At 59.3% G+C, this 55,790-nt stretch carries 58 protein-coding genes and 1 tRNA gene (1 of these 59 running past the window's edge); 24 read left to right on the top strand and 35 right to left on the bottom strand.

The window, feature by feature from the left end; translation table 11 throughout:
• On the bottom strand, positions 1-1,445 hold the 5' portion of the coding sequence (locus BOSE62_RS00290) for a class I adenylate-forming enzyme family protein (protein ID WP_159640188.1). 265 nt of this gene lie to the left of the window's left edge; the window shows 1,445 of its 1,710 coding nt (coding positions 1-1,445); it begins with the start codon at positions 1,443-1,445; its stop codon lies beyond the left edge, outside the window.
• A 79-nt stretch (positions 1,446-1,524) separates the two neighbouring features.
• Here BOSE62_RS00290 and lgt point away from each other — a divergent pair, with 79 nt between their 5' ends.
• Both lgt and BOSE62_RS00280 read left to right on the top strand, forming a co-directional pair.
• Positions 1,525-2,391 (top strand): prolipoprotein diacylglyceryl transferase, encoded by an 867-nt coding sequence (lgt, locus tag BOSE62_RS00285; RefSeq protein ID WP_159640185.1) that lies wholly within the window; start codon positions 1,525-1,527, stop codon positions 2,389-2,391.
• Positions 2,384-3,463, top strand: coding sequence for a class I SAM-dependent methyltransferase (locus BOSE62_RS00280; RefSeq protein ID WP_236553747.1), 1,080 nt, complete (start codon positions 2,384-2,386; stop codon positions 3,461-3,463). The genes lgt and BOSE62_RS00280 overlap by 8 nt, the downstream gene beginning before the upstream one ends.
• 17 nt (positions 3,464-3,480) lie before the next feature.
• On the opposite strand, the gene BOSE62_RS00275 is transcribed toward BOSE62_RS00280, so the two are convergent.
• From BOSE62_RS00275 to BOSE62_RS00260, 4 genes are all read right to left on the bottom strand, one after another.
• Positions 3,481-4,074 (bottom strand): ABC-type transport auxiliary lipoprotein family protein, encoded by a 594-nt coding sequence (locus BOSE62_RS00275; protein WP_159640182.1) that lies wholly within the window; start codon positions 4,072-4,074, stop codon positions 3,481-3,483.
• Between the two features lie 10 nt (positions 4,075-4,084).
• Positions 4,085-5,032 carry an MlaD family protein gene (locus tag BOSE62_RS00270; RefSeq protein WP_159640179.1) on the bottom strand — a complete coding sequence of 316 codons (948 nt, stop codon included), beginning with the start codon at positions 5,030-5,032 and terminating at the stop codon, positions 4,085-4,087.
• 65 nt (positions 5,033-5,097) lie between these two features.
• A complete protein-coding gene (locus BOSE62_RS00265) occupies positions 5,098-5,913 on the bottom strand; it encodes an ABC transporter ATP-binding protein (RefSeq protein ID WP_159640176.1) in 816 nt (271 codons plus the stop codon).
• Positions 5,913-7,025, bottom strand: a complete 1,113-nt coding sequence (locus BOSE62_RS00260; protein WP_159640173.1) for an ABC transporter permease — start codon at positions 7,023-7,025, stop codon at positions 5,913-5,915. The genes BOSE62_RS00265 and BOSE62_RS00260 overlap by 1 nt, the downstream gene beginning before the upstream one ends.
• A 115-nt stretch (positions 7,026-7,140) precedes the next feature.
• Between BOSE62_RS00260 and BOSE62_RS00255 the strand changes: the two genes are divergently transcribed.
• The 4 genes from BOSE62_RS00255 (at position 7,141) to BOSE62_RS00240 (ending at position 9,273) form a co-directional block, all read left to right on the top strand.
• Positions 7,141-7,812, top strand: a complete 672-nt coding sequence (locus BOSE62_RS00255) for an HAD family hydrolase (RefSeq protein ID WP_236553745.1) — start codon at positions 7,141-7,143, stop codon at positions 7,810-7,812.
• A gap of 145 nt (positions 7,813-7,957) precedes the next feature.
• Complete coding sequence (locus tag BOSE62_RS00250) at positions 7,958-8,524, top strand: DUF1993 domain-containing protein (protein ID WP_159640170.1); 567 nt, start codon at positions 7,958-7,960, stop codon at positions 8,522-8,524.
• Positions 8,525-8,589: 65 nt separating this feature from the next.
• Entirely contained in the window at positions 8,590-8,799 is a 210-nt protein-coding gene (locus BOSE62_RS00245) for a hypothetical protein (protein WP_159640167.1), read from the top strand.
• Between the two features lie 3 nt (positions 8,800-8,802).
• Entirely contained in the window at positions 8,803-9,273 is a 471-nt protein-coding gene (locus BOSE62_RS00240; RefSeq protein WP_159640164.1) for a GreA/GreB family elongation factor, read from the top strand.
• Positions 9,274-9,453: 180 nt separating this feature from the next.
• Here the strand turns inward: BOSE62_RS00240 and BOSE62_RS00235 are convergent, their stop codons facing one another.
• Positions 9,454-10,674, bottom strand: a complete 1,221-nt coding sequence (locus BOSE62_RS00235) for a glycerate kinase type-2 family protein (protein WP_159640161.1) — start codon at positions 10,672-10,674, stop codon at positions 9,454-9,456.
• 103 nt (positions 10,675-10,777) lie between these two features.
• Between BOSE62_RS00235 and BOSE62_RS00230 the strand changes: the two genes are divergently transcribed.
• Positions 10,778-12,571 carry a sugar phosphorylase gene (locus tag BOSE62_RS00230; protein ID WP_201295621.1) on the top strand — a complete coding sequence of 598 codons (1,794 nt, stop codon included), beginning with the start codon at positions 10,778-10,780 and terminating at the stop codon, positions 12,569-12,571.
• Here the strand turns inward: BOSE62_RS00230 and BOSE62_RS00225 are convergent.
• The 6 genes from BOSE62_RS00225 to pepN all read right to left on the bottom strand — a co-directional run bounded on the left by BOSE62_RS00225 (position 12,568) and on the right by pepN (position 21,007).
• A complete protein-coding gene (locus BOSE62_RS00225) occupies positions 12,568-13,782 on the bottom strand; it encodes a glycosyl transferase (protein ID WP_159640158.1) in 1,215 nt (404 codons plus the stop codon). The genes BOSE62_RS00230 and BOSE62_RS00225 overlap by 4 nt on opposite strands.
• A gap of 34 nt (positions 13,783-13,816) precedes the next feature.
• Complete coding sequence (locus BOSE62_RS00220; RefSeq protein WP_159640155.1) at positions 13,817-14,653, bottom strand: HAD-IIB family hydrolase; 837 nt, start codon at positions 14,651-14,653, stop codon at positions 13,817-13,819.
• Positions 14,654-14,754: 101 nt separating this feature from the next.
• Entirely contained in the window at positions 14,755-16,032 is a 1,278-nt protein-coding gene (locus BOSE62_RS00215) for a cystathionine gamma-synthase family protein (protein WP_236554125.1), read from the bottom strand.
• Between the two features lie 95 nt (positions 16,033-16,127).
• The gene (locus BOSE62_RS00210) at positions 16,128-17,534 is read right to left on the bottom strand and encodes an SLC13 family permease (RefSeq protein WP_159640149.1); all 1,407 of its coding nucleotides are present in this window, start codon (positions 17,532-17,534) and stop codon (positions 16,128-16,130) included.
• A 115-nt stretch (positions 17,535-17,649) separates the two neighbouring features.
• Positions 17,650-18,417, bottom strand: coding sequence for a peptidoglycan editing factor PgeF (gene pgeF / locus BOSE62_RS00205; RefSeq protein ID WP_236553744.1), 768 nt, complete (start codon positions 18,415-18,417; stop codon positions 17,650-17,652).
• Positions 18,410-21,007, bottom strand: a complete 2,598-nt coding sequence (gene pepN / locus BOSE62_RS00200; protein ID WP_159647818.1) for an aminopeptidase N — start codon at positions 21,005-21,007, stop codon at positions 18,410-18,412. Before pepN ends, pgeF begins: the two co-directional genes overlap by 8 nt.
• A 103-nt stretch (positions 21,008-21,110) precedes the next feature.
• Here pepN and BOSE62_RS00195 point away from each other — a divergent pair, with 103 nt between their 5' ends.
• Positions 21,111-22,406, top strand: coding sequence for a M48 family metallopeptidase (locus tag BOSE62_RS00195; RefSeq protein WP_159640143.1), 1,296 nt, complete (start codon positions 21,111-21,113; stop codon positions 22,404-22,406).
• 6 nt (positions 22,407-22,412) lie between these two features.
• Entirely contained in the window at positions 22,413-23,213 is an 801-nt protein-coding gene (locus BOSE62_RS00190) for an SDR family oxidoreductase (protein WP_159640140.1), read from the top strand.
• Between the two features lie 3 nt (positions 23,214-23,216).
• Here BOSE62_RS00190 and BOSE62_RS00185 read toward each other — a convergent pair whose 3' ends face one another.
• The 3 genes from BOSE62_RS00185 to BOSE62_RS00175 all read right to left on the bottom strand — a co-directional run bounded on the left by BOSE62_RS00185 (position 23,217) and on the right by BOSE62_RS00175 (position 25,281).
• Entirely contained in the window at positions 23,217-24,155 is a 939-nt protein-coding gene (locus BOSE62_RS00185; protein WP_159640137.1) for a DMT family transporter, read from the bottom strand.
• Entirely contained in the window at positions 24,152-25,153 is a 1,002-nt protein-coding gene (locus tag BOSE62_RS00180) for a threonine aldolase family protein (RefSeq protein WP_159640134.1), read from the bottom strand. Before BOSE62_RS00180 ends, BOSE62_RS00185 begins: the two co-directional genes overlap by 4 nt.
• Positions 25,154-25,195: 42 nt before the next feature.
• Positions 25,196-25,281, bottom strand: a tRNA-Tyr gene (locus BOSE62_RS00175).
• 135 nt (positions 25,282-25,416) lie between these two features.
• On the opposite strand from BOSE62_RS00175, the gene rlmB reads away from it, so the two are divergent.
• Entirely contained in the window at positions 25,417-26,163 is a 747-nt protein-coding gene (rlmB, locus tag BOSE62_RS00170; RefSeq protein ID WP_159640131.1) for a 23S rRNA (guanosine(2251)-2'-O)-methyltransferase RlmB, read from the top strand.
• 2 nt (positions 26,164-26,165) lie between these two features.
• A complete protein-coding gene (locus tag BOSE62_RS00165) occupies positions 26,166-26,909 on the top strand; it encodes a hypothetical protein (protein ID WP_159640128.1) in 744 nt (247 codons plus the stop codon).
• Positions 26,910-26,977: 68 nt separating this feature from the next.
• Here BOSE62_RS00165 and BOSE62_RS00160 read toward each other — a convergent pair whose 3' ends face one another.
• The gene (locus BOSE62_RS00160) at positions 26,978-27,295 is read right to left on the bottom strand and encodes a 2Fe-2S iron-sulfur cluster-binding protein (RefSeq protein ID WP_159640125.1); all 318 of its coding nucleotides are present in this window, start codon (positions 27,293-27,295) and stop codon (positions 26,978-26,980) included.
• Positions 27,296-27,387: 92 nt separating this feature from the next.
• Here BOSE62_RS00160 and BOSE62_RS00155 point away from each other — a divergent pair, with 92 nt between their 5' ends.
• Entirely contained in the window at positions 27,388-28,005 is a 618-nt protein-coding gene (locus BOSE62_RS00155) for a DNA-3-methyladenine glycosylase family protein (protein ID WP_159640122.1), read from the top strand.
• Between the two features lie 3 nt (positions 28,006-28,008).
• Here BOSE62_RS00155 and BOSE62_RS00150 read toward each other — a convergent pair whose 3' ends face one another.
• The 4 genes from BOSE62_RS00150 to BOSE62_RS00135 are packed head-to-tail and all read right to left on the bottom strand — an operon-like array spanning position 28,009 to position 31,631.
• Positions 28,009-28,770 (bottom strand): SDR family NAD(P)-dependent oxidoreductase, encoded by a 762-nt coding sequence (locus tag BOSE62_RS00150; protein ID WP_236553741.1) that lies wholly within the window; start codon positions 28,768-28,770, stop codon positions 28,009-28,011.
• A 28-nt stretch (positions 28,771-28,798) separates the two neighbouring features.
• Entirely contained in the window at positions 28,799-29,323 is a 525-nt protein-coding gene (locus BOSE62_RS00145; protein WP_236553739.1) for a hypothetical protein, read from the bottom strand.
• Positions 29,324-29,325: 2 nt separating this feature from the next.
• Positions 29,326-30,861 carry an ABC transporter permease/substrate-binding protein gene (locus BOSE62_RS00140; protein WP_159640116.1) on the bottom strand — a complete coding sequence of 512 codons (1,536 nt, stop codon included), beginning with the start codon at positions 30,859-30,861 and terminating at the stop codon, positions 29,326-29,328.
• Positions 30,858-31,631 carry an ATP-binding cassette domain-containing protein gene (locus BOSE62_RS00135; RefSeq protein ID WP_159640113.1) on the bottom strand — a complete coding sequence of 258 codons (774 nt, stop codon included), beginning with the start codon at positions 31,629-31,631 and terminating at the stop codon, positions 30,858-30,860. The genes BOSE62_RS00140 and BOSE62_RS00135 overlap by 4 nt, the downstream gene beginning before the upstream one ends.
• Before the next feature lie 109 nt (positions 31,632-31,740).
• Between BOSE62_RS00135 and BOSE62_RS00130 the strand changes: the two genes are divergently transcribed.
• Entirely contained in the window at positions 31,741-32,574 is an 834-nt protein-coding gene (locus BOSE62_RS00130) for an SDR family oxidoreductase (protein WP_159640110.1), read from the top strand.
• Here the strand turns inward: BOSE62_RS00130 and BOSE62_RS00125 are convergent.
• Positions 32,571-32,870 (bottom strand): 4a-hydroxytetrahydrobiopterin dehydratase, encoded by a 300-nt coding sequence (locus tag BOSE62_RS00125; protein WP_159647816.1) that lies wholly within the window; start codon positions 32,868-32,870, stop codon positions 32,571-32,573. The genes BOSE62_RS00130 and BOSE62_RS00125 overlap by 4 nt on opposite strands.
• A gap of 50 nt (positions 32,871-32,920) precedes the next feature.
• Between BOSE62_RS00125 and ccmA the strand changes: the two genes are divergently transcribed.
• Together ccmA and BOSE62_RS00115 are read left to right on the top strand one after the other, a co-directional pair.
• Positions 32,921-33,547, top strand: a complete 627-nt coding sequence (gene ccmA / locus BOSE62_RS00120) for a heme ABC exporter ATP-binding protein CcmA (RefSeq protein ID WP_159640107.1) — start codon at positions 32,921-32,923, stop codon at positions 33,545-33,547.
• A complete protein-coding gene (locus BOSE62_RS00115; RefSeq protein ID WP_159640104.1) occupies positions 33,544-34,194 on the top strand; it encodes a heme exporter protein CcmB in 651 nt (216 codons plus the stop codon). Before ccmA ends, BOSE62_RS00115 begins: the two co-directional genes overlap by 4 nt.
• A gap of 14 nt (positions 34,195-34,208) precedes the next feature.
• Here BOSE62_RS00115 and BOSE62_RS00110 read toward each other — a convergent pair whose 3' ends face one another.
• The gene (locus tag BOSE62_RS00110) at positions 34,209-34,844 is read right to left on the bottom strand and encodes a TetR/AcrR family transcriptional regulator (protein ID WP_159640101.1); all 636 of its coding nucleotides are present in this window, start codon (positions 34,842-34,844) and stop codon (positions 34,209-34,211) included.
• A gap of 136 nt (positions 34,845-34,980) precedes the next feature.
• Here BOSE62_RS00110 and BOSE62_RS00105 point away from each other — a divergent pair, with 136 nt between their 5' ends.
• The 4 genes from BOSE62_RS00105 (at position 34,981) to BOSE62_RS00090 (ending at position 41,938) form a co-directional block, all read left to right on the top strand.
• Complete coding sequence (locus BOSE62_RS00105; RefSeq protein WP_236553737.1) at positions 34,981-36,462, top strand: TolC family protein; 1,482 nt, start codon at positions 34,981-34,983, stop codon at positions 36,460-36,462.
• Positions 36,463-37,815, top strand: a complete 1,353-nt coding sequence (locus BOSE62_RS00100; RefSeq protein WP_159640098.1) for an efflux RND transporter periplasmic adaptor subunit — start codon at positions 36,463-36,465, stop codon at positions 37,813-37,815.
• Positions 37,812-41,048 (top strand): efflux RND transporter permease subunit, encoded by a 3,237-nt coding sequence (locus tag BOSE62_RS00095; RefSeq protein WP_159640095.1) that lies wholly within the window; start codon positions 37,812-37,814, stop codon positions 41,046-41,048. The genes BOSE62_RS00100 and BOSE62_RS00095 overlap by 4 nt, the downstream gene beginning before the upstream one ends.
• A 137-nt stretch (positions 41,049-41,185) precedes the next feature.
• Positions 41,186-41,938 carry a siderophore-interacting protein gene (locus BOSE62_RS00090; protein ID WP_159640092.1) on the top strand — a complete coding sequence of 251 codons (753 nt, stop codon included), beginning with the start codon at positions 41,186-41,188 and terminating at the stop codon, positions 41,936-41,938.
• On the opposite strand, the gene BOSE62_RS00085 is transcribed toward BOSE62_RS00090, so the two are convergent.
• The 3 genes from BOSE62_RS00085 to BOSE62_RS00080 are packed head-to-tail and all read right to left on the bottom strand — an operon-like array spanning position 41,939 to position 42,863.
• Entirely contained in the window at positions 41,939-42,247 is a 309-nt protein-coding gene (locus BOSE62_RS00085; RefSeq protein ID WP_159640089.1) for a DUF1971 domain-containing protein, read from the bottom strand.
• On the bottom strand, positions 42,247-42,381 hold the full coding sequence (locus BOSE62_RS17460; RefSeq protein ID WP_268893889.1) for a hypothetical protein: 135 nt from the start codon (positions 42,379-42,381) through the stop codon (positions 42,247-42,249). The genes BOSE62_RS00085 and BOSE62_RS17460 overlap by 1 nt, the downstream gene beginning before the upstream one ends.
• Positions 42,375-42,863: a group III truncated hemoglobin gene (locus BOSE62_RS00080; protein ID WP_328799749.1), complete on the bottom strand. Its 489-nt coding sequence runs from the start codon at positions 42,861-42,863 to the stop codon at positions 42,375-42,377. The genes BOSE62_RS17460 and BOSE62_RS00080 overlap by 7 nt, the downstream gene beginning before the upstream one ends.
• Before the next feature lie 60 nt (positions 42,864-42,923).
• Here BOSE62_RS00080 and BOSE62_RS00075 point away from each other — a divergent pair, with 60 nt between their 5' ends.
• Positions 42,924-43,349 (top strand): RrF2 family transcriptional regulator, encoded by a 426-nt coding sequence (locus BOSE62_RS00075; RefSeq protein ID WP_159640086.1) that lies wholly within the window; start codon positions 42,924-42,926, stop codon positions 43,347-43,349.
• A gap of 76 nt (positions 43,350-43,425) precedes the next feature.
• Positions 43,426-43,890 carry a MarR family winged helix-turn-helix transcriptional regulator gene (locus BOSE62_RS00070; protein ID WP_159640083.1) on the top strand — a complete coding sequence of 155 codons (465 nt, stop codon included), beginning with the start codon at positions 43,426-43,428 and terminating at the stop codon, positions 43,888-43,890.
• Here the strand turns inward: BOSE62_RS00070 and proB are convergent.
• On the bottom strand, positions 43,887-45,053 hold the full coding sequence (gene proB, locus BOSE62_RS00065) for a glutamate 5-kinase (RefSeq protein ID WP_159640080.1): 1,167 nt from the start codon (positions 45,051-45,053) through the stop codon (positions 43,887-43,889). The two genes, BOSE62_RS00070 and proB, sit on opposite strands and share 4 nt — an antisense overlap.
• A gap of 184 nt (positions 45,054-45,237) precedes the next feature.
• On the opposite strand from proB, the gene BOSE62_RS00060 reads away from it, so the two are divergent.
• Positions 45,238-46,020 carry a pyrroline-5-carboxylate reductase family protein gene (locus BOSE62_RS00060; protein WP_328799748.1) on the top strand — a complete coding sequence of 261 codons (783 nt, stop codon included), beginning with the start codon at positions 45,238-45,240 and terminating at the stop codon, positions 46,018-46,020.
• Between the two features lie 38 nt (positions 46,021-46,058).
• Here the strand turns inward: BOSE62_RS00060 and BOSE62_RS00055 are convergent, their stop codons facing one another.
• From BOSE62_RS00055 to exbB, 7 genes are all read right to left on the bottom strand, one after another.
• Positions 46,059-46,385: a PepSY domain-containing protein gene (locus BOSE62_RS00055; RefSeq protein ID WP_159640074.1), complete on the bottom strand. Its 327-nt coding sequence runs from the start codon at positions 46,383-46,385 to the stop codon at positions 46,059-46,061.
• Positions 46,382-46,972 (bottom strand): ferric reductase-like transmembrane domain-containing protein, encoded by a 591-nt coding sequence (locus tag BOSE62_RS00050; RefSeq protein ID WP_159640071.1) that lies wholly within the window; start codon positions 46,970-46,972, stop codon positions 46,382-46,384. The genes BOSE62_RS00055 and BOSE62_RS00050 overlap by 4 nt, the downstream gene beginning before the upstream one ends.
• Complete coding sequence (locus BOSE62_RS00045; RefSeq protein ID WP_159640068.1) at positions 46,969-47,652, bottom strand: Fe2+-dependent dioxygenase; 684 nt, start codon at positions 47,650-47,652, stop codon at positions 46,969-46,971. The genes BOSE62_RS00050 and BOSE62_RS00045 overlap by 4 nt, the downstream gene beginning before the upstream one ends.
• A gap of 61 nt (positions 47,653-47,713) precedes the next feature.
• Positions 47,714-50,077: a TonB-dependent receptor gene (locus BOSE62_RS00040; RefSeq protein ID WP_159640065.1), complete on the bottom strand. Its 2,364-nt coding sequence runs from the start codon at positions 50,075-50,077 to the stop codon at positions 47,714-47,716.
• An 18-nt stretch (positions 50,078-50,095) separates the two neighbouring features.
• Positions 50,096-50,842, bottom strand: a complete 747-nt coding sequence (locus BOSE62_RS00035) for an energy transducer TonB (RefSeq protein WP_236553735.1) — start codon at positions 50,840-50,842, stop codon at positions 50,096-50,098.
• The gene (gene exbD / locus BOSE62_RS00030; protein WP_159640059.1) at positions 50,839-51,264 is read right to left on the bottom strand and encodes a TonB system transport protein ExbD; all 426 of its coding nucleotides are present in this window, start codon (positions 51,262-51,264) and stop codon (positions 50,839-50,841) included. Before exbD ends, BOSE62_RS00035 begins: the two co-directional genes overlap by 4 nt.
• Before the next feature lie 4 nt (positions 51,265-51,268).
• Entirely contained in the window at positions 51,269-52,024 is a 756-nt protein-coding gene (gene exbB / locus BOSE62_RS00025; protein ID WP_159640056.1) for a tonB-system energizer ExbB, read from the bottom strand.
• A 387-nt stretch (positions 52,025-52,411) separates the two neighbouring features.
• On the opposite strand from exbB, the gene BOSE62_RS00020 reads away from it, so the two are divergent.
• Together BOSE62_RS00020 and BOSE62_RS00015 are read left to right on the top strand one after the other, a co-directional pair.
• Entirely contained in the window at positions 52,412-53,314 is a 903-nt protein-coding gene (locus BOSE62_RS00020) for a hypothetical protein (protein ID WP_159640053.1), read from the top strand.
• A gap of 2 nt (positions 53,315-53,316) precedes the next feature.
• Complete coding sequence (locus BOSE62_RS00015; protein ID WP_201295620.1) at positions 53,317-54,171, top strand: sulfotransferase domain-containing protein; 855 nt, start codon at positions 53,317-53,319, stop codon at positions 54,169-54,171.
• Positions 54,172-54,210: 39 nt separating this feature from the next.
• Here BOSE62_RS00015 and BOSE62_RS00010 read toward each other — a convergent pair whose 3' ends face one another.
• Positions 54,211-55,446 carry a hypothetical protein gene (locus BOSE62_RS00010; protein ID WP_159640050.1) on the bottom strand — a complete coding sequence of 412 codons (1,236 nt, stop codon included), beginning with the start codon at positions 55,444-55,446 and terminating at the stop codon, positions 54,211-54,213.
• A partial coding sequence (locus tag BOSE62_RS00005; RefSeq protein ID WP_201295619.1) for a hypothetical protein occupies positions 55,439-55,790 on the bottom strand: 352 nt, incomplete at its 5' end. The genes BOSE62_RS00005 and BOSE62_RS00010, both read right to left, overlap by 8 nt.

Genomic DNA, 55,790 nt, shown 5'->3' with positions numbered 1-55,790 from the left:
GCATAGACCGCCGCTTCGACTTCCTGACAGCTGATATTCTCGCCGCCGCGGATGATGATTTCCTTCTTGCGGTCGACGATGAACAGATAGCCCTCGGGATCGAGATAGCCGATATCGCCGGTGCGGAAATAGCCATCATCGGTGAACGCGTCCTTGGTTGCCTCTTCATTGTTCCAGTAGCCGGTAAAATTGGCAGCGGTCCGGATGCACACTTCGCCGCGCTCGCCCTGCGACATCTTGTTGCCGTCATCGTCGAGGATCGCGACATCGACGATTGGCGGGGTCGCGCGGCCGGTGCTGTCCGGCTTGGCGAGATAATTTTCATTCTGGTTGGAACAGCCGACACCGTTGGTTTCGGTCAGGCCATAGCCGATCACCGGATAGCCATCGCCCATCTTCTCCTTGATCCGCCGGACATGTTCGACCGGACGCGGCGCGCCACCGGCGGCCATGGTAACGCAGCTGCTCAGATCATATTTGTCGAAATGCGGGTGGGAATAGATTTCCATGCTCATCAGCGGCACGCCGACAAAATAGGTTACGCGCTCTTTCTCGATCAGACGCATCGCCTCTTCCGCGTCCCATTTGTTGAGGAACACCAGCTTGCGACCGATCGCATAGCTGACCAGCACCAGTGGTACCGACGCGGTGACATGGAACAACGGCACACAGACCATCGCGGTCGGCTGTCCCTCGGGCATCGTGCCCTGTTTCTCCATGATATGGACCAGCACCAGCACGGTGCCGACAAAGCTCATCGCGCCCTGCACCACCGAGCGATGCTCGGCATAGGCGCCCTTCGAGCGGCCGGTCGATCCGGAGGTAAACAGGATGGTCGCATTATCTTCCGGCGCCATCTGCGGCAGCGGCGTTTCTGCCCCACCTCCTTTTTCCAGCATGATTTTCAGGCCTTCGAGCGGCATCTTGTCATGTTCGAAAATCAGCAACTCCGCGCCGTGATCGCGTTTGGACTCCACCAGACGCTGCGCTCTCTGGTAATCGGCAAAAACATAGGAACAGCCGACATCCTCGATCCCGTCGGCCAGTTCATCGCCCTGCCACCAGCCATTCAGCTTGGTCGAGACGCCGCCCGCCATGGTGATGGCCATGTCGAGAACGACCCAGTTGGCCGAGTTGCGCGCGGCGATACCGATCCGGTCGCCTTTTTGCACGCCATAGCCCTCGACCAGTCCGCCGGCCAAAACGCGGGCGGCCTTGTAAGTCTCGCCAAAGGTCAGCCGGATATCACCGTCGACCAGAAATTCCTTGTCCGCATGTTGATTGCAGAAATAGGCGAAATAATCCGAAACATTCTGTGGCGCGTTTTTGAAAATCGGCATGTCGACGCCGAATTTGTTGATCGTGTCCAGTTCCAGTAACTGACCAGGCTGGGTCAGCGCTTCCAGCGTTTTGTCGATTACCAGATCCAGTTCAGAGGTCGCCATTATTCAAGTCTCCCGTTGTTCCCTCTTGGTAAAGGGGAATTTCCCTTTATATGGACAGGAAACCACGCGGGGAAAAGAGTTGATTGATATTATATTGGCCAATGCGGCACAGTTTACGCAGTTTACAGAGCTTGGCCTCTCTCCCAATGCGCTCGATCTCGGCTTCTTTCAGCTCAAATGGTATTCGCTGGCCTATCTCGCGGGCATTTTGATCGGCTACTGGTATCTCACCAAATTGGTCGACCAGCCGGGATCGCCCATGGCCCGCCGCCATGCCGATGATATGATCTTCTGGGCAACGCTCGGGATCATCGTCGGTGGCCGTCTCGGTTATGTGTTTTTCTACGCACCCGAAATCCTGCTCGAACCGGTCAGGATATTGCAGGTCTGGAACGGCGGCATGTCGCTTCACGGCGGCACGATCGGCGTTGTGCTCGCCCTGTGGTGGTCCGCGCGGCGGGAGAAGCTCGATTTTCTGCGTATGTGCGATTATATCGCCTGTGTCATTCCCTTTGGCCTGTTCTTCGGGCGGCTGGCCAATTTCGTCAATGGCGAGCTGTGGGGCCGCGCGACCGATGTGCCCTGGGCTATTGTCTTCCCGATGGGCGGCAATGTCGCGCGCCATCCCAGCCAGCTTTATGAAGCGGGGCTTGAGGGCATTCTCTACTTCATCATTCTCTCCTTGCTCTTCTGGAAAACCGATGCCCGCTACCAGCCCGGCAAGCTGGTCGGCACCGGCTTGCTGGTTTACGGATTCAGTCGCTTCTTCGTCGAGTTTTTCCGCCAGCCCGACGCCCAGTTGATCTGGCTGGTCGAGCAGTTCGGTTTCAGCATGGGCCAGTGGCTGACGGTGCCGATGATATTGCTCGGCGCGTGGCTGGTGCTCACCGCGAAGGGGCGGCGCAAGCGGGTTGAACCGGTGGCTGGAGACAAGAGCGTTGCCTGACGGCATAAAGGCAGATTTCCCCAGCGCAGCGCATGTAATCGCGGACAGGATCGACCGTGAAGGTCCGATCCCGCTCGGCGACTATATGGCGATCGCCAATGACCATTATTACGCCAGCAAGGACCCGCTGGGTGAAGAAGGCGACTTTGTCACCGCTCCGGAAATCAGCCAGATGTTCGGCGAAATCATCGGCATCTGGCTGGCTGATTTATGGTTACGCAAGGGATCGCCCGGCCATTGTCATTATGTCGAACTGGGCCCGGGGCGCGGTACTCTGGCCAGAGACGCGCTGCGCGCTATGCGCAAATTCGGCTGTCATCCTTCGGTTCATTTCGTCGAAACCAGCCCGGTTCTGAAAACCCGGCAGGCCGAGTTGCATCCTGACGCCACATGGCATGACGGCATGGCCAGCCTGCCGGACGACGGGCCATTGCTGATCATTGCGAACGAATTTTTCGATGCGCTGCCGGTCGAGCAGTTCGTCGCGACATCGAAGGGTTGGCGGCGGCAGATGGTCGCGCGGGACCGCAGCAAATTCGTCGCGGTCCTGAGCGAGGATGTAGCCGAAGAGCGGGTGGGTGGCAGTATGAGCGGATTCCCCGAAAACACGATCATCGAGCGTTCTCCGGTCAGTGTGGAGATGACGGGCCAGATCGCCAGCCGGGTTGCCAAACAGGGCGGTACCCTGCTGGTCATCGACTATGGCTATGCAAAACCAGGCACCGGCAGCACATTGCAGGCAGTGAAGGACCATATGCCGATCAGCCCGTTCGACAGTCCCGGTGCTTCCGACCTGACGGCCCATATCGATTTTCATACCTTGGCCAATATCGCGCGCACACGAATGTTGAAAATCCACGGACCATCGGAACAGGGACAATGGCTGAAATCGCTGGGTATCGACCAGCGCGCCGAGGCTCTGATGGCAGCCTCGCCGAAAGAAGCTGACACGATCGCTGCCGCTCACCAGCGATTGACCCATGTGGACGAGATGGGCCGTTTGTTTCGCGTGATGTCGGCAACCTCGATCGACTGGCCGGAGCCCGAGGGTTTCAGCTACGGAGAGGAATAGCCGAACTTGCTAGTGTGCTATCCGACCCACTCGGCAACTTCCGCGGCTACGGTATTGGCCGCGCGGTTCAAGCCTTCCCCGACCGGATCGGGTTCGGCGGCAAAGACGGTTTCGCTAGCCTGAAACCGCTTTTTCTCGACCGGCTTGTCCGCGACCATCTTGACTGCGTCATAGGTGACGGTAACTGTCAGGCTAGGACCGTCGAGGCCGAAATCAACCAGTTCGCCTGTGATATAGATTTGCGCGTTGCCGCCCGCTTCCGTTGCCGTCAGCACCAGCCGGTCGTTTTTGGCGGCAATGGTTTCGCTCAGCAAATCCTGAAAGAGGCGCGCCGGCTTGTCGACCCAGACAGCATCCTTCAGATAGGCTATGCCCGTGCCGGTCGTCTGTACCGGCACGCGGATCGTGTTCAGCTTCTGCGGTGCGGCGGGCAAGGCCACCACCAGCGAGCCGGCCTGCGGTCCGCTGCGCACAGCTCCAGCCGAGAGTTTATGGTCCGGCGAGAGCGATAGCAGCGATGGCGGCGGCTCGGTCCCGCCAAAGCTGACGCAAGCGCTCAACGCAACGGTGGCACCGAGCAGACCGACGGATTTCCAGATTGTGCTCATCATATCGGTCCCTTCATTTTCCTGGCTCATAATCGGGCAGCGCCGGTGCCGAGAGCAAAGATCCTGCCCCGCCCTGATCCAGCCGTTCGGTCACGTTGGTCATCGACTTGGTCAGCGCCTGCATATCTTCGACCAGCTGATCGATTTCCGGCAGTGTCTTTTTCGAGAACCGTTCCGCACCGGGCTGCGCATTTTTCAACACGCCTTCCAGCGCAAGGAGACTTTTCGAAGCGGAGTCCAATGTGGTCGCAAGATTTTTTGCTATAGGCTCGCCATTGTCGGTCAGGAAAGCATTGGTGTTATCCGCTACCAGCCCCAGTTTCTCGGCTGTCTGTCCCGCGTTGCGAATGGCAATACGGGATTCTTCCATTAGCGCTTTGAGAGCCGGCGCCTGCTGCGCGAGGCTCCCGGTAAGCTTGTCGGTATTGGCCAATATGCCGGTGATTGATTTCTGGTTTTCGTCCGACAGCAGCAGCGTCAGCCGGTCTGTCAGCGTCGCCAGTCGCTCCACCACCAAGGGTGCGCTGTTGAGCAATTCGCCGAGCGCGCCCGGTTTGGTCGGGATTACCGGCACCCCTTCGGGGCCAAGATCGGAAATCGGCGGCGCACCCTTTTTGGCACCATCCAGCTGGATATTCGGCGGAGCGGTAAAGCTGACGCTCTGGATCGTGGCGGTGGTGCCTTCCAGGATCGGCGTGTCTTCGCTGACAGCGATGCGGACGCGAACGAAATTCGGATCTTTTTTCCAGAGCTCGACCTTGAGCACCTGCCCGGACGGTACGCCGGCAAAGGTCACGCCAGTTCCGGACGCCAGCCCGCCCACCGATTGCGCGAAGAATATATCATATTCCTTCGTCGTGCCGTCGCCGAAGCGGACGATCCATACGAGAAAGGCGGCCACAAGGGCCAGCATCGCCAAAGTGACAACACCGACAAGGGTATGGTTGGAGCGCGTTTCCATCTATTTCACCTCTATGACGGGCCGTGCCGCCAGCTGCAACGATTCTCTGACCCGCTTGCCCGCTCTCATGCCGGCACCTTTTTACCTGCAAAGGCCATTCGGCCACGCGGGCCGTTGAAATATTCCTGGATCCAGGGATGGTCCAGCGCGAGCAGCTCGTCGATTGTGCCAACCGCGATAACCCGCTGATCGGCAAGCACCGCCACCCGGTCGCAAATGGCGTGCAACGTGTCCAGATCATGGGTAATCAGAAACACCGTCAGGCCGAGGGTCTGCTGCAATTCCTTGGTCAGGGCATCAAATGCGGCCGCGCCGATCGGGTCCAGACCGGCAGTTGGCTCATCCAGAAACAGCAGTTCCGGATCGAGCGCAAGCGCCCGCGCGATGCCGGCCCGCTTGCGCATGCCGCCGGACAGTTCGGACGGATATTTCGGGGCGGCGTCGGGCGACAGTCCGGACAGGCAAACCTTGTATTTGGCCACTTCGCGGCGGAAATCACGGTCCATATCCGGATAGAATTCGCGGATCGGCACCATTACATTTTCCGCCACCGTTAGCGTCGAAAATAGCGCGCCGCCCTGGAACAACACGCCCCAGCGCTTGCGGATCTCGATTGTCTCGGCATCGGACTTGCCCAAAATCGGTTCGCCGAACACCTTGATCTCGCCTTCTTGCGGCGTCTGCAGACCGATGATCGAGCGCATCAGCACCGACTTGCCGGTTCCTGACCCGCCGACCACACCGATAATTTCGCCACGCTGCACATCAAGATCGAGATTGTCATGCACAACCTGCTCGCCAAAGGCGTTGCGCAGGCCGTGTACACTGACGATCGGGCCTTCATAATCGGGATCATAGGCGATGGTTTGAGAGTCGAGCATCAGTCCCATCCGATCCAGGTAAAGAAGACAGCAAAAAAGGCATCAAGCACGATCACAAGGAAAATGGCTTGCACCACGGCTGCAGTGGTCCGTTTACCGACATCTTCGGCATTGCCCTTGACCTGCATGCCCTGGTAACAGCCGGTCACCGCGATGATCGCGCCGAAAACCGGGGCCTTGACCAGCCCGACATAGACATCGGTCAGCGGGACCACTTCCCGGATGCGGGAGAAAAAGGTCGCAGGCGGAATATCCAGTTCGACCCAGCTGAGCAGGCCGCCGCCGATGATCGCGACGATGGATGCGTAAAAGCCGAGCAGCGGCAACATGACGATGGCGGCGATAAACCGCGGCAGCACCAACGCCTCGATCGGTGATACTCCGATCGTGCGCATCGCATCGATTTCCTCGGTCAGCTTCATCGTGCCGATCTGGGCGGCAAAAGCGGAGCCCGACCGGCCCGCGACCATGATCGCGGTCATCAGCACGCCCAGCTCACGCAAGGTCAGCCGGCCGACGAGATTGACGGTAAATACTTCGGCGCCAAATTGCCGCAATTGCACCGCGCCCTGTTGCGCGATCACCAGACCGATAAGAAAGCTCATCAGCCCGATAATCCCGAGCGAGCGGACGCCGACCACGTCGAAACGCTGGATCACCGCATTCCATCTGATACGACCGGGATGCCGGATGAGCCGCAGGAAGCCGATCATGATCGCGCCAAAAAAGCCGATCAGTCCGGTCATCGTGGTAAAGGCAATCGTCGTCGCCTCACCGACTTCGCCCAGCACCCGGATCACCGGATTGGCCGGTTCCGGACGGATTTCGGTCGGCTGATCGGCGGAGGCGACCGCGGCGATGAGCCGTTCCGCATCATCATTGGCGCCGACTATCTCGGCGTGCCAGTCGCGCGCGGTGCGATGGATCAGCCATGCACCAACGGTATCGACATAGCCGGTCGCGGAAATATCCAGACGCTGCGCATCGCCTTCATATTGCCTGAGCCGTTCCGGTAGATCGTCAATGCTGGCAATCGACAGGTCGCCGGAAAAATGCAGCGTAACCGCACCATCTTCGGCCGTCTCTTCGACAAAATCGCTCGCTATCGACATCGCATCCATAGGTGACGGAAATTGCGACAAAGCTCAAGAGATTAAACGGTTCAAATATTTGGCGCATTTGCCTGCGGACTGCTATGGGCGGCGCAAACGGAACTATCGGGACACCATGCAGAAAATATCGCTTTACGACATGGACCGCACGATCACCGTGCGCGGAACCTATACACCGTTTCTGTTCCACATGGTTTTCGCCCTCGCCCCGTGGCGCCTGATCTTCCTGCCGATCCTGCCGTTCGGTTTTATCGCCTATGCGCTCAAGCTGATCAGCCGCGGCCAATTGAAGACCTTCAACCAGCGGTGGCTGCTCGGCAGCGCCCCCAGGCTTTCGACGTTGCAGCCGCATATCGAACGGTTCGCCGACGGTGTCTTGCGCCACAATCGACACCGAAAAGCGATCAATCAGATAGAGGCAGACCGCGCGGACGGACGGAAACTGGTGCTGGTGACCGCCTCCTACGAATTATATGCCGGGGCCATTGCCCGGCGTCTGGGGTTCGATCATCTGATCGGGACGCAGCTGGTGGTCGACGGAGAGGGGCGCGTGTTGCCACAGATCAACGGCGAAAATTGCTACGACGATGCCAAGATCGGCCGGATCAAGCAGCTATTCTCCACACAGGGCTGGCAGCGCGGAGAGGCTCATGTCCGCGCCTATTCCGATCATGTCAGCGACGAGGCAATGCTGGAATTTGCTGACGAGGCCATCGCCACCACCCCGACCCCCAAATTGCGCCGTCTGGCCCGGCTGCGCGGCTGGAAAATCGTCGACTGGCGCTGATCCGGGGGGAACGAATCGCCCGGAGCGACAGACGAAAAACTGATCTCGCCACAATCAGCACCCCGATTCCGGTGGACAGACAAGCAGCGATGAACCAGATCGACAGGATGACCAGCTGACCCTGCTTTTTCGGAGATAACAACATATGTCATTCACGCAACTGCTCGTACCGACCTATACACAAATGCTGCGGGCTCTCCAGGGCTGGCTCGGGAAGGCACAGGATCAGCTTCCGGAAGCGGACGCGAGTGCGCTGCTGTCCGCGCGTCTCGCACCCGACATGTTTCCCCTGTCCACCCAGATCCGCTTTGCCTGCGTGCAAGCGCAGGAGGCCGTATTCCGTCTGCAGGGGGAAACATTCCCCTCTTCGCTAGGCGCGCTTGTCGATGAAGGGCGCAACGCAGGAGAACAGCCCGGTTCGTTCGCCGATGCCGAGGCGCGGATTAACGAAACCATCGCCTTGCTGGAAGGTCTGATCCCCGGCGCGCTCGACAAAGACCCGGGCGCCCCGGTCGCGCACGAACTTCCCAATGGCATGGTGCTTGATCTCACCGCGGAGCAATATGCCCGGGACTGGACGCTGGGACAGTTCTATTTTCACCTGATGACCGCTTATGCGATATTGCGCAGCGAGATGATCGAACTCGGTAAAGCGGATTATATCCCGCACATGTTTCCCTATATTCGGCCAGATACGATCCCAGCACACTGATCGTTTGGCTTCCGGGCGTCAACCGGTGGTTGACAGTTCTGCCCTGCCGTCGCAGGTGGCGCGGCATGGCAATTATCGCAATCATCATGAACAGCAGCACAGGTCAACCGATCCAAAAAATGACCTTTGGCCGCATGCCCAAACCCTGGGCCTCCTTCAGTCTCGAGAGCGGCGAGCTGGTGACCGCCGAACGGATCGATGTCGGCACGCCAGCGCACGGCAAATTTGTCGCGCCGATCTCAATCTGGGTTACTCCCAAGGCAGAGAAAGCCTGAGTGATGAGCGTTGCTTTCCGCAGAGAAGGTGATGACGAGCATCTCGAGCCCAAGTTCGAGCATCCGATCCCCGTCGGGCCCAATCTGGTTACCGCGCGCGGGTTACGGCAAATCAAGCAGCGCGTCGTGGAATTGCAGGCCGAGGTCGCCGAACTGACCGACGAGACGACCCGCAAGATTGCCAAGCGCGACCTGCGCTACTGGAGCACCAGACAATCAACGGCGGAATTGCCGCCGAAACCGAGCGGGGAACGAGTCGAATTCGGCACCAGGGTCACTTTCCTTCTCGATGGCAGGGAAAAGACTCTCTCGATCGTCGGGGATGACGAAGCCGATCCGGCCAGCGCGCGAGTCTCCTTTTCCGCGCCGGTCAGCCGTGCCCTGATGGGAATGGAGCCGGGCGATTTCGGCGATTTTGCCGGACGAGAGGATGCCATCGAGATACTGTCCATTGCGGTGTTCCCGCAGTCATGAGCCGGGCCAGCGGACAAAAGCCGCGGAAAAATGTCCCGGTGATGGATCGCCACCCGCCTGACACAATATGCCGTTTTTATTTTCTGTGATTTATGCGCCGGAAACCGCAGATTTTCCGGTCGATATGTCAATGAGCCGGCCCGAGGACAAGCGATCCCCGCCACTGTAGAAGAGTCCGGTTCAGCCGACGAGGATCACTCTCAAATCGTTCACATTGGTGCCTGAAGGACCGGTCATCAACAGAGCGCCCGCCTTTTCAAAAGCCAGATAGCTATTATCCTGTTCGAGCAGATGGCGCGCCTCGCCTGCTCCCCCCATCAGCTCGACGATTCCGGGCCACAAAAAGCCTCCGGCATTGTCTTCCGAACCGTCGATGCCGTCGCTGTCGGCGGCGAAGCCGCAAATATCCGGTTCGCCGTTCAATGCCAAGGCACAAGCCAGCAGATAAGCGGTACAACGGCCACCGCGACCATCCCGGTTGCTGATCATCACCGTCGCTTCGCCACCGGATATCAGGGCCGCCTTGCGACCACTTGCCTTGATCGCCAGCGCCTGTGCGGCGTGGTCGCGCCCGAGTTCCAGCGCGTCGCCCTCCAGCGCATCGCCGAGCATCACCGCTTCATAGCCCATCGCCTGAACGGCTTCGACCGCTGCTGCGCACATGTCGGCAGGCCGGGCGCAGAGATCGGCGGTCACGCGTTGCATCTTCGGATCGTCTGCTTTCGGCGTTTCCAGAGCGCCGGAACGCAACTGGCTGCGGATCGCGGGCGGAAGGACAATGTCATATTTTGCGGCAATCGCCAGCGTATCGGCGCAGGTTGAGCTGTCCGCGACCGTCGGGCCCGAGCCGATCATCGCGATATCGTCGCCGGGAATATCGGAGATGGCAATCATATGGGTTGCCGCTGGCCAGGCACGAACGGCCAGCCGTCCGCCCTTGATCGCCGAAAGATGCTTGCGGACCATATTCATTTCACCGATCGGTGCACCGCTGCGCAGCAGGGCGCGGGTGACGGCCTGTTTCCCGACCAGCGATATGCCCTCGGCCGGCGCGGGCAGCAGCGCGCTGGCGCCGCCGGACATCAGCACCAGCAAGAGATCATCTTTGCCAAGTGCGTCCGCTGCCTGCAGGGCGCTTTGCGCAGCTTCGGCGCCAACCGAATCAGGGACCGGATGCGATGCTTCGACAATCTTAAAATTATCCGGCGCAAAGCCGGCTTCGACATAGCCCTGGCGCGTGACGATCAGGCCCTCGACATTTTCCGGCAGGCGATCGAGGATAGCGGCGACCATCTGGGTGGCTGCCTTGCCGATGGAAAGCAGATAGGTCCGACCGGGCACTTTTGGCCAATCGACATGGCGCATCGCATTGGCCGGCAGCGCGGGTTGCAGCGCCTGCAAATAGAGATCCTCTAAAAAAGCTTTTATTGAATCGGGATTTGTTGTTTGATGCACTGCACAATAAGGGCCCGATTGTTCCGCCGGGGTCAAGAAGATTTTCGGAGTGACAGAAGAAGCCATGAATGATCGCGCCACTATCGACCACCTTCTGCAACGGCTGACGGCGCATCTGGGTGCGGTCTATCCCGATTACGATTGCGAGGCACTGGCCGAGCGTATTGTCGACCTGTTCTGGCCCGACAAGAGCAAGATGATCCCGCGATCGGAAATCGCCGACAAGCATTTGTGGGACGAACGCGATATCGCACTGATCACTTATGGAGGCACGATTCGGTCGGATGGCGAGCGGCCCCTGCGGACGCTGCACCGATTCCTGAAGCAGCATATCGGACAGACCATCGGCGCCGTTCATATCCTCCCTTTCTTTCCCTATAGCTGTGATGACGGCTTCGGGGTGATCGACTATCTCGCGGTCGACGAGGATCTGGGAGACTGGTCCGATATCGAGGCGATTGCCGGCGACTATCGCCTGATGGGAGATCTGGTGATCAATCACGGATCGAGCAAATCCGTCTGGTTCCAGCAATTTCTGTCCGATGAAGCACCGGGCAAGGACTATTATTATACCGCCGATCCAGCCGCCGATCTCGGGCAGGTGGTGCGTCCGCGGGCGCATCCGCTGCTGACACCGTTTCGCACCGTCTCCGGCGACCGCCATGTCTGGAGCACATTCAGCAGCGACCAGCTCGATTTCGATTTTACCAATCCCGAGCTGCTGATCGAATTTGTCAAGATCATCGCCGCCTATATCGACCATGGTGTCAGGATTTTCCGGCTCGACGCGGTCGCGTTCCTGTGGAAGAAAATCGGCACGCCCTCGATCAATCTCGACGAAACCCACGAGATCATCCGTCTGCTTCGGACCCTGATGGACCATCATGCCGAGACGCTGGTCATCATCACCGAAACCAATATCCCCAATCACGAGAATCTGACCTATTTCGGCAACCAGAACGAAGCGCATGTCATCTATAATTTCTCGCTGCCGCCGCTGCTGGTCCATGCGCTGCTGACCGGCAACGCGCTTTATCTGAAGCGGCTGACACGGAGCAATCCGCCGGCATTGACCGGTTGTACCTATCTCAATTTCACCGCCAGCCACGACGGGATCGGTCTGCGTCCGACCGAAGGGGCGCTGCCACAGGGCGAGGTCGACCAGATGCTGGCCTGTATCCAGGGCTTTGGCGGGCGTGTGTCGATGCGGCGCGGGCCGGGTGGCACCGAGAAGCCCTATGAGATGAACATCTCCTTTTTCGAAGCGATGCAGGGCACGCTCGACGGACCGGACGAATATCAGATCGACCGGTTCATGGCGGCGATGGCGATCATGCTGGCGCTGGAAGGTATTCCGGCCATCTATATCCACAGCCTGCTGGCGACGCCGAACGGCTATGAAGATGTTAACCGGACCGGCCATAACCGGTCGATCAACCGGTCGCAGCTGGACTATGACACGATCAGTGCGAAACTCGGCGATCCGGAAGCCGTCGAGGCGCAGGTCTTTTCGCGTTTTCTTGCGCTGGTTGAAACCCGCAAACGGCAGCCGGCTTTTCACCCCAACGCGGTGCAATTCACGCTGGCGTTGCCCGAAGGCCTGTTCGGCATCTGGCGCCAGAGCCGCGAACGGACACAGAGCATCTTCGCGATCACCAATGTAACCAACGAAGAAAAAATGCTGTCGCTGGCCGACGTCAATCTGATCGCCGGGGACAGCTGGTGGGACCTGATCTCAGGCCATATCATTGCCGACATCGAGGGGGATTTCAGCCTGTCTCCCTACCGGACCGTCTGGTTCAGCAACGTCGCGCCCGACCCGGCCGAGACGTCCCAGAGCTAGTCTTCGTTATCCAGGCGGACCGCTTCCTTAAACCGGTCGGTGAAATCCGGAATGGCGCTGTTGATCCGGTTCCAGTTTGCCATGAAGGGTGTTTCGTTCGGCGATTCCAGAAATGTTTCACCGGCGGTCATGATATTCTGCGCGAACAGTTCGACCGTCGTCTCCTCTTCATGCCGGTCAAGCGTCAGGCCGTTCATCACCGCGTCGTTATAGAACGTCTCGATCCGGTCGAGGGCGATCCGGAAATAGGTCGCTTTCAGCGTGCGGAAGGTGCCTGCGGAAAAGACCTGACCGTCGGTGGCAAGCTTGCGGAACAGCGACTTGGTAATGTCGATGCTCATTTTCGACAGACCGCCTTCGGGATTGTCATGCGAAACCGACTGGTGCTTGTGGTCATAATTGTCGGCGATCTCGACCTGGCAGATCGACTGGGTCGACTGGTTGCGCCAGACTTCGGACAATACCCCGACCTCCAGACCCCAGTCGGACGGGATTCGGATATTCTTGACCACCTGCCGGCCCATTGCGAACTCGCCGGCCAGCGCGTAGCGGAAGCTGTTCAGATAGGTGATATAGTCATTGGGTTCGCAGACTTTCTTGAGCGCCGCCAGCAACGGCCCGATCAGCAGACGCACGACACGGCCGTTGAATTTTTCCTCGGTCGTCCGTGCATAATAACCTTTGGAGAAGACATAGGGGAAAGTCGGATTGGCCACCGGATACATCAGCCGCGCGAGCAATTCCCGGTCATAGGTCAATATGTCGCAATCGTGCAGCCCGACCACTTGGGCGTTGGTGGCTGACAGGAAATAGCCAAAGCAGAACCAGACATTGCGGCCCTTGCCCGGTTCCGCCGGTGACAGGCCGCATTCTTTCAGCTCTGCGTCGAGCGCAGTCAGCCGGGGGCCGCTGTTCCAGAGGATATGATGGCGTTGCGGCAGCCGCGAAAAATATTGTTTCGCATATTCGAACTGCTCCTTGTCGGCGCGATCCAGCCCGATGATGATGTCGTCGAGATAGGGCACCTGGCACAGTTCATCGACGATATTTTCGAGCGCGGGGCCTTCCAGTTCGGAAAACAGGCTGGGCAGGACCAGTGCCATGGGATTGGCTTTGCGAAAGCCCATCAAATCGGCTTCCAGCGAATCGACCGAGCGACCGGACAGATTGTGAAGCGTGGAAATTGAACCGTTTTGATGAAAGTCAGCCATAGATGTCCCTGTGTTTGCCGAGAGACGAGCCTAATCAGCTTTGGCGCAGGTTTAAACCCAATTCTGCCAGAATTTCCGTGACCGCGCTCACCCAGCCCTCCGGGCCCGGCGCCGGGGCGGTGCGGACACTGGGCTTGACGGAGACAATTGTGACGCCCTGCGGATTGGGCATGATCACGCCAAAATCGGCCGCCTCTATCATCCCCAGGTCATTGGGCCCGTCGCCAAGAGCGATCGAAAGGATGTCGCAGTCCGGTTTTCGTCCGGCGATGGTTTCGATGATCCGGGCCATCGCTTGCTCCTTGGTCGCGTGACCGGTCAGATGGTAAAACCGTCCGCCGCGCTGGATCCGCAGACCGGATTCGGCGACGACGGACGCAAGCGATTCCAGCTCGCCGTCTGTGCCAGACCAGAGGAAGGGTTCGGTCGCCTGACGGTCCTTCGCCCGCCGCGCATCGCCGTAGGCCAGCCCGGTCGCCTCGACCACCGCATCGACAGACATGTCGGAAAATCCGCGAAAATGGCGGCGCAACGAGGCCGGCAGCTTGCCGATCTGGTCCAGTATCGCCGGATAGGCGACTCCCATGGTGATCCTGCCGGAGGGGTCGTCCTCGCCGGTAATGAAGTTTTCGGGACCATGTAGGACGGACCCGTTCTCGGTCACGCAGAGCGAGAATGGCAGGGGCAGTGTCTGCTGCAGGTGAATCAGTTCCGCATGGGTCTTGCTGGTAACCGGAACGACTTCCGCCAGCGATCGCCGGGCCAGATCAGCGACCAGCCCGTCCGCGGGCTTGGCCGAATAGCTGTGATGATCAAGCAGCGTGCCATCCAGGTCGGTGCATATCACGGGGTAAACGGGTCGCTTTGCCATAGCCCCGATATAGCAGTCCGGCCTGAACCGGAAAGCGCTTATCTGTAGAAAACTCTACCCCGTGACCAAAGCGGCTTGGTTCCGCCGCTTTGGCGAGAAGATCAGACGGCGGCCAGCGCCTGGTCGAAGTCGGCTATCAAATCGTCCGGGTCTTCGACACCGATGGAAATGCGGACCAGATTGTCGGTGATGCCGAGCGCGGCGCGGCGTTCGTCAGGAACCGAGATATGGGTCATCGCAGCGGGCAGGCTGGCCAATGTTTCGGTACCGCCGAGGCTAACCGCCAGCTTGGCGATCTTCATCGCATCGAGAAAGCGGAAGGCCTCCGCCTCGCCGCCCTTGATGAACAGCGAGAAGGTCGAACCGGCGCCGCTGCAATGGCGGTCGTAGATATCCTGCTGGCTTTCGTCGTCGATGAAGCCGAGATAGCCGAGACCATCGACCTTGGGATGGTCGCGCAGGAAAGCGCAGACCTTTTCGGCATTTTCACCAGCCCGGGTCATGCGCAATTCCAGCGTCTCGAGGCTGCGCATCAGCATCCAGGCGGTATTCGGATCGCAGATCGTGCCGATGGTGTTCCGGATCGCGCGGATCGGGTCCATATGCGCCTTGCTGCCGAGCACGCCGCCCGCGACCAGATCGCTGTGCCCGCCGACATATTTGGTCAGGCTGTAGATGACGATATCCGCGCCGTGTTTCAGCGGCTGCTGCCAGAGCGGGCCGAGGAAGGTATTGTCGATAGCGATCTGTGGCGCGGCTTCATCCCCAAACACCTGTTTGCGCGCGTCAGCCACGCCTTCGATATCGACCAGAGCATTGGTCGGATTGGCCGGGCTTTCGAGATAGATGATCGCGACCTTGCCGCCGTTGGCTGCGGCCTTCGCTCTCGCCTCTTCGAGCATCGTGGCGACTTCCGACGGGCTCGCGCCGGCGGGGAAGTCAAGGAAAGTGACACCGAAGCGGCCGAGTATCTTGTTGATCAGCGTTTCGGTCGCGGCATAGAGCGGCCCGCTGTGGACGACGACATCACCCTGATTGACATTGGCCAGCAGCACCGTGGTGATCGCCGACATGCCGCTGGAGAAAACCAGCGCATCCTCGGCCTCGTCCCAGATGCTCAGCCGGTCTTCGAGAATTTCCTGATTGGGGCCGTTGAAGCGTGAATAGACCAAACCGTCCGCACCGCCGGGCCGCTTGCCGGTAATGCCTTCGAAAAAGCGTTTGCCGGCGGCGGCATTTTCAAAGGCAAAGGTCGAGGTCAGGAAGATCGGCGGCTTGAGCGAGCCTTCTGAAAGCTCCGGATCATAGCCATGGCCCATCATCAGGGTAGCCGGTTTCAGCTTGCGGCCACCGATTTTCTCGATCGGCGCCTTGGGCATACGGCGGGTCACCGGGACGGCTGCGTTGGGATCATCTTGCTTGGCCATGTCTGTCTCTCCACATCAAATATTTGCATGAAGTCTTGCCTGAAAATCTAACTGGTTACAACGGAAACCATCCAGATGCAGCCGATTATGATCGGGATGCCGGCAAGGTCGAGCAGCAGGCCGGATTTCAGCATTTTCGGCAGCTCGATATGACCGGTCGACCAGGCAATCGCATTGGGACCGGTACCGCTAGGCAGCATGAATCCCCAACTGGCGGCCATTGCGGCAGGCACAGCGAGCAGCACCGGATCGACGCCGGTGGCGAGGATCAGGCTGGCGACCACCGGCATGATGCCGCTGGCGGTGGCGACGTTGGAGGCAAATTCGGTGACCAGAATGACCAGCGCGACCAGCGCGATGGCGATGATCAATACCGGAACCGACTGCAGCGGTTCCAGCGCTCCGCCCAGCCATTCGGCCAGACCGGACTCGATGATCCCGGCGGCCAGCGCAAAACCGCCGCCGAACAGCATGATCACGCCCCAGGGCGCCCGGTCCGCTTCATCCCAGTTGAGCAGCCGCCGACCGGTCCCGTCGGGCAACGAGAATAGCAGCAGTCCGCCGAAAATGGCGATACTGCCATCGTGCAGCGCCCCTTCCGGAAAGATCGTCTTGAGTTGCGGCAAGAACAGCCAGCCCAGCACGACGATAGCGACGACCGGAACGAGGCGCTTTTCCGGCACGCTCCAGGGGCCCGGCGAACCGATTGCCAGCTTTGCCTTGACGCCATCGAAACTGTGACGCCCAACCTGTTGTACCGCGATCAGAATGGCGGCGAGGACGGGGATGCCGATAAGCACGATCGGGATACCGAATTTCAGCCAACTGAGAAAATTGAGATCCATGCCCAATGTCTTGTTGATCAGGCCCGCAGCAATCGCGTTGGTCGGACTGCCGACCAATGTGCCGAGGCCGCCGATAGAGGCGGCAAAGGCCACGCCCATGACCAGCGCTCCGGCGAACCCTTCGGTCTCGCCATCCCGGACCCCGCCAGCGACCAGTACCGCCACCGCAATCGGGATCATGATCAGGGTCGAGGACGTGTTGGAAATCAGCATGCTGAGCAAGGCGGTGGCGATCATGAAGGCAAATAATATGCCCCAGGCGGTCTTGCCGGACAGGCCGATGATCGCCAGAGCCAGCCGCTTGTGCAGTCCGACCCGCTCGATGGCCAGCGCCAGAAAGGCGCCGCCGAGGATGAGGAACAGGATCGGCGAATAATATTGGCTGGCGGTTTCATTGACCGACATGACATCCATCGTCGGCAGCGCCAAGAAGGGCAGCAAGGCCGTGGCGGTCAGCGGCACCGCCTGGGTCATCCACCAGGTCGCCATTAGCAGGGTCAGCGCAGCCACCTGCCAGGCCGGCGTCGACATGGCTTCCGGAGCGGGCACGAGCAGCATGATGACAAATCCGGCGAGCCCCGCCCATAGACCGATGCGTTGTGCGTTCATGCCCTATCCCCCCCGTATCCCGTTCTCCCAGTCTGCGCCGGCGTGCAAACCGGCTGGCCTTTGTTAATGGCCAGATTGGTTCAGCCCCCAGCCTTCGCTGGGGTGACGGGGGAAATCAATAGTATTCCGCAAGGCCGATCAGCGAAACCTGCCTGCCATAGCCCGCTTCATCGCGGTGACAGGAGCGGCGGTAGCTGAAATAGCGGTTCTCGTTGGCATAAGTATCGAGACCGAGTTTATCGAACTTGTTAATGTCTGCTGCTTGCAGTCGGGCAGCGACATAATCCTCTATATCAAACTGGAAATGGTCCGCTTTGCCCGCAGTGAAGAAGCGGTCATTATCCGTATCGGCTTCGAGAAACCGCGTCCGGAAGGCCGCATCGACCTCATAGCTGGGCTGCGCGATGCAGGGCCCGATGGCACAGGCAATATTGCCGCGATCCGCGCCCAGCTTTTCCATCGCTATGAGTACATTGTCGGTAACCCCGGCCAAAGCGCCCTTCCAGCCGGCATGGGCGGCGCCGATCACTTTGGCTTGCGGGTCATAGAACAGCACCGGCACGCAATCAGCGGTCAATATCCCGAGCAGCAGGTTTGGCTTGACCGTCACCATCGCATCGGCCTGTGGGCGCTGGTCGAGCGGCAGGGGTTCGGTCACGGTGACAACCTCTGCGCTATGGATCTGGTGCACGGTCACCAGTTCGCTACCCGGCAACACGCCTTCCGTGGCGCGGCGGCGATTTTCCATGATCGACTCGCGGTCATCATCACTGCCCAGACCGATATTCAGCCCGCTGTAGATTCCTTTCGAGACACCCCCTGCCCGGCCGAGGAAACCATGTTCCACGCCCTTGAGCAGTGGAGAGATCGCGATATCAAGCAAGGCTCTTGTGCACCTGTTCGGCGACATCTTTCGACAGGCCCGGCTGCGCCGCAATCTTCTCCAGCGCCAGCCGCATCAGGTCCGAACGACCCCGTTCGTAGCGCCGCCAGCGCCCGAGCGGCGGGATGAATCGGGCCGCAGTCTGCGGATTCTGCTTGTCCAGCGCGATCACCATGTCTGCGATCAACTGGTAACCTTTGCCCGACGGATCATGAAAGCGGACTTGATTGCCCGTAAACGCTCCATAGAGCGCGCGCACCCGATTGGGATTGGACAGAGTGAAGTCGGGATGGCGCGACAGGCTTTCGACCCGTTTCAGCGCATCGGGGCGCTGCGACATTGCCTGCAGGCTAAACCATTTGTCGAGAACCAGCGCGTTGTCCCTGAATCTCTTGTAGAAATTGTCAAAGGCCGCGGACCGTTCTTCGGATTCGAGATTGGACAATACCGCCAGCGCCCCCTGCATGGCGGTCATATTGTCCGCATCGCGATATTGGTCAAAGGCCAGCTCAGCTGCATCTTCGGCAAAGGATGCGGCCAGATAGGCCAGAGTCACGTTGCGCAATTTACGCTTGCCGCGCGCCTCGGCATCGAGCGAGAATTCGCCGGGCCAGCAGCTCTTGTAGAGCTTGCGGAACTGCTTTTCGAACTGCACCGCGATCTTGCCGCGCAATTTCTCGCGCTCCTCATGGATCGCCTGCGGATCGACCTCGACCATCTGGTCACCGAGAAAGGCTTCGCTGGGCAGCTGGATCAGCTCGGCGAGAAAGGCAGGATCGATTGACGTGTCGGCGAGTATTTTCGCGACCGCCAGCAGGATGATATCGCGATCAACCGGCGTGCCCGAAACCCTAGCCGTCAGATAATTGGTCATCAGTTGCTGCATCGCCTCGAACCGGGCGAAAGGGTCGTCGTCATGCGCCGACAGAAAGGCCAGTTCCTCGGCGGTCTGGTCGCTGTCCAAGATGATCGGCGCGGAGAAACCGCGATTGATCGACAGGATGGGCCGTTCCTTATGGCCTTCAAGCGCGAAGCTTTTCTCGGACTGGTCGAGCAACAGCAGCTGTTCGCCCTGGTGCGCGCCGGTTTCCGGATCGAGCAGCGCCGTGCGCAGCGGTATCAGCAGTTCGGACGGCTTCGGCTTTGCGCCATTTTGCGCAATTCTCTGCGTCAGCCGGATTGTGGCCGTGCCGGTTTGCGGGTCGTGGGACAGCGTCGCGCTTACCCGCGGCGTGCCCGGCGTCTCATACCATTTGCGGAACTGTTTCAGGGCGATGTCGCCGCCGTCTTCCATCGCGGTGACAAAATCCTCGCAGGTCGCCGCCTCGCCGTCATACCGGTCGAAATAGAGATCGGTACCCTTGCGGAAATTCTCCGGCCCCATCAGCGTGTTCATCATCCGGATGATTTCCGCACCCTTGTTATAGATGGTCGCGGTGTAGAAATTAGAGATTTCCTGATAGCTTTCCGGACGGATCGGATGGGCCAATGGCCCCGCATCCTCGGGGAATTGCGCTGCCCGCAATATCCGCACATCCTCGATCCGCTTCAGCGCCGCCGAACCCATGTCGGCAGAGAAGCTCTGATCGCGGTAGACAGTGAAGCCCTCTTTCAGGCTGAGCTGGAACCAGTCACGGCAGGTGACGCGATTGCCCGACCAGTTGTGAAAATATTCATGCGCGACCACGCCCTCGATGCCGTCAAAATCGGCGTCGGTGGCGACTTCGGGATCGGCGAGAATATAGCGGGAGTTGAAGATATTCAGCCCCTTATTCTCCATCGCGCCCATGTTAAAATCGCTGACGGCAACAATGTTGAACAGGCCAAGGTCATATTCGCGGTCATAGGTTTCTTCGTCCCAGCGCATCGAGTCCTTCAGCGCCTGCATCGCATGGCCGGTACGATCGAGATCGCCGTCGCGCACCCAGATATTGAGTTCGACCGGCTTGCCCGAACGGGTGGTGAAGCTGTCGCTGTTGGCGACCAGATCGCCCGCAACCAGTGCGAAAAGATAGCTCGGCTTGGGCCAGGGATCATTCCATTGCACCCAGTGGCGGCCATTTTCGCCATCGCCTTCGGCAATCTTGTCGCCGTTGCACAGCAATATGGGGAATTTCGCCTTGTCGGCTTCCATCCGCACCTGATAGCGGCTGAGCACATCGGGCCGGTCGGGAGCGAAGGTGATCCGGCGGAATCCTTCCGCTTCGCACTGCGTGCACAACATCCCGTTCGATGCATATAGTCCCATCAGCTGGGTGTTGGTCGACGGGTCCAGTTCAACCTCGATCTCGACGCTGTGCGATGCACCGTCCAGCGGCAGCACCAGATCGCCTTCGACCAGTTTCCAATCGGTAAACGCGGCGCCGTCCACCCGGACTGCCGTCGGCGAAATATCATCGCCTTGCAGCACCAGCGGTTCGCCAGCCTTCGCGCTTTTTGACCGGCGGACATCCAGTTTCGAACGGACCAGCGTGTGCTCCAGACCGAGCTGGAAATCCAGGTCGACTTCCGGAATGAACCAGGCAGGCGGGCGATAATCCTCGCGGCGGATCGTCGCGGGATCGTGGGGTGCTGGCGCGGCATCGGCCATTTCGTCGTTCGATGTTTTCTGAATATCAAGCATGGGCCTTGCCATAAGAGCCATTTGCACCCCGCGCAATTGCGTTTATGGCTGGAACGAAAGGGAGTGGGTCATGTCCAGAATATTGTTCATCGTCTTTGCCGGTCTGCTGGTCGCTGGCTTGCCAGCGGACATTATTTTTGCGCAATCCGGCAGCGCGCCTTTTGACGTTGAGCAGGCCAGCCGCGCCTATATCGACACATTGCAGGGCGAAGAGCTGGAAAAATCGAACAATTATTTTGAAGGCGGCTACTGGCTGATCCTTTGGGGGGCCCTGATTGGTATCCTGGTCGATTTCGTCATTCTACAGTCCCGCTTTTCTGCCCGATTCCGCGACTGGGCCGAACGGGTCACCAAGCGACATTGGCTGCAACCGGCGCTTTATGCCTTGCCTTATGTCATCGCCGGATTTCTGCTCACCCTGCCATGGACAATTTACACCGGTTTTTTCCGGGAGCAGCGATATGGCCTGATGAGCCAGAGCTTCGGCGACTGGTTCGGCGAGCAGATGATCGGTCTTGTCATCTCGCTGCTCATATTCCCGCTGCTGGTCATGGCGATTTTCGCGGTGATCCGGCGGGCGCCCAAGACATGGTGGCTATGGGGCACCGGGGTGGTTTCGATCTTCCTGTTCATCGGCATGATGCTCGGGCCGGTGTTCATTTCGCCTTTGTTCAACGATTATCACGAGATGGCGGACGGACCGATGCGCGACAGGATTGTCGCGATGGCCGCAGAATATGATATTCCGGCGGAGAATATCTATGTGTTTGACCAGTCGAAGCAGCATAAGAGAATATCGGCCAATGTTTCCGGTATCGGACCGACGATCCGGATATCGCTCAACGACAATCTGCTCGAACGGACCGATCCGGACGAGGTCGCAGCGGTAATGGGGCACGAACTGGGCCATTATGTCCTCGGCCACACGTGGCGCACGATCTTCATCCTGGCGCTCATTATCGGACTGGGACTGTTCCTTGTCGCACGGCTCGCGCCGCGGCTGATCGAACGCCATGGCGCGAAGTGGGGCGTTCGTACCATTTCCGATCCAGCAGCGATTCCGATACTCAGCCTTATCCTCACGGCCTATTTCTTTGCCGCAACGCCGGCACTGAATAGCCTCGTCAGGATTACCGAAAGCGATGCCGACCAGTTCGGGCTGGATACGGCCAGAGAACCGGACGGCTTTGCCAAGGTGGCGATGCGCTTGTCGGAATATCGCAAGATCGAACCGGGTCCGGTCGAGGAAATGCTGTTCTTCGATCATCCTTCCGGCGCCACGCGTGTCCGGATGGCGATGCAGTGGAAGGCAGACAATATCGAGAATCCGGTGATTCAGAACCCCGGCAAGCTGGAACAGGAATAGGTGACGATGCAGCGCGTCTTGATCTTCGGCATGGGCTACACCGCCTCGCGGCTGGCACACCGGTTGCGGGCGCTGGGCTATGAGGTGATCGGCACCCGCCGGGAACCGCAGGATGGCGCGTTGGCTTTTGATGACAGGCGCTCCGTGCTGGCGGCGCTGGAATCGGCGAGCCATGTCCTCTCCTCGGTTCCGCCAGCGAGCGATGACAGCGAACCGGTGCTTGAGCAATATGGCGAGGCGATAAGGGCCGCTTCGCTGCAATGGTGCGGCTATCTCTCCGCAACCGGCGTCTATGGCGATGTCGACGGCGCCTGGGTGGACGAAAGCGCGCCAACCGGCTCGGGTCGCCGCAAGGCGCGCAGCAAGGCCGACCAGCGCTGGCAAAGATTGCGCGAGGATGTGCATGTTCTGCGCCTTCCGGGCATATATGGTCCGGGCCGCAGCCCACTCACCCGGGTGCGCAGCGGCAAGGCCCGGCGGGTCAATATGCCCGGACAGGTGTTCAGCCGTATCCATGTCGATGATATCGTCAGCGCGGCGATCGCCTCGTTCGACGGGCCGGCGGGCGTCTATAATATTTCCGATGACCTACCAGCGCCGCAACATCAAGTGATCGCTCATGCCGCGCGCCTGCTGGGCATGGATGTCCCGCCGCTGCTATCGCTGGAGGAGGCCAATCTGTCGCAGGCCGCGCTCGGTTTTTATGAAGAAAACCGGCGCGTTGCCAATGGCAAGGCGAAGCGATTACTCGGCTGGCAACCGCAATATCCGGATTATAAAGCGGGGCTGCAGTCGCTGCTCGAGTGATGGTCAGGCCGCGATCCGCGGCGTCTTCGGCTTGCGCGCGCGCAGCGCGACCAGCAATCCGGCCATCGCCAGAAGCGCGCCAACGGCGGGCAGCCAGGTCCAGACATAATCCTCGAAAACCGTCGACAATATCATCGCCACCACCGGCACCAGCACGCTGGAATAGGCCGCCTTGCCCGGCCCTATTTCCCGGATCATCGCAAAATAGAGCGGGAAGGTCACGACCGAGCCGATTACGCCGAGATAGACGATCCCGCCCCAATAGGCGGCGCGCGTTTCATAGACCGGCGGACCGACGGTGACCCAGGACAACAGCACGTTGATCAGCGCCCCGAACAGCATCGCCCAGGCGAGGACGGTGATGATCGGATAGGATTTGAGCCGCTGGCCCGCCTGCATGACATTGGCAATCGAGGCCGACATGATTCCGCCGAAAGCCAGCGCCGCGCCGATCAGCACCTGTTCGAGGCTGGCAGGAGAAGCTCTATATTCGTGCCAGAACAAAAGCGCGATTCCGACCGCGGCAATCGCTGATCCGCCGAGAAAGGGGCCGGATATCCTGTGGCCGAGGAAAATACGACCCATGATCGCGTTGGGGACCATCAGCAGCGCGAACAGGACCGCGACCAGCCCCGAGGTGATGAACAGCTCGGCATTGTAGACAAAGTTGAAATTGAACGTGAACTGGAACAGGCCGAGGATTAGCGCGAACAGATAGCCGGTACGATCGAGCCGGAAAGACAGGCGCTTGTAGGCAACCAGCACGAACATCGCCGCAGCCGCGATCAGGAAGCGGTAGCTCACCGACCATCCGGGTGGCACTTCGGAAATCTGGTCCTTGATCACCAGCCAGGTCGATCCCCAGATCAGCGAGACCAGCAGGAACGGAATCAAAATTCGGGGAGCGAGCAGGCTTGGTTCGCTCTCTTCACCTGTGTTCATAGGGATGCGATCGCTTCGGCCAGCGGGCGGATATTTTCCGCGCTCTGGTTCCAGCTGGTCACCAGCCGGGCCTGCCCCTCGCCCCAGTCGTAGAAATCAAATCCGGCGCCGCGCAGTTTCTCTGCTTCGTCTGCCGATAATCGGATAAAAATCTCGTTCGCTTCAACCGGGTAGAGCAGCCGGTCACCCGCGGCTTCGGCGATGATCTGCGCACCGGCGTTGGCCACCCCGGCGTTTTCGAGCCACAGGTCATCCTCCAGCATGGCCAATATCTGGGCCGCGAGAAACCGGCCCTTCGACTGCAAATGCCCAGCACGTTTGCGGCGATAATGGGTGTCGCCCGCCATTTCGCGATCGAAGAATATCAGCGCTTCAGCGCTCATGCCGCCATTTTTGACGAAACCGAAGCTGAACGCATCGACGCCAGCCTTCCAGGTCAGCTCGGCGGGCGAACAACCGAGCGTCGCCACCGCATTGGCAAAGCGCGCCCCGTCCATGTGCAGACTGAGCCCGCGCGCCTTGCAGACTTCGGCAAGTCCGGCGACCTCGTCCGGCCGGTAGACCAGACCATATTCGCTGGCGTTGGTGATCGAAACCGCCGCCGGCTGGACCTGATGGACATCGTCGCGGATCGCCCTGCAACAGGCTTCCACGCTTTCCGGCGACAGTTTGGCGCCCTCGCCGTCGAGCAGCATCAGCTTCGCCCCACCGGTAAAGAAACCGGGCGCGCCGGCCTCGTCTTGCTCGATATGCGCTTCGCGATGGCAGATCACGCCTTGGTGCGGCTGGCACATCGCGGCGAGCGCCAGCGAATTGGCCGCCGTGCCGGTCGCCACCCAAAGCGCCTCGACCTCGGTTTCAAACAAATCGGAAAAGGCGGCATTCAGCCGCCCGCTCAGGGCATCGCCATCATAGGCCGTATCCGGCCCATTGGCGGCGGCGAGCGCTTCCAGAACTTTCGGGTGCACCGACGCGGCATTATCAGAGAAAAATCGCATCGCCAGCGCATGGCTCACGGGCTCTGACGCGTCAAGACGGGATGGTGGACAGGATAGGATTCGAACCTATGTACGCTTACGCGGGCAGATTTACAGTCTGCTGCCTTTAACCACTCGGCCACCTGTCCATATGGGTACCCAAGGCCGCCATCGGCGACAAGAGCGGCTCAATGACGAAGGGATGGCAAACTGTCAATGCCTGCCCTTTGAAATTTGCAGAAAAAAAGGCTGTCGGCAGCAGCCATAGCGTCTAGAGAGCCAATATGGCACGCAAGAACAGATCTATTAAGAAAACCGGCGGTGGTCTCAAATTCTGGGGACGGCACGCGGTCGAAGCCGCGCTCGACAATCCGAGACGGGTGATCAAGAAAATCTCGATCACCCGCGAGGCCTTGGCAACGCTGGAGATTCCCGACGATATCCCAGTGGTTATCAGCGATGTCGCCGATCTCGGCCGGGTGATTCCGCGCGATGCGCCGCATCAGGGCATGGTCGCCGATGTCGACCCCCTGCCCGATATCTGGCTGGGCGACATTCTCGACCAGCAGAGCGACCGGCCGTTGCTGCTGCTTGATCAGGTGACCGATCCGCATAATGTCGGGGCGATATTGCGCTCCGCCGCGGCCTTTGACGCAGCGGCCATCATTACCCAGGACCGCCATGCGCCGCCCGAATCGGGCGTCGTGGCGAAATCCGCCTCCGGTGCGCTGGAAATTGTGCCGTGGATACGCGTGGTCAACCTGTCCCGCGCACTCGACGACATTGCCGAAGCCGGATACTGGCGAATCGGGCTCGACGGCGAGGCGGTCGACGAACTTGAACCGGCCATGGGGTCCGGCAAGATCGCGCTGGTCATGGGCGCGGAAGGCGAAGGCCTGCGGCAGAATGTTGCCGGCCATTGCGACACATTGGCCCGGCTGCCGATAAGCAGCAAGATGGAAAGCCTGAATGTTTCCAATGCCGCCGCGATTGCGCTATATGCTGAATATACAAGGAAAAAAGGGGAATAGTCGTGGGGAAATATAGCAAATGGCTGCTGGCTCTGGTCGCGCCGCTGCTATTGGCCGGCTGCTTGCTCATTCCGGGCAAATTCGAATCAGAACTCCGCCTGATGAACGACGGCACTTATAGCTTTGTCTATAACGGACAGATGCAGCTCGCTGAAGGTGGTGATGATGCCATGTCTTCGCCGTCCGGCATGGCGGATGGCGAGCAGGCTGGAAGTGGTTCAAGCGAGGAAGACCAGAAAAACGCCGCGATGCGCTCGATTTTCGGAGGCGCGGTGCCCGGCGATGATGAAGGCCTGAAGCTTTTTGCCGCGAAGCTCGCCAAATATGATGGCTGGAACAAAGTCGAATATATCGGTGATAATATGTTCGAGGTCGAATATGCCATCAGCGGCAAATTCGACCGGATGCTTGCTTTTCCGACGATACCGGGGGCAACGATGCAATTTCCCTTCGTCCAGGTCATCAGGCGCAACAAGGGCGAACTCGAGATACTGACGCCGGCCATGGCAAGCGCTGGCGGACTGGTGGGCAATTTGCGCCCGCCTTCGCTGGGCGGTCCATCGGACGAATCAAAAGCGCAACTGATCGACGGAACCTTCACCATCGTCACCGATGGCACCGTGTTGTCCAACAATACCGAAGATGGCCTGACCGTCGATGGTTCCCTGAAAAACATGCACTGGAAGGTAGATGCGACGAGCGGCCCGGAAGGAAGCCCGCGCGCGATTGTCAAACTGGCCAACTAGATTTTGAACCAGACAAAAAAAGGGGCCGCTGAAAAGCGGCCCCTTTTTTTGCAATCGGTCAGAAGAAATCAGTCTTCTTCGGCGATCCGAACTTTCAGGCCATCGAGTTCGTCGGAGAGCTCAATCTGGCAGCTGAGCCGCGAGAACTCGTCACGATGGTCGCTGCTTTCCAGCAAATCATCTTCGTCTTCGCTCATTTCCGGCAATTTGGCTTTCCAGTCCGCATCGATGTGGACATGGCAGGTTGCGCAGGAGCAGCAGCCGCCGCACAGAGCAAGCAATTCGTCAAAGCCGTTGTCGCGGATCGCTTCCATGACGCTGACTCCGGCATCGACGGAAACTGCTTTTTCTTCGCCATCGCGGCCGGTTACGTGAATCGTTGGCATAGCTACCCCTTAGTGACTGTTCATTAAAAATCCCGCACGCTATGTCTGGACCTTCAAAAAGAATCAAGGGCCGAAACGAGGACCGATATTCGATGGGCCTATCAAAAGAAGGAATCAAAGCCGGGCTGGACCATGCCGCTGCCCTCGAGCCTAGGCTGGCAGCCGCCATCGAAACGTCCGGCTATCCCGAGCCGCGCATCCGGCCGGAAGGCTATGAAACATTGCTCCGCACCATCGTCGGCCAGCAGGTCAGCGTGGCTTCGGCGGCGGCGGTCTGGACCAGGCTGGAGGCACGACTGGGTGACGGTTGTCCTCCTGAAGCGCTGATTGCCACGGAATTTGACGAACTGCGCGCCTGCGGGCTTTCACGGCAGAAACAGGGCTATGCCAGAAGCCTTGCGGAGCTGATTCTCTCCGGCAGTGTGGATCTGGAAAATCTGCCAGAGGATGACGAAGAGGCGATTGCTCTGCTCACCCGAATCAGGGGCATTGGCCGCTGGTCGGCGGAAATCTATCTGCTGTTCGCGCAGGGCCGCCCGGACATCTGGCCGGCGGGCGATCTGGCGATACAGGTCGGTGTCGGGAATTTTCTCGACCTGCCGGAGCGGCCTTCGGAAAAAGAGCTGCGCGATATCGCGGAAAGCTGGTCCCCGCATCGCGGCGCCGTGGCGATCTTCACCTGGCATCATTATCATGTCATGGTGATGTAGCGGCTAGAGATCGACCGGATGATTCCACCAGGCGGCATCGGTGAACGCGCGCATGTCGAGCTCAAACGTCCAGGCCGAGCGGTGCTGGTGGGCGATATGGAAATAGGTGTCGGCAATTGCCGAGGGTTCCATGATCTCGTCCTTGCCGTTGCCCTTGGCTTCGCGCAACTGGGCAAAACGTTCCGGCCCGAGCAGCTTGCCCAGCGTATCCGGCGCGTTGACCGCGCTATCGATCAATATATGCGCGACATGGATATTCTGCGGTGCGAACTCGGCGTTGAGAGTCTGGCAGAGCATCCGTCGGCCACCCATGGCGGCGGCATGACTATGTTGCCCGGCATTGCCGCGCATCGCCGAAGTCGCGGAGGTCACCAGTAGCGCCCCTCCCCCGCGTTCGACCATCTTCGGAAACAGTTTTTGCGCTACCCGGAACACACCGAGCGTGCCCATCCGCCAGCCCAGTTCAAAGGTCTTTAGCGGCGTGTCCGCCAGCGCCCGGTTGCCGATCTGCGCGCCGAGATTATAGACCAGTACATTGATCGGCCCGATATCGGCCTCGACATCGTCGATCAGCTGCTCGATCGCGCCCTCGTCCACCGCGTTGAGCAAATGGCCCGAGGCCTCACCGCCTGACGCTTCAGTTTCCGCGACCATCTTGTCGAGCCCATCCTGATCGCTGCGACGGCAGAGCGCGACATGATAGCCATCCTTTGCAAAACGCCGGCCGACATGGCCGCCTATACCGGCCCCTGCCCCGATTATCATGCAAACATCCGTCATAGTGCGCGCCTTGTCATTTGAGGAAAGGATTGAGCTTCATCACTTCTTCCATGAAGGACCGCGGCTTCTTCCAGTTGGCGGTTTTCAGATTGGTCTTGAGGTCGAGCGTCTGAATCACATCATTGATGAAATGCACGCAATTGCGCTTGTTAAGGCTGTAGCTTTTTTGTGGAATAGCCTGCCATTTCTGCACCACGGCCAAAAGGTCGCGATATTTCTTGTCGCTCACTTTCACGGTGAAATGCGGGTTGCTGCTGGCGACATAGTCGGCGGACGGAGCCTTCACATGGCCTTTGACCGAGCCGAACAAAATGCCCGGCGAGACATTGACCGCGGTGAAACCAAAGCCGGTATCGACTTTCTTGCCATCAGCCATTTCTCCCTTGGCGACAAAGAATGCATGCGGAAAATTCTTCCCGAAATCGTGCGAATAGAAAGTGACCGTCACTTCCGCGCGCGCCGTGACCGAGAAGCTTGCCATGAACAGCAGCGCGGCCAGACCGGCCATTCTCAACAGATTTGCAAAAGCAGATTTCACGTTCATTCCCTCAGTTTTTCGTTCAGCCAGCGAGCGGCCTGCCGGGGGGTTTTCTTGTCCCCTTCGCGATCGACCATATAATTGGCCTCGCGCATATTATCCACCGTGATTGCGTCGATCAGCGGATTGATTGCGGCGACAAATTTCTGATCACCGGCCCGGGCAGGCGCCAGCAACAGGATCGCTTCATAAGATGGCACCGCGCCCTTCGGGTCTGCAAGCACGACCAGTCCGTTGGCCGCGATCCGTCCGTCGGAGGAAAAAGCGGAAATCACGTCTACCTCGCCGCTGACGAGCGCCGGATACATGAATGTCGGACTGAAGGAGCGGGCATTCTTGAAGCGGATCGGATAAGCGTCGCGCACCATTTGCCATTCCGGCCGTTCGAGAAATTCGACATCGGTGCCGAAATTGAAATCGCTCGACACCCGCGCCAGATCGTCGAGGGTGCGCAGCGACTTTGCCCGGGCGTCTTCCGGCCGGACGGCGAATGCATAGGTATTTTCAAAGCCCAGTGCGCCAAGCATTTTGACCCCGTGACTGTGACTGCTCCATTGCGCGATCGCTTCGAGCATCTCCGCTTTCGGAAGATTGTCGCTGCGCTGCATCTGGTTCGTCCAGATCGTGCCGGAATAATCGACATAGACATCGACATCGCCCTCCGACAAAGCCTGATAGACCACTGCCGATCCCAACCCGTCGCGATAACGCACGGCATAGCCAGCTTCTTCCAGACGCGAGCCGATCAGCCGCGCCAATATATATTGTTCGGAAAAGCCCTTGGCCCCGATCACCACAATATTGTCGCGGGCGATCATCAGCGGCAGCGTCGCGACCAGCAGCCCCGCGGCGATCATCGCCAGCCCGGCCCATGCCCATATCCGGCGCCGTTCGCGGATGCCTCGCTCGATCAGTCCGAGCAGCAGGTCGACCGAAATCGCCAGAGCTGCGGAGAACAGGCAACCGGCCAGTACCAGGGTCCAGTTCTGCGTCTGCAATCCGGCAAAGATCAGATCGCCCAGGCTGGGCTGGCCAACGGTGGTGGACAGCGTCGCTGCGCCGATGGTCCAGACCGCGGCGGTGCGGATACCGGCCATGATCGTGGGCGCGGCCAGTGGCGCTTCGACATAATATAATTTCTGGCTGCCGGTCATGCCGAGACCGTCTGCGGCCTCCTGCGCCGCCGGGTCGACACCCGTCAACCCGGTCACAGCATTGCGCAGGATCGGGAGCAGCGCGTAAAGGGTGAGCGCGAGCAGTGCCGGAAGGAAGCCGAAAGCGGAGATGCCGCCGCCAATCAAGGCCGACACCCCGAGCAGCAGCGGATAGAATAGCGCCAGCAACGCCAGTCCCGGGATCGTCTGGATCAGGCTGGCAATGGTCAGCGTGACGGCAGCCACTCTCGGCGAGCGCGCGGCCCATATTGCCAGGGGCAGACAGATAAGCATCGCCAGAGCCAGCGCCGAGACACTGATCTGCACATGGGCTGCGAGCAATTCCGGCACCCGGGACAGGGCCTGTTGCCAAGCCTCGTTCATGATTTATTGCCCAGTGCGATCAGATGGGCGGCCTGCGCGCGGGGAATGGCGACCAGCGCCTCGGCTTCCTCGCCAACATTGCCGGACACCAGCTCGGCGGGGGTCGCATCGGCCCTGATCCGGCCGGCCTCCATCACGAGGATGCGGTCAGCGAGGTAGAGCGCTTCGGCCATATCATGGGTGACGATGATCGTGGTCAGCCCGAGACGCTGGTGCAGCGCCTTATATTGATCGGTCAGACTGTCGCGGGTCACCGGGTCAAGCGCGCCGAAGGGTTCGTCCATCAGCATCAGTCCGGGCCGGGTCGCCAGAGCCCGCGCGACACCTACGCGCTGCTGCTGGCCGCCGCTCAGCTGGTCCGGCATGCGCGAGGCCATCTCCTGCGGCAGCTCCACGAGTTCGAGCAGTTCGGCAATCCGCTCTCTCCTGCCCTCTGTCTCGCCCGCCAGCTCCAGCCCGATGGCGATATTGCGGGCGATCGTCATATGCGGAAACAGGCCAATATTCTGGAATACATAGCCGATGCGGCGACGCAAGATATGGGGGTCGACCGAGTCGACGGGATCGGCGCCGATGATAATCTCTCCACCGTCCGGCTCGACCAGCCGGTTCATCATCTTCAGCAGGGTCGATTTTCCCGAACCGGACAAGCCGACCAGGGCAACCATGCTGCCCGCGGCAATATCCAGCGAAACCCCGTCAACAGCGCACACATTCCCGTAATGGCGACTGATATTTTTCAGCCGGATGGAAGGACCGGAGACAGGCATAGGCCGATATAGTGACGCGCTTTGCCGCGCATGTCCAACTTCACTTGACGTTCGCGTCAAAAACCGCTCGAATGAACATCAATGTTAATAACGACGTGGGAGCGGATTCATGGGCTATCAAACTGGGCAAAAGACGATCTTCATCACCGGCGGCGCCTCCGGCCTTGGTCGCGAAGTCGGTCGCTATTTCGCCGAGCGGGGCTGGTTTATCGGAATTGCCGATATCAATGATGCAGGCATGGCCGAAACGGCAGCGCTCCTCCCCGAAGGACAAAGCTCGACCCACAAGCTGGACGTCACCGATCGCGCGCAATGGAAGCAGGCGGTTGCCGAATTTGGCGCGATTACCGGTGGCCGGATGAATGTCCTGTTCAACAATGCCGGCATTGGCGAAGGCGGCCCGATCGAGCAGATGCCGGACGAAGATATCGATCTGATGATCGCGATCAACCTGACCGGCGTTATCAGCGGGACACGTGCCTGTTTCGAGATGCTCAAGAACACCCCGGACAGCTGCATTCTCTACACCGCCTCGGCCGCCGGCATTTACGGTGTCGCGGATCTGAGCGTCTATAGCGCAACCAAGTTTGCAGTGCGCGGGCTGGCTGAATCGCACGATATCGAATTGCGCAAACATGGCATAAAATCCCGGTCGCTGATGCCGGGCTTTGTCGACACCAATATCATCTCGAACGTCGTTGAAGGCACCAATCAGACCGGCAAGGAACGGCTGGAAGAGGCCGGCGTGATGGTCAGCCCCGTTTCGATCATCGGTCCGGCAGCCTGGGAGGCCGTGCACGGCGAAAAGGTCCATACGCCGGTCAACAAAATGGCCAAGCAACTGGCCTTTGCCGCACGCTGGATGCCGGGACGTTTGCGCAAGCAGCAGGCCCAGCTCGCCGACATGGGGGATGTGCTTGCCGGAGCGGAATCCAAAAACTAGAGCATTTTTTCGATTGTCCGGGCCAGTTCGCCATCGCGCTGCGACAATCCGCCATTGTTGCCCGCATCATGTGTCGTGAGCAGGATATCGACCCGGTTATAGACATTGAACCATTCGGGATGGTGATCGGCCTTTTCCGCGTGCAGGGCAACGCGGGTCATGAAAGCAAAGGCCTCGGTGAAATCGGCAAATTTAAACGAACGGCTGATCGCATCGCGTTCCTCGTCATATTGCCAGTCCGACAGCTCGGCGAGCAGCGCCTCGCGCTCGTCTTCAGTCAGTTGCGCCACCATAATTATCGCTCCTTGCTTGGCTTTCTTACCAATTCATGTCTTAAGTCTGTGCAATGAGCAAGAGCCAGTCAACCGGAAGCAATAATCGTCTGGTCGCCGAGTCCCTCGACTGTGTGCGCGGCGAGCGCACATTGTTTCGCAATCTGAATTTCACGCTGGAACCGGGCCAGGCAGGATTGCTGACCGGCCCCAATGGTGTCGGCAAATCGAGCCTGTTGCGACTGCTCGCCGGGCTGCTAGAGCCAGTGGCAGGAATCTGCAATGCGCCGGAGACCAAAGCCCTGTGCGACGACCGGCTGGCGCTGGATGAACATTTGCCGCTCGAGCAGGCGCTTGGCTTCTGGGCGAAACTGGACGGTAAGGACAGGGCAGCTACGGCAGGGGCGATGGAGCGCGCAGGCCTAAGCCATCTGGCGGAAGTGCCGGTGCGCTATTTTTCCACCGGACAGAGGCAGAGAGCGCGGCTGGCGCGCACCTATCTGGCGGATGCGAAACTATGGCTGCTCGACGAACCGGCCAATGGACTCGATACCGCTTCGGTAGAGCAGCTCGGACGGGTGCTGCAAAGCCATCTTGACCATGATGGGATCATTCTCGCGGCCAGCCATATCCCTTTGCCGATTGCCTTCGATTGCACGCTGGCGCTCGAGCCACTGGAAGAACTGGAGGCATATTCGTGACCGGCAGCATCGCCTCGATCATTTGGCGCGATGTCCGGCAGAGCTACGCCAGCGGCGGGACCTGGCTGCCGGTGATATTCTATCTCTCGGCCGCGACGCTATTTCCCTTCGCCGTCGGCCCGGACCGCGCATTGCTGCTGCAGACCGGCGGCGGGATATTGTGGATCGCCGCCTTGCTGGCTACCCTGTTACCGCTCGACCGGCTGATCCAGCCCGATCTGGAAAATGGCGTCTATGACCAAATGATTGTACGCGGCCTGTCCGACGAGATGATCGCTGCCGCGCGGCTGATCTCGCACTGGCTGGCTTTCGGCCCACCGCTGCTGCTCGCCGCTTTTCTGGCCAGCGGATTGATGGGGCTGGAGGGGCCCGCTCTCGGTACATTGCTGGCGAGCCTCGCAATTGCGACACCGGCTCTTGCCGGTCTGGCCGTGATGATCGCTGCGCTGACCGCCGGGCTGAAAGGCGCGGGCGCGCTGGGTGGGCTGCTGCTGGTACCGCTGGCAATTCCGCTGCTGATCTTCGGTGCGGGCAGTCTTTCCGCACAAGGCACCAGCGCTTTGCTGTTTTTGTCCGCTATCTCGTTATTGCTGGTCGCGATCACACCGCTTGCCGCCGGAGCGGCGCTACGAGCGGTTCGCGAATAAGGCGCGGGAACTCTTTATATCTGGTGGATTTGCATCCAGGCATCGACGGCTTTTCTGGCCCTTTCCCGTTTTTGCGCTGCGGTCAGCTTGATATTCTCGCCATAGCGGAGAAACAGATCGATCCGCCCCATCACCAGGCTGACGAACATTTCCGCCGAGGAGGTCAGGTCGTTGCTCTGGATTTCGCCTTTTTTCTGCGAAATTTTGAGCAGATTGACGATATTTTGCAATATCGTGCGGGGACCGTTGTCGAGAAAAAACTGGCCAATTCTGGGGTCCCGGTCAACTTCTGCAGCCAGAACACGGTCGAAGCGAACCTTCTCCTCTTTCGTCAGCGAATCCAACATGCGCTCGGCCACAGCAATCAGGGTTTCGCGCAGGCTGCGGGTCTTCGAATTCTCGCCGACCAGACTCTCACTCATATGGCGACATTCCGCCTTTACCACTTCTGCAAACAGATTTTCCTTGGTGCTGAACCAGTTGTAAACGGTCACTTTCGAAACTTCGGCGAGCGCTGCAATCGATTCGATGCTCGCTCCGGAAAAGCCGTTGGCAAAAAATTCCGTGCGCGCAGCAGCGAGGATCTTGGCAATTTTACGCTGGCTTGAGGGCCGATCCGCGCGCTCTTTTACAATATCCGTGCTTTCCACGGCCGTTTCCTTCCATATTCGACGCGACCAATATAATGAACGATAGCGTTCAAATTAAACGTTGACGTTCATTTTCTTTGATGACATATTATCGAGGCTTGGTAAAGTCCAAGCTGGTCAAACCCCGGATGTCTCCTTGAAGAATCGATTCACCAATTCCCGATTCATGCTGGTTGCGATGCTTTTCGCGACCAACGGCTGCGTAAGCATGGCCCCCGAATCGACGGCGCCCGCCATCAACGCCGCCATGCCTGTAGCTTTTGACCAGAGCGAATCCGGCACCCCCTATGAGTCCGCCCGCTGGTGGGCTTCCTTCGAGGATCCGGTACTCGACAATCTGCTGGACCAAGCGCTGAGCAGGAATCTCGATCTGGCGGAAGCATCGGCCAGATTGCGCGCCGCCGAAGCGCGGGCGCGTATCTCGAAAAGCGGCCTGTTCCCGCAGATCAGTGCCGGACTGGACAGCAGCTATTCGGATTCGCCGACGGCCGGCACCAGCTTTAGCGCGATCGCCGGCGGCGCGCGGCTGCAGAGCGAAACCTATTCATCCAGCCTCGCCTTTTCCTATGAACTGGATATTTGGGGCAAACTGCGCAATGATGCGCGGGCTGGCCGCGCCGATGCCATCGCCTCGGCCGCCGATTTGCAGGCCGCGCGTCTGGCGGTCATGGCGGAAGTCATTACCAGCTATTTTGACATTGTCGACGCGCGCCACCAGATTGCGCTGACCACCCGGATTATCGATGTACTCGGCGACCGGGTCGAACAGAGCGAAAACCGCTACAGCCGCGGCCTGATCACCTCCTTCGAACTCTATCAGGTGCGACAGGACTTCCGCAATGTGCAGGCCGGTCTGCCGCAGCGGGAAAGCCAGCTGGCCGCGACCGAGGGACAGCTGGCTGTGTTGGTCGGCCGGTATTCCAATGATATGGATGACCTCATCGGCCGGAATCTGACTCCCAAACTGGCTTTCGATCCGGTCCCCGCAGGCCTGCCAATCGACCTGCTGGCCCAGCGGCCGGATGTTTTTGCAGAGAGCCAGCGGCTCGAGGCAGCGCGGTATAATCTGGGCGCGCGGCGGGCGGAACTTTTTCCCGCGATCAGCCTTTCCGCCGGCACCGGCAGCCAGGCCGGATCGCCACCTGGGGTGCTCGACATATTCGACAAATGGGTACTGAATCTCGGGGCCGGCCTGACCGCTCCGCTGTTCCAGGGTGGGCGGATACGGGCCAATATCGAGATAGCAGATGCAGAATATGCGCAGCAGACAGCGGTTTATGCCCGCACGGTTCTGACCGCCTATCAGGAAGTTACCACAGCGATCGAACGTTATGAGGAAGAACGGCAGCGTTACCGTTTCCTGTTCTCGCAACGCGACGAGACCGAGGCCGCTGCCGCTCTGCAATCCCGCCGCTTTGCCACCGGTGTCGGCAGCTATGTCGACTATCTCGATGCGTTGCGGGCGCAATTTCAGGTGGAATCATCGCTTTCGTCCGCAGCGCGTGACGTGGCACTGGCGCGGCTTGGCATACACCGGGCGCTAGGCGGCAGCTGGGACGATACACCGCCGGCACCGGATATCATGGCCGAACCTCCAGCCATTGAGGGAGAAAATTAAGTGCAAAGGCAACGCGTAGTCGGCGGCCTGATCCTGCTCGGAGCGATTCTGATCGCCGCGGTCCTGATCCTGCTCCGTTCCGAACCGGCAGAAAAGCCGCCGGAGGATCTCGTTCCGCTGGTACAGGCCGAAAAGCTGGAAATCCGTTCGGGTAATCTGATGGTCAGGGGCGCGGGTACCGTCCGTGCCCGGGAAGAGCTGACTCTGGCCTCTGAGGTCGCCGGCAAGCTGGTCTATGTCAATCCTGACCTGCGGGAAGGCCAGCGCATCGCCCGCGGCGCGGTGCTGTTTCGCATCGATACATCGGACTACCGCAACGCGGTGCAGACCGCGCAGGCCGATGTTGCATCCCAAGGCATCTCCGTCCTGCAGGCGCAAGAGGAAGTCGCACTCGCCAAAGCCGAGCTCGACCGTTTCCAGCGGCGCGCTGTCAGTGGCGGCAATGCTTATGCCAGCGTCGACAAAAGCGACTATGCAGCCAGAATTCTTCCCCCGGATGCACTGGCGCAAAAAGCGGCTGATGACGGACCGCCGGCCCGCCAGAATATTGCTACCAACAGTTTGGCGACAAGAGAGCCGCAACTACAGTCCGCGCGGGCCGGTTTGCGAAGGGCACAGGCCAATTTGGCCAATGCGCAGACAGCCCTGCGCCGCACCGTGGTGCGCGCGCCATTTTCCGGCATCGTCCGCACCGAGGACATCGCGGTGGGCAGCTATGTACAGCCCGGCCAGGCGCTGGGATCACTGGTAGGAACCGCCGATTATGAAGCGGTGATCCCGCTTTCCGAACAGGATGCAGCGCTCATTCCGCAATTGTTCCGTGCAGGTTCCGGAAACCGGATCCAGGCCTCGATATATTCCGACTATGGCGGGATCCGCTATCGTTGGCCCGCCTATGTCGACCGTGTCAACGGCGTGCTCAATCCGCAGACCCGTACGATCGACGTCTATTTGCGCATTCCCAACCCGTTGCGGGGCGGCGCACCGGCGGCTGTTGCGGAAAATAGCGGGAAGTCGGCCACGGCATCTTCCGCACCGCCACTGTTCGTCGGCAGTTTTGTCGAAACAGAAATCAACGGCCGGGCGCTGGAAGAATATGCCGTGCTGCCGCTGGCCGCCCTGCAAGCGGACAACCAGGTCTGGCTGGTGCGGGACGGAAAATTGCATATCGTCACGGTGGAAATCTATCAGCGAACCGAAACAAGCGCGCTGATCAGCACGCGTGGTCTGGGTCCCGATCCGGTTGCCGTAACCGGCAATCTGAAGGTTGCGACGGAAGGCCTGCGCGTCAGGATTGCCGCTGCGCAGACAACCGCCACCGCAGCGAAACCGAAGGCCGAAGCGGTTAAATGACAGAACCATCCAGCCCGGATCTGCCGCAGACGGAACAGCCGAGCAAGGAAGTCTTGCAGCAAGGCGGCGTTGTCGCGTTCATGGCGCGCAACGGCGTTGCGGCCAATCTGCTGATGATATTTCTGTTCGTGGCCGGCATCGCCTCCTACCGTACGATCGTCCAGGAGGTGTTTGCGGAGAACAGCCTCGACACGATTCAGGTCAGCGTGGCCTATCCCGGTGCCACGCCCGACGAGGTCGAGGAGTCGATTGTCCAGAAAATCGAGGAAGCGGTCGAAGCAGTTGAAAATGTCAAAGAGATCAAATCCAGTGCGGCCGAAAATATCGGAACGGTTTCGATCGAACTGGAACTGGGCACGGATATCGACCGGGCGCTTGATGACATCAAAGCCGAAATTGATCAGATCCAGTCTTTCCCCGACGATGCCGAAGAACCCAGCGTTCGCGAATTGACCACGCGGCAGAGCGTCGTGCGCATCGCCATTTTCGGTGACGTGTCGGAAAGCGCGCTGAAGGAAACCGCCTACCGGCTCGAGGACTCTCTCGCCGCACTGCCGGAAATCTCCTTCGTCGACACCAGCTCCATCCGCGATTACGAAGTGTCGATCGAAGTGCCCCAGGACACGCTGCAGGCCTTTGGCCTCTCGCTCAATGACATCTCGCGCACCGTTGCCGCCAGTAGCCTGGACAGCCCCGCCGGCTCGATCGACACCGACAGTGAAGAAGTGCGCGTGCGCACCATCGGACAGAATTACAACCAGCAGAATTTCGAGGATATCGTGCTGGTCAGCAATGAAAATGGCGCGATGGTCCGGCTCGGACAGATTGCCAATATTCGCGACGAATTCGAGGATTCTGCCCTTATCTCCCTGTACAACGGCAAACCTGTTGCCTTCGTCGAGGTGTTCCGCACCAGTGACGAGCGCGTCCTTGATGTCTCCCGTGCCACTCGGGAATATCTTGAGGGCCCCTTTGCCCATTCGCTGCCCGAGGGCATTTCCTACGCGATCTGGAGCGACGATAGCGAACTGCTGAATGACCGGCTGACCCTGCTGCTGGAAAATGCGGCTATTGGCCTGTTTCTGGTGCTGATCGCACTCACGTTGTTCCTCGACATCCGGCTCGCGGCCTGGACGGCGCTCGGCATAGGCGTAACATTTGTCGGTGCGATCTTCCTGCTCGATCTGGCCGGATCGAGCATCAACATGTTCTCCCTGTTCGGCTTCATCCTTGCCCTAGGGCTGGTGGTTGACGATGCCATTGTCGTTGGCGAGAGCGTCTATGCCCGCCGGGAAGCAGGGCGCACCGGAATGGGCGCGGCGGTAACCGGTGCGCGACGGGTCACCATGCCGGTAATCTTCGCTGTGCTGACAACGGTCGCTGCCTTTTCACCGCTGTTTGCGGTCGGTGGCATCATGGGCAAGATATTGGCCGACATCCCTCTTGTTGTGGTCTCGGTTCTTTTTCTCTCGCTGGTTGAAAGCCTGCTGATCCTGCCCAATCACCTCAGCCATTTGCCGCCTCCCGGAGCGCCGACGCGCAATCCCGTCACTCGGTTTTTCGAACGGGTGCAGGCCAGCGTCGACGTGCAATATCAGCGGTTTGTTGACGGACCGCTCGACCGGGCTGTGCGCTATGCGGTGCGCATGCCGTTCATCATTTTGGCCGGCAGCGTCGCCCTGCTGATCCTGGTTGGATCGCTGGTCCCGGCCGGTATCATCAAAAACTCCTTCTTTCCCGCAATCGAGGCCGATGTCGTCACGGCCAGTCTCGAAATGCCGACCGGTACGACGATAGCCGAGACCGAAAAAATGGCGCGGTTTATCGAGGAGAAGGGACGCGAAACCTACGCCCGGTTCGAAAAGGAAAAGAAAGAGGATGAACCGTCCCCGTTGCGCGGCATATTCACGCTGGTCGGGCAGGAGCCGCGCGGCACGGGCCCCAATGCCCAGGAGGGCAGTTTTGCCACCAATATTGCCAGCATCCAGTTCAGCTTCATTCCCGGTGACCAGCGCTCTCTGGCATCGCGGGATTTTGAAAATGCCTGGCGCGAGAATGTCGGACCAATTGACGAAGCGCGCTCGCTGGTTTTCGCTTCCGACCTGATATCGATCGGCGCACCGGTGGACGTGCAACTGTCCGATCCCGATCCGGCGGTGGTGGAAGCCGCGTCGATCAAACTCATGGCGAGACTGAACCGCTTCGCCGGCGTGTTCGATATCGAGAGCGACCAGGATCAGGGCCTGAAAGAAATCCAGCTTCGGCTGAAACCGGAAGCCAGGTCTCTCGGCGTCACCCTGCAGGACGTCGCGCTTCAGGTCCGCGCCGCTTTCTTCGGAAGCGAAGCGCTGCGCGTACAGCGGGGCCAGGAAGATATGCGTGTCTATATCCGTCTGCCGGAAGAAGAGCGCAATTCCATCATCGACGTCGAACGCTTTCGCGTGCGCGTTCCGGGCGGCGAAGTTCCGCTCGCCACATTGGCCGACGTATCTTTTGGTCAGGCTCCCGCCATCATCCGTCGGACCGACGGCAGACGGATCACCACTGTGACCGCCGATATCGACACCAATATCGTCACCAGTCAGGAAATCGCCGAGGCGCTGACCGACGAAATCATGCCCGCGTTGCAGGCGGATTATCCGCAGCTGCTCTACAGCTTTGGCGGCGAACAGCAGGAACAGGCCGATAGCTTCGGCGATCTCGGGATCGCTTTCGCCGCTGCTTTGCTGATGATCTATGCGCTGCTCGCGATACCGTTCCGATCTTATGTGCAGCCGCTGATCATCATGACGGTGATCCCTTTCGGTATCATCGGCGCACTGATCGGGCACCTGCTTCTCGGCCTGCCGATCGGCGTGCTGAGCATGTTTGGCATGATCGCCCTCTCGGGCGTGATCGTCAACGGCTCTCTGATTCTGATCGACTTTATCAACGAAAATCTGCGCGACGGCATGGCGATTGAAGACGCCATACTCGCCGGCGCCAAATCGCGCTTCCGGCCGATCATGCTGACATCGCTGACCACCTTTCTCGGCGTTGCTCCGATCACCTTCGAGACCAGCCTGCAAGCGCAGTTCCTGATCCCGATGTCGGCCAGCCTGGGCTTCGGCGTATTGTTTGGCGCGATCATCCTGCAATTGCTGATCCCTGCCCTGACCATATTGGAATATAAGGGCAAGCGACGCGCGATAGAATATTGGAACGGTCTGTTTTCGACCGCTGCTCCGACCTGACGGTAGCGGCGCGATGCCGGGCGTTTTGCGGGAGAAACGGCCAATGGCGTAACGGGTACCGGCCCCTTCCCCGATGCCGCCTTTCCCGGTGAACCAAAATATACCCCCCCCCCAGAGAAGCAACGGAACATGACAATATGGCACGACCCGAACCGAGAATATTGAAGGTAATCGACAGCATGCGCCTCACCCCCAATATGCACCGGGTGATACTGGGCGGCGACGGGCTGGCCGGATTTCCGGCCGAGCGGAGCGGCGGCTATGTCAAGCTGATGCTGCCCGACGCCGGCGGCGGCCGCCCCCTGATGCGGACTTATAGCATCCGCAGCCAATCGGAAACAGGAATAGCGATCGATTTTGCCCTGCACGGACCGGATGGGGATTCCGGGCCTGCGACAAGCTGGGCCCTCGAGGCGCAGGCGGGCGACCTGATCAGACTTGGCGGTCCCGGCGATGCCAAGCCGTTGCCGACAGGGCGCGGACCGTTTCTGCTGGTCGGCGACATGACGGCGCTGCCAGCCATATCGGTGAATCTGGAAGGTCTGCCCGCCGATGCGACCGGAGATGCAATCCTGCTTGTCCGCGACGAAGAAGACAAGCAGACTCTGGCCAAGCCTGACGGCGTGACGGTCCACTGGCTGGTCGACGCCGAACTGGGCGCGCATCCCGCGCTGCTAGCCGATGCCGCGCGGCAATTGCCGGCGGTGGAGGAGCTGGCCTACGCCTGGGTTGCCTGCGAATTCGAGGCGATGAAGCTGCTGCGTCAATTTCTGCGCGTCGAGCAGGGGTTTGGGCCGGACCGCCTCTATATTTCAAGCTACTGGAAGCGCGGCCTGATCGAGGACGACCACAAGCAGGTCAAGCGCGCCGACGCCGAGGCCGGCGGCTGATTATCGCACGGACCGGTTTCGCTCGGGCAAGGGATGTTCCCGGTAGAATTCCACCTGCATTTTCACCGGCCCGGACAGCCGGACAAAATGCGGCTCTCCAGGCGGGATCGGTGCGGGCTTGTCGACGGTAACCACGTGCCGCGAGGGCGGATCGACGAAAACCAGTTCGACCGCCCCTTCCAGCACCCGCAACAGGCCCCATGTCCCCTGCTTGGTGCTATGCTCGTTGCGCAGCTTGTCCGGCAGGCTATTCTCGTCGAATATCGGAGAAGCGCCATAAGGGACCGCGGCCGCCGGTCCGCCGTCCATCAGGCCAGCCCCCGGATGACGGCAAGGGCGCCGGCGAAGACCGTTGGCAAAACCGGTAGGGACGACGTCTCTATGCCCGCGTTGATTTCCGCGCTGCCCGCCTGTCCGGTTGCGCTTTCAAAATCCATCAGCATGATTGCTTCTCCTTCGCTCGCGAAACGCCCGCCAGGCCGTCCCGCTGAACCTTGATCCCGGTGAGCAGGCTGCCCGCGATCCGTTCCGCCGCTTCGCGAAAGACCTGAGCGGCCGCATCATTCGGCGCGATGCTGTCCAGCGTCCTGTTCCACAGCACCAGCCAGCGGTTGAAATGCCGGTCATCAAGGCCACCAATTGCAATATGCTTGAGCATGGGATTGCCGCGAAACCGGCCCGACTCCAGCGTGACCGATGCCCAGAAATCCTCCATCCTGGCGAGATGCGGCGGCCAGTCCGTAACATGGGCTTCAAATATCGGACCGAGCAGCGCATCATCGCGGATCGCGCGATAGAATGTCTCCACCAGATCGGAGATCAGCGCGTCGTCAATTTCCAGCGCATGGGCCTGGGCCATTTTCTTCGCTCTCGCGCGTTCCGCATAGCTGGCTTCGGTCATCGTTTCGACTTTCTTAAGATGCATTCCATATGCACCGTTTACCCCCCCTTGGCATTTAAATGCAATATATGATATACATCTTTTATGAGATTGTCCGTTCAAACCGACTATGCGCTGCGCACATTGATGTATCTGGCGGCGCACGAAGGCCACCATTCGATCGCCGAAATCGCCCGGCGATATGGAATTTCGAAAAACCATCTGATGAAAGTGGCGCAGCGGCTGGCGGCAGAAGGCTTCATCGACAGCGTGAAGGGGCGGAACGGCGGCCTGTTGCTCCACCAGCCGGCCGAGCGCATCAATGTCGGCCATGTCGTTCGCACGTTCGAGGACCATGGTGCCTTCGTGCAATGCTTTGATGCAGGGGACGGCGACTGCGTGGTCACACCTGTCTGCGGCCTGCGCCACATACTAGCCGACGGCATCGAGGCCTTTCTTCGGCATCTCGACGGCTTCACCCTCGCCGACCTGGTCGACGACAAGGCGCGGTTCCTTTCCGTCTGGCAATGACCGTTCCGCTTGCGGGCCGGTCAGGAAATTTTCAATATGCTGGGCGATTGCCGGAAAAATCTGTATCAGACCTCCCATGTCCAATTCAAACGCACTTCTGGTCGCCTTGCGGCAGATCAACCGGGCAATCGACTTGCAGTCCAAGAAACTGGAGCGGGAAACCGGCCAGACAACGCCTCAGCTTCTGCTGTTAAAGGCGCTGGAAAAGGACGGGCGTGCAAAACCGTCGGTCATCGCCAAATCGGTGCACCTGTCGCATGCCACGGTGACGTCGATCGTCGACCGGCTGGAGAAATCCGGGATGGTCATCCGCGAACGCAGCGAAGACGACCGGCGCTCGGTAGAAATCGTACTGACCGACAAGGGCCGCACATGCATCGAAAACGCGCCGGAATTGCTGCAGGAAGATTTCCTGGTGGCTCTGTCGAAACTGGAACCGTGGGAGCAGAATCTGCTGATCTCCTCGGTTCAGCGCATCGCTGTAATGATGGACGCGAACCAGATTGAATCCGCCCCGATCCTCGAGATTGGCGAAATCTAGCTCTGCGGGATGACGTCGGTCATGACTTCATCTGCCGGCAGGTCCCACGTCAGATGGCGATCATCCAGCACAACCATATTCTTGTCGGTGATCAGCGTACCCAGGGTTTTATAACCCAGCAGCTGCATGGCTGACAAAGCCGGATTGCGTGCCAGGGCCATGGTTTCGTCGGACGAGAAATTTGTCAGGCCACGGGCCAGCTCGTCACCGGACTCCCCGTAGATATGGATGACATCGCCTTTGACATAAGGGCCGTGAATGGACAGGACATCCTCCCGTCCGATATTCCGTCGTCCGGATTTGAACGCTTCCGCTGTCGCTTCGTTGACCACAATACTGCCCGCCATTTGCAGACGGTCGGACAGCCAGTTTGCCCAAGCGGACTCGGGCCGCTCGTTGGCCAGAATACGCGTATGCTTTCTCTCGTCTTTCAGAACCGAAGTTACCGGATGTTCGTGTTCCCCATGGGCAATACGTGTGTCGCAACCGGCATTTTGCGCCATATGGGCCGCCTGTATCTTGGTCAGCATGCCACCGCTGCCGAGGCTGCTGACGCCTTCTGTCACCGCCAGATAGGGCGAAACATCGGCGACCTCCTCAACCAGTCGGGCGCCCGGTTCCGAAGGGTCCTTGTCGTACAGACCGTCAACCTGTGTCAGAATGATCAGTTCGTCCGCCTGCAGCATTTGTGCGATTTTCGCTGACAGGCGGTCATTGTCGCCAACACGGATTTCTTCCGTGGTGATCGTGTCATTCTCGTTGATGATCGGCATGATGTCGGCATCCAGCAGCCGGTCGACCGTATTCTTGGTGTTCAGGAACCGCTTGCGGTCTTCCAGATCGCGCAAGGTCACCAGTACCTGCGCTATTTCGAAGCTATATTCGTGGGCCACCTGCTTGTAGGCATTGAGCAATAGCGGCATGCCACAGGCTGCTGCCGCCTGCTTGTCGCGCAGACCGGCCGTCTCCGGCCGCTCGCCGATCATGTTCATGCCCAGCGCCACGGATCCGGACGAACATAATATGACTTTCGCGCCACCTTCCCGCAGCCGGGCGATATCCTCGAGCAGATTGTGCATGACAGCCCAGCGCGGCGTGAGCCTCTGCTCATTGGCAAGCAGACTGGAGCCGATTTTCACTACGATTGTTTTGCCTTGAACCATGTAACGTGATGCCCTTATTACTCAGCGATGGAAGTAGGGATTGAAGCTGACCAGTGCAATAATTTAGTGATCAAAATATTTAAATTTGCATGGAATCCCCATAATATAAGCATTTGTTGACATATCTAATTTGAATACTAAGCATATCGCAGACCCCCCAGACACCTGAAAACAAGAGATTGAATTGACAAAAATATTGCTCCTAGGATGCGGAAACATGGGCGGTGCGCTGCTCAAGGCATGGGCCGCCAACACAGATCATGACTTTACCGTGGCCGATCCGGCCGGTCCCGATCTGCCGGACGACGTGACGCTGGTCGGTTCGGTGGCCGAATTGGGCGAACAGCATTTTGACTATCTCATCGTTGCACTGAAACCGCAGCTGATCGACGACGTGCTGCCCGATTATTTGCCAAGGCTGAAACCGTCAGGCACGATCAGCTCGATCGCCGCGGGATATTCGGCGGCGAAGCTGGCCGCCCATGCACCGGGGCGTTCGGTTGTCCGGATCATGCCGAACCTGCCCGCCGTCATCGGAAAAGGTGTCAGCGGCCTCTATGCCCATGGCTCCGTACCGGAAGCGGCATCCAGCCAGATCGAGCAGCTTGCCTCATGTTCCGGCGATATCGTCTGGGTCGACAGCGAGGATATGCTGGATCGCCTGACCGCGGTGGCCGGGAGCGGTCCCGGCTATGTGTTCGAGATTTTGCGCGCCTATGTCGACGCCGCCGAACAGCTGGGTTTCAGTGGAGAAGATGCCAGAAATCTGGTGCTGGGGACGGTCCGCGGGACGCTGGAACTGGCCCTGGACTCCGACCTGTCGCTCGAGCAATTGCGCAACAATGTCACCAGCAAGGGTGGCACCACGGCCGCCGGGCTTAACGCGCTAAACGGCCAGAACGAATTTTCCGCGCTGATCCGCGAGACGCTTGAGGCCGCTTACGGGCGAGCGGTCGAACTTCGCTAGAAATATAGCGGGCGCGATCGGCCCGCGCCTGTTGCACCCTAGCCCTTGAAACCCGGCGCGCGATAGATTTCGGTGCCGCGCCGGAACACGACCAGCTTCTTGAGCGTTACCGGATGGAAAAAAGCTTCGATGGCCTGTCCGCTATCGGTCCGGGCATAGACTTCATAGCAGTCACCCTCGACCTGCGTCTTGAGCAATTCCCAACCTTCCATCCAGGCTTTTTTCTTCAGCTTCTTGATCGACTTCCAGTCCTTGGTCGGGCCGGAATCGCATTTGATATCGCCATCCGCATAGGCCGGTTGCGCCAGCATCATGGTGGCAATCACTGCTGCTGCGGCGGTATATTTGCGAGAAATTTTTTTCATGTCATGCTCCGTTGCGTGCGGTGTCGGCGTCTCCGGCCAATATAGCGTAAAATCCAGACTATCATGAGCGGTGCGAGATGAACCATTGCTGGCTGCCACGCCCAGTCGAGCAGAATCCAGTGAACCAGGCCGATAATCAGCGCAGGATAGACCAGCCGCTGGATATTTTTCCAGCTCCGCCCCAACCGGCGCATCGCAAAATCGAAACTGATCAGCGCCGGCAGGAGCATCAGCAGCAACGACAGCCAACCCATCCAGATACCCGGAATCGTGAATTCTTCCAGCATCGCAACAACGCTGTTCATGTCGAATATGTAGAATATCAGATGGAGCATGGCATAGCCAAAGGCAGCCACGCCGAGGTTGCGCCGGATCTTCAGCCAGCCTTTGAAAAAGCGGTTGAGACCGAAAAATTCTGACAAAGGCCCCGGCAACATGGCCAGGATCATCAGTCGCACCGCCGTTTCGCCGCTGGGGTGCAGCATGTCCATCGCCAGCACATCGTCCTGCAAAAACGAGCGGACCATCAGAATCGCGGGAAACGACAGCAACAGCCAAAACAGGCCCTTGATCACATGATTTTTCATACTGCGGCCCAGCGCCGCAACAGATTGTGATAGACGTGGATCAGACGGTTGATTTCCGGATCGTCATGCGGCCGATCTGGGGTCAGCGCCTGGATCGACTGGTCGAGGTCGAACAGCAGCTCCCGCGCCGAGACATCGGCCACCGCGCTCTGCATCCAGGTGATCGCGCAAATCCGTCTGCCCCGGGTAACCGGCATCACCTGATGCAGACTGGAGGAGGGATATAACACCATCTCGCCCGCCGCCAGCTTGACCGGCTGCGCACCATATTGCTGTTCTATCACCAGTTCGCCGCCGTCATATTCATCCGGGTCGGAGAGGAAAATGGTGGCAGACAGATCGCTGCGAATGGTCATATTGGCTTCGGGAAGGCGCATCAAAGCGGCGTCGCTATGCGTGCCGTAATGGCCGCCATCCTGATAAAGATTGAAAATCGGCGGCCAGATTTTCTCGGCCAGAGCGGCGGAGATGAACAGGGGATCGTTGCCAAGCTTGCGCAAGATCACATTGCCCAGTTCGACCGACAGCGGATTCTGGCGAGGCAGTTGCAGGTTCTGCTTCACCTTGACCGAGCGCGTACCGGCTGAATCGGCACCGTCGATCCACTCCGCAGCCTCCAGCTTCTGTCGGAAATCCCGGACCTGCTTTTCGTCCAGAATATTTTCGATGATTGTGAGCATGGGGCCAGCCGTGAGTTAGATTGAAAGGGGGGCGACGAATCGCCGCCCCCCTTTTCTCCTATCAGAAACGTCCGGTAAGCGTTAGCGTCGCGCGCCGTTCATCTCCCTTGTAGAGGAAGTGACCGCTGCGATAACCGGCAAGATAATAATCCTTGTTAGTGAGGTTGGTCATATTGACCCGGGCCGACAGATTTTCGTTCACCTTGTAGCTGGCGAACGCATCGAAGGTCCAGTAATCCGGAACGCGGTAGGTATAGACTTCCAGCGTGCTGTCATAGCTTGCCGCATCATCCGGCTGACCGGTAAACATTTCCCCCTTGTAGGTTGCCGTCCCGCCGAAGGCGAAGGCCTCTGTCGCCTGATAGCGGAGCTGTGCCGAGGCCTGGGTGTTGGCAAAATTGCTCAGGCGGCGACCGATCTTGTCGGCGTCATTCGAGTCCGTAATTTCCGAGTCCATGAAGGTTACCGACGCCTGACCGGACAGTTTCGGCGTAATATTACCGACCAGCCCCAGTTCGATACCACGTACGCGGTTCTCGCCGGTATTCAGGCTTCCGCCCGCTGCATAATCGTCGCCGGCCGATTCAAACACATCGCTCTTGGTGATCTGGAAGGCCGCAGCGGTGAGCATCAGATGATCGTCGAACAGATCCGCTTTCACACCCAGTTCATAGCTGGTCGAGCTTTCCGGACGTCCGTCACCAATGCCCGTTCCGTCATCGACGCAGATTCCGCCATAGCCGCAGTTTCCGCCCAGATCGGATTCACCGCCATTGATATTCTTGGCCGTCCCCCAGTTGAAATAGACGTAGACTTCTTCCATCGGCTTCACACCAATACCGGCATGGCCGTTCCACAATGTGTCGTGATAGCGATAGCCGGTTTCGGTGCCTTGGCTAACCACGTCATTGTTATAGTCAAACGCATCGACCCGAACACCGCCATGAACGGACAGCCACGGATTGATGTCGACCGTATCCATCAGATAGACGGACATTGTTTCCACCTGCCAGTTGCTGTCGACGGAACCGAAAGCGATATCGCGTTGCACGATATTGTGGATATCGCTGACGATCAGCTCCCGGTTTTCATCGGTGATGCAATAGGATGGGCTCAATCCGCCGCGTCCGGATGTGACACAATTGGTCGCTCCGTTATTGGTCAGGTCATAGGTGCCATTGGCGACCTTGAGATCGGAATATTCGACACCGGCAACCAGACTGTGCGCGATCGAGCCGGTTTCAAACTCGCCAAGAATGTTGAGCTGGTTGACAAAATATTCGACCTCCTGATTGCCCTGGTGGGTGCTCAGCGTAACCGGCGCGAATGTGTCGGTATCGGCGTCATAGGCTCCGCCTCGCAGCCCGGTCAGCACATAGCCGTTGGACGTTTCGCCATAGCGAGTGGAATTGACGATCGTGAAACCCTCGAACGGCGTAATGAAGATACGGCCGGTGAACGTGTCGACGTTCGTGTTGAGAAAGTCTCCGGTCTGGGTGTAATTCGGCACATCGTCCCACGGACCATATACGGTTACATCGTCCGGACCGGTGCCGGTCGGCCGCGGCACATAACCGCCCAGGTCCGGCGTATCGTCGGCTTCCAGATGATAATAGTCGAGCAGCACCCGCACCGTATCGTTCAGCCGGAAGCTACCCGAAATTGCCGCACCGATGCGCTCGCGATCGGAGAAATTGCGGTTCGGCGCCTCGTCATAGCCGTACAGCAGATTGGCTCGCAGCGCGATATCGTCGCTCAGCGCCCAGTTGCTGTCGAGGGTGACACGATAGAAATCGTCGGTGCCGATACCCAGGTCGATGCGGTTGAAATTATAGTCGGTGCTGGCCTGCTTGGTGATCGAGTTCACCGCGCCGCCGGTCGAGCCGCGACCGGCGAAGGAAGAACTTGGGCCCTTGGTGATTTCAATCTGCTCGACCGCAAAGGTTTCGCGGGTCGTCATGCCGGGGTCGCGCAAACCGTCGACAAAAACGTCGCTGCGCGCTTCGTGACCGCGGATGATGTAACGGTCGCCAAAGGCATTGCCGTTTTCACCGGTACCGACGGTGACACCGGGCTGGTTATCGAGAATATCGCGCAAATTGGTCGCGCCCTGCTCGTCGAGCTGGCTTTCGGTAAGCACGGTGATCGTTGCCGGCGTTTCCGACAGCGGCTTCACCCGGCGCAGATCGCCCGAGACGCGTGCTTTATAGGGGGCACCCTTCTGGGTGTAGGGATTCACGTCAGCGGCATTATCCTCGATCTGGAGCGTTTCCAGCTCCACTTCTTCCGGTTCGGCATCCTGCGCCAGGGCCGGCGCGGTCGACAGCGCCGTGGTCAAGCCAAGCGCAACAACCGCACTGCGCTTGCTGAAGCTCGAGCGCCGCAGGCTTGTCGGCCTCTGCATTTGGGACATGTCTTTGTTCATCGTGAATCTTCCTTTATTTCAACGAGTTCGGAGGGAATAATCAATCGGCAGCGAGATCGTCACTTTGTCCCGCTGCATGGATTCGGGCATTGCCGGCAAAGGCGCGACGCGCTGCATAAGCGCCAGAGTGGCCTGATCCAGAATATCATGGCCGCTGGATCCGGTGATCGACACATTGAAAATATTGCCGGTGCGATCGACCGTGAAGCGGACCTTGACCACGCCTTGCTGCCGGGCCTTGCGGGCTTCGGTGGGATATTGCTTGCGCTGGTTCAGATGCGCGCTGACCATTGCATAATAATTGGCCCGCTCTTTCCTGGCCTTCGGGCTGTTGCCGACGCTGTCGCTGGGAGCGGATCTGGCTGCGGCAACCGGTGGCGCCTCGCTTCGGGCGGGCGTCGCGACTGCAACCGGGGTGATGGCGGCCTGCTGGACCGGCCTGACGGGGGTCGGGCTCTGCTTTGGCTCGGGTGGCAACAGGACCGCGTCATCCGGCAACGGTGCGCGCGCCGGCGGGACCTCGAACGGCAGGGCCTGCTGCGGCGGGATATATTCCGGCTGCGATGCGGGCGTCGGCTCAGACATGGCCTCGCTCGCACTCGCAGGGGGAAGCTCCACGAGGACCACCGGTTCAGGGATGGGGCGGTCGTGCGGAGCCTTCCACGCCATGGCCGCCAACCCGAGAAAGGCATGAGCGGCCACAGCCATGGCAGCGGCGACCACCCAACGACGTTTTTCGTCTGTACTGAGCGTCACCATCGTCATTTGCCCGAACCCGATTCTGCGCCCACCAGAGCAACGTGCAGATAACCAGCAGAACGCAAGGAATTCATCGCGCCCATGATCGTGTCATAGGTGATGCTCTTGTCAGCGCGCAGAAAAATGCGTTGCTCTCTGTCGGACCGGGTGGCGGTTTCGATTGCCGCCCCCAGACCGGCTTCGGAAACCGGTGTTTCATTGACCAGAAGATTGCCATCGGCCTGGATCGAGAGAAAAACCGGCTTGTCGGGCTTGGGCGCCGCATTGGCGGTTGAGACCGGCAGATCGACCTTCACGTCGACCGTCGCCAGCGGCGCAGCCACCATGAAGATGATCAGCAATACCAGCATCACGTCGATGAACGGCGTGACGTTGATGTCGTGATTTACCGGGAGGTCATCGCTATTGTCGTTAAGCCGGATCGACATCGCATCAATCCTTCTTGATCTTCACCGTACCGCGGCTGAGATCGCGCGATACCAGCCGCAAAATGGCAGCGGCCGTGTCCGAAACAAGCGCGCGATAGGCAGAGATCTGGCGGGAGAAATGATTGTACATGACAACGGCAGGAATGGCGGCAACGAGACCGAGCGCCGTCGCAAGCAAGGCTTCTGCAATGCCGGGCGCCACTACCGCGAGATTGGTGGTCTGCTTCTCGGCGATGCCGATGAAGCTGTTCATGATGCCCCAGACCGTGCCGAACAGTCCGACAAAGGGAGCCGTCGCGCCGATGGTTGCCAGAATATTGACGCCACGTGTCATCTTCCGGGACAGAGCCGCTTCATAGCGCTCGAAGCGGGAGACAATACGCTCTTTGACACCGTCGCCGTCCTGCAAGGCATCGGCAGACAGGGCGAGTTCGGTTGCCGCTTCCTGAACCAGAACCGTTTGGGACAGTGCCGGATCGCTGTTGGCGTCTTCCAGCGAACGCAAGCTTGCGACCTGCCTGTGCACGACCCTTTCCGCAGCCATTGCCTTGCGCAATTCCGAAAGCTTGGCAATGAATATCGTCCAGCTGACCAGCGAGGCGATGATCAGGCCGATGATAACGAGCTTCACGATCCAGTCCGCCTGAGCGAACATGCCGCCTACGCTCAGTTCGACAGGGATTGTCGAGGGGGAAGCGGCAGCAGCTGCCGCCGGTGCCAGCAACACTGCAATTGCAACGGATTTCAGAACATGTCCCATAAGTCTCTTGACCACTTTCGCCAGCTGTTATGTCTCATGCGAATCATTCGCATCGACAAAAGGCCAATTACAGCTTCCTATTGCTATTGCAAGTGATTCTCATTAATTTACTGGTCATGAACCGGGAGCAGAAAATGTCGCGAACCCGGACTTCTCAAACGAGAGACTTTGCGATCGGCCTGCCGGCCCGTAAATGCAGGAAATGTCTGCACATATTCTGCCATGTCTCCCTCCTCGACGCGAGATCGACCGGGATTCTCTGAAGCTCCTCTTTCGAAATCGTGCGGATGAAGATGTACAAACTTGATTGCTCGCGCCAAACCGTTAGGGACTTGAGGATCAGCGAACCGTCTTTTTACCCCCAATTACATAAAGATACAGACATAGATGAACTATTTCTACAATTGCTACAATCTCGCGATCGATAGCGAAATGCCCTTATCCGAAATGGTCGCCTTGCCCGATCGGCCGACAGCGATTGATGTCCGCATCGCGCAAGGCGCAGTCGATCCGGATGGACTGGACGGCGCCGAACAGGTCGGTCCCTTCTTGTGGGTTTCCCCCACTGCCCTGCAATTGCACATTCCGGATGTGGCCCGTTTTCTGGTCAGCAATGGTAATACCATTCTTTACGATCCGGCACCGGGGATTGATGAGGACAGCGTTCGGGTATTCATGCTCGGCTCGGCGCTGGGCGCGCTTCTATTCCAGCGGGGCTATCTGGTTCTGCACGGCAATGCCGTACAGATTGGCGACGGCTGCATCATCTGTGTCGGCCATTCGGGCGCGGGAAAATCTACGCTCGCTGCCGCATTCATGCAGCGGGGCTATAACCTGCTTGCCGATGATGTGGTTCCAATCGGCAATGACTGTCATGCCATCCCCGGCTTTCCCCGGATCAAGCTGTGGCAGGATGCGGCCGACAAGCTGGAAATCGACACGACGTCCCTCAGCCGGATCCGTCCGGATATGGAAAAATTCAATCTACCGATTACCGAAAAATTTGTGCCCAAGCCGCTGCCCGTAAAGCATATCTATATTTTGCGCAGCGATGACGAAAAGGGGTTTTCCTCCACCCCCATTAAGGGCTTGCAAAAATTCCCGGCGCTGCACGCAAACACGTACCGCCAGAAATTTCTCGACAGCATGGATTTGCGGTCGGATCATCTTAAGCTTTGCGGGAAACTCGCCGGGCAAACGGCGATTACCCGGATCTTGCGCCCGCGCCAGGGTTTTGAAATCGATCAGCTGGTCGATCATATTCTGGCTGACCTGTCCGAAAGCGTCTGAACGTGGGCGCGATATACTGGCTGTCCTCCTATCCCAAATCCGGCAACACATGGTTCCGTGCGTTTCTGCAGAACCTGCAACAAGATGGCGATGCGCCGGTCGACATCAACGAACTGCATACCGGGTCGATTGCCAGCGGCCGCAGCTGGCTGGACGAAGTTCTCGGCTTTGATACGGCCGACCTGCGGCACGACGATATCGATGCCTTGCGGCCTGCTGTATATGAATGGAGCCTGCAGTCACCCGATCTGGAATATCACAAGATCCACGATGCCTATACGTTCCTGCCCTCGGGAGAGCCTTTGGTCAGCAGCAAGGCGACCCGCGGCGCGGTCTATTTTGTCCGCAATCCGCTTGATCTGGCCTCGTCCTTTGCCAATCATTTACAGTGCAGCGTCGACAAGGCGATCGAACGGATGGCTTCGCCGGACATGAGCTTTGTCAAATCGGAAAGAAAGCTGAACAATCAGGTCCGGCAGAAATTGCTCAGCTGGTCCGACCATGTGCTCAGCTGGGTCGACGCCCCCGGGCTCAATCTGGAGATTCTGCGCTATGAAGACATGCTCGGCGACAGCCTGGCCACCTTCACCCGGGCAGCACGCTTTCTGGAATTGCCGCATGACCGCCCGCGGGTCGAAAAAGCTCTTCATTTCAGCCGTTTCGATCGCTTGCAGGAACAGGAGAAAACAGACGGGTTCAAGGAAAAGCCGGCCAATACTCCTTCCTTCTTCAGGCAAGGCAAGGCCGGCGGCTGGCGCAACGAACTGAACGAGGAACAGATCGCCAGGATTATCGCCGACCACGGACCGGTGATGCGGCGGTTCAACTATCTTGATCAGAGCGGTGTCCCGCAATAACTCCGGGCATAGGGTCGCGCGGTCCGGCGATCCATCCGCCTAGAGCTGCGCCAGAAACCCGCCGGTCAATGATTGCGGCAGACTGCCGCCGAAGCCAGTATTCCCCTCGAGCAATATTGGCCCGTCAGGGGTCAGCACCCAGTCCCACGCGATCGCCCAGAACTCGGGAAAAGCGCCATGGGCCGACAGACTGTGGCCAATCAAAGCTTGCCAATCAGGCAGCGGCCGCGGGCCACCGATAGCTTTCAGCATATCCCGCTGACTCTGCCGCACTGGCTCCGGCAACGGTAAATTTCCAGCCAGCGGCTGCACCAGTCCGCTGTCGGCGTCGACGGGCAAGATGACATAGGTATCGGGGCGATCCGACGGCCGGCGCTCGGCCGGGATTTCCAGTGACGCGCACAAAATCGCGATATCCCGTCCGTCTCGAAAGGTGATGCAGCGGACGGTGATTGCACGCCCGTCCGGCACCAGCGGGGCAAGCTGCGGATGATTTTGCAGCGCCGGCTGCACCAGAGCATGATCGCGTTCCAGCAAGGATTCCCACGCCGCTATTACCGATTGCTGGTCCGGCAGCGCCTCTCCCTCGAACATCCGGCCTTCAATCGTCTGCTCGGTTTGCCAACATTCAAAAGCCCCGAGACCGCGATTGCCCGACCTGCTTTTGCAGAACAGGTGGCGATGCGTATTCAAGGCATCGAGAAAATCCAAGCTTGCGGTGCTCGAAGCGGTCGCCAGGATCGGCGCCATCGGTATCCCGCGTGACAGCAGGATGCCCGTCGTGACAGCCTTGTTTCCCAGCCGCGAATATTCGTGCGACGATATCGGCTGGCGACTGTTCCGCCACCGGTGAAAAGCGGCGATATGGCGATCGCTGACATAATTCCACAAGCCTCCGGGGTGTTCGACAAGCCCGAAGCGATAAACATCGGCGGGCGGCATGCAGGCTCCGATGCTGAGACGGACGAGCCGGAAAAACTGACGGTATACCGGAATACCGCGTTCGTCCCGAACCAGGCCACCATATCGGCGCAGCACCCGGAACAGCGCCAACCAGCCGCACAAAGTGGCCCATTTCAGCCACAATATTATTTCCAGAATCAGATAGAGTGGTTTTGGCAGACCCGGCAATGCCGTCCAGAATATTTCCCTGTGCGCTGCCAATTGCGGGCTGCTTGCAAACAGATAGCGCCAGCTGATCATCCCGTGCGGTATATTGCGCCGCCACAGTTCCCGGCGAAGCACGCCGCACAGTTTTGCCCATCCGCTAGGCAACCGATAGACCGTGCAGCCAGATGTTTAGCCATTTCAGGGAGTTTGTCTGCCGCCTGACCTGGATGCCTTCCATTTCATTACAACCGCCTGACTCGATCCGCTCGATCTTTGTCCGCCATTTCTCGTGATCGATCATATCCGCCAGCATCGGATGCAGATCGGCATCGACCCGCTTCATATTCTCGACAATATCGCTGGTATCGTGAATATGGGGAGCCTGGCGTTCTCCCATATATTTCGAACGTTTCCACGCCACCCGATCCGGCACCGTTCCGGTGATGGCCCGGCGATGCAAATAGCGCCCCATCCCGCCCGGCCCCGCCCGTTCGACAATCGGCGTGGAC

Source organism: Sphingorhabdus sp. 109 (assembly GCF_902506555.1).
GTDB lineage: Bacteria > Pseudomonadota > Alphaproteobacteria > Sphingomonadales > Sphingomonadaceae > Parasphingorhabdus.
The sequence above is the reverse complement of the archived record's forward strand: the minus strand, read 5'-3'. Positions and strand labels throughout refer to the sequence as shown.

Excerpts from the sequence above, each read along its gene's own strand:
- BOSE62_RS00275 (WP_159640182.1), bottom strand. The coding sequence starts at position 4,074 with ATGATGAGCACAATCTGGAAATCCGTCGGTCTGCTCGGTGCCACCGTT.
- BOSE62_RS00270 (WP_159640179.1), bottom strand. The coding sequence starts at position 5,032 with ATGGAAACGCGCTCCAACCATACCCTTGTCGGTGTTGTCACTTTGGCG.
- BOSE62_RS00265 (WP_159640176.1), bottom strand. The coding sequence starts at position 5,913 with ATGCTCGACTCTCAAACCATCGCCTATGATCCCGATTATGAAGGCCCG.
- BOSE62_RS00260 (WP_159640173.1), bottom strand. The coding sequence starts at position 7,025 with ATGTCGATAGCGAGCGATTTTGTCGAAGAGACGGCCGAAGATGGTGCG.
- BOSE62_RS00255 (WP_236553745.1), top strand. The coding sequence starts at position 7,141 with ATGCAGAAAATATCGCTTTACGACATGGACCGCACGATCACCGTGCGC.
- BOSE62_RS00250 (WP_159640170.1), top strand. The coding sequence starts at position 7,958 with ATGTCATTCACGCAACTGCTCGTACCGACCTATACACAAATGCTGCGG.
- BOSE62_RS00245 (WP_159640167.1), top strand. The coding sequence starts at position 8,590 with ATGGCAATTATCGCAATCATCATGAACAGCAGCACAGGTCAACCGATC.
- BOSE62_RS00240 (WP_159640164.1), top strand. The coding sequence starts at position 8,803 with ATGAGCGTTGCTTTCCGCAGAGAAGGTGATGACGAGCATCTCGAGCCC.
- BOSE62_RS00225 (WP_159640158.1), bottom strand. The coding sequence starts at position 13,782 with ATGGCTGACTTTCATCAAAACGGTTCAATTTCCACGCTTCACAATCTG.
- BOSE62_RS00220 (WP_159640155.1), bottom strand. The coding sequence starts at position 14,653 with ATGGCAAAGCGACCCGTTTACCCCGTGATATGCACCGACCTGGATGGC.
- BOSE62_RS00215 (WP_236554125.1), bottom strand. The coding sequence starts at position 16,032 with ATGCCCAAGGCGCCGATCGAGAAAATCGGTGGCCGCAAGCTGAAACCG.
- BOSE62_RS00210 (WP_159640149.1), bottom strand. The coding sequence starts at position 17,534 with ATGAACGCACAACGCATCGGTCTATGGGCGGGGCTCGCCGGATTTGTC.
- pepN (WP_159647818.1), bottom strand. The coding sequence starts at position 21,007 with ATGGCCGATGCCGCGCCAGCACCCCACGATCCCGCGACGATCCGCCGC.
- BOSE62_RS00195 (WP_159640143.1), top strand. The coding sequence starts at position 21,111 with ATGTCCAGAATATTGTTCATCGTCTTTGCCGGTCTGCTGGTCGCTGGC.
- BOSE62_RS00190 (WP_159640140.1), top strand. The coding sequence starts at position 22,413 with ATGCAGCGCGTCTTGATCTTCGGCATGGGCTACACCGCCTCGCGGCTG.
- BOSE62_RS00185 (WP_159640137.1), bottom strand. The coding sequence starts at position 24,155 with ATGAACACAGGTGAAGAGAGCGAACCAAGCCTGCTCGCTCCCCGAATT.
- BOSE62_RS00180 (WP_159640134.1), bottom strand. The coding sequence starts at position 25,153 with ATGCGATTTTTCTCTGATAATGCCGCGTCGGTGCACCCGAAAGTTCTG.
- rlmB (WP_159640131.1), top strand. The coding sequence starts at position 25,417 with ATGGCACGCAAGAACAGATCTATTAAGAAAACCGGCGGTGGTCTCAAA.
- BOSE62_RS00160 (WP_159640125.1), bottom strand. The coding sequence starts at position 27,295 with ATGCCAACGATTCACGTAACCGGCCGCGATGGCGAAGAAAAAGCAGTT.
- BOSE62_RS00155 (WP_159640122.1), top strand. The coding sequence starts at position 27,388 with ATGGGCCTATCAAAAGAAGGAATCAAAGCCGGGCTGGACCATGCCGCT.
- BOSE62_RS00150 (WP_236553741.1), bottom strand. The coding sequence starts at position 28,770 with ATGATAATCGGGGCAGGGGCCGGTATAGGCGGCCATGTCGGCCGGCGT.
- BOSE62_RS00140 (WP_159640116.1), bottom strand. The coding sequence starts at position 30,861 with ATGAACGAGGCTTGGCAACAGGCCCTGTCCCGGGTGCCGGAATTGCTC.
- BOSE62_RS00135 (WP_159640113.1), bottom strand. The coding sequence starts at position 31,631 with ATGCCTGTCTCCGGTCCTTCCATCCGGCTGAAAAATATCAGTCGCCAT.
- BOSE62_RS00130 (WP_159640110.1), top strand. The coding sequence starts at position 31,741 with ATGGGCTATCAAACTGGGCAAAAGACGATCTTCATCACCGGCGGCGCC.
- ccmA (WP_159640107.1), top strand. The coding sequence starts at position 32,921 with ATGAGCAAGAGCCAGTCAACCGGAAGCAATAATCGTCTGGTCGCCGAG.
- BOSE62_RS00095 (WP_159640095.1), top strand. The coding sequence starts at position 37,812 with ATGACAGAACCATCCAGCCCGGATCTGCCGCAGACGGAACAGCCGAGC.
- BOSE62_RS00090 (WP_159640092.1), top strand. The coding sequence starts at position 41,186 with ATGGCACGACCCGAACCGAGAATATTGAAGGTAATCGACAGCATGCGC.
- BOSE62_RS00085 (WP_159640089.1), bottom strand. The coding sequence starts at position 42,247 with ATGGACGGCGGACCGGCGGCCGCGGTCCCTTATGGCGCTTCTCCGATA.
- BOSE62_RS17460 (WP_268893889.1), bottom strand. The coding sequence starts at position 42,381 with ATGCTGATGGATTTTGAAAGCGCAACCGGACAGGCGGGCAGCGCGGAA.
- BOSE62_RS00080 (WP_328799749.1), bottom strand. The coding sequence starts at position 42,863 with ATGCATCTTAAGAAAGTCGAAACGATGACCGAAGCCAGCTATGCGGAA.
- BOSE62_RS00075 (WP_159640086.1), top strand. The coding sequence starts at position 42,924 with ATGAGATTGTCCGTTCAAACCGACTATGCGCTGCGCACATTGATGTAT.
- BOSE62_RS00070 (WP_159640083.1), top strand. The coding sequence starts at position 43,426 with ATGTCCAATTCAAACGCACTTCTGGTCGCCTTGCGGCAGATCAACCGG.
- proB (WP_159640080.1), bottom strand. The coding sequence starts at position 45,053 with ATGGTTCAAGGCAAAACAATCGTAGTGAAAATCGGCTCCAGTCTGCTT.
- BOSE62_RS00055 (WP_159640074.1), bottom strand. The coding sequence starts at position 46,385 with ATGAAAAAAATTTCTCGCAAATATACCGCCGCAGCAGCAGTGATTGCC.
- BOSE62_RS00050 (WP_159640071.1), bottom strand. The coding sequence starts at position 46,972 with ATGAAAAATCATGTGATCAAGGGCCTGTTTTGGCTGTTGCTGTCGTTT.
- BOSE62_RS00045 (WP_159640068.1), bottom strand. The coding sequence starts at position 47,652 with ATGCTCACAATCATCGAAAATATTCTGGACGAAAAGCAGGTCCGGGAT.
- BOSE62_RS00040 (WP_159640065.1), bottom strand. The coding sequence starts at position 50,077 with ATGAACAAAGACATGTCCCAAATGCAGAGGCCGACAAGCCTGCGGCGC.
- BOSE62_RS00035 (WP_236553735.1), bottom strand. The coding sequence starts at position 50,842 with ATGACGATGGTGACGCTCAGTACAGACGAAAAACGTCGTTGGGTGGTC.
- exbD (WP_159640059.1), bottom strand. The coding sequence starts at position 51,264 with ATGTCGATCCGGCTTAACGACAATAGCGATGACCTCCCGGTAAATCAC.
- exbB (WP_159640056.1), bottom strand. The coding sequence starts at position 52,024 with ATGGGACATGTTCTGAAATCCGTTGCAATTGCAGTGTTGCTGGCACCG.
- BOSE62_RS00020 (WP_159640053.1), top strand. The coding sequence starts at position 52,412 with ATGAACTATTTCTACAATTGCTACAATCTCGCGATCGATAGCGAAATG.